Source organism: Pedobacter cryoconitis (assembly GCF_014200605.1).
GTDB lineage: Bacteria > Bacteroidota > Bacteroidia > Sphingobacteriales > Sphingobacteriaceae > Pedobacter > Pedobacter cryoconitis_B.
In genome coordinates this window covers 461,372-519,042 of the sequence record NZ_JACHCE010000001.1, presented here as the reverse complement: position 1 = coordinate 519,042, position 57,671 = coordinate 461,372, and the positions used below count along the sequence as shown (strand labels likewise).

General features: G+C 39.9%; 47 protein-coding genes and 1 riboswitch (1 of these 48 cut by a window edge). Of the genes, 18 read left to right on the top strand and 29 right to left on the bottom strand.

Annotated features, from left to right (window positions below):
- From HDE68_RS02420 to HDE68_RS02405, 4 genes are all read right to left on the bottom strand, one after another.
- Positions 1 to 1,400, bottom strand: the 5' portion of a protein-coding gene (locus tag HDE68_RS02420) for a RagB/SusD family nutrient uptake outer membrane protein (protein WP_183878551.1). The gene continues 409 nt to the left of window position 1, outside the view; the window shows 1,400 of its 1,809 coding nt (coding positions 1-1,400); its start codon is at positions 1,398 to 1,400; the stop codon falls past the left edge of the window.
- Between the two features lie 12 nt (positions 1,401 to 1,412).
- Positions 1,413 to 4,727: a SusC/RagA family TonB-linked outer membrane protein gene (locus HDE68_RS02415; RefSeq protein WP_221300650.1), complete on the bottom strand. Its 3,315-nt coding sequence runs from the start codon at positions 4,725 to 4,727 to the stop codon at positions 1,413 to 1,415.
- Positions 4,728 to 5,041: 314 nt separating this feature from the next.
- Positions 5,042 to 6,298, bottom strand: a complete 1,257-nt coding sequence (locus HDE68_RS02410; protein WP_183878546.1) for a FecR family protein — start codon at positions 6,296 to 6,298, stop codon at positions 5,042 to 5,044.
- A 70-nt stretch (positions 6,299 to 6,368) separates the two neighbouring features.
- Positions 6,369 to 6,965 (bottom strand): RNA polymerase sigma factor, encoded by a 597-nt coding sequence (locus HDE68_RS02405; RefSeq protein WP_183878544.1) that lies wholly within the window; start codon positions 6,963 to 6,965, stop codon positions 6,369 to 6,371.
- Between the two features lie 144 nt (positions 6,966 to 7,109).
- Between HDE68_RS02405 and HDE68_RS02400 the strand changes: the two genes are divergently transcribed.
- Positions 7,110 to 8,321 (top strand): PAS domain S-box protein, encoded by a 1,212-nt coding sequence (locus HDE68_RS02400; RefSeq protein ID WP_183878542.1) that lies wholly within the window; start codon positions 7,110 to 7,112, stop codon positions 8,319 to 8,321.
- Here HDE68_RS02400 and HDE68_RS02395 read toward each other — a convergent pair.
- Genes HDE68_RS02395 through HDE68_RS02385 form a run of 3 tightly spaced genes read right to left on the bottom strand, consistent with a single transcriptional unit; the run spans position 8,318 to position 10,594 of the window.
- Complete coding sequence (locus tag HDE68_RS02395; RefSeq protein WP_183878540.1) at positions 8,318 to 9,106, bottom strand: molybdopterin-dependent oxidoreductase; 789 nt, start codon at positions 9,104 to 9,106, stop codon at positions 8,318 to 8,320. The two genes, HDE68_RS02400 and HDE68_RS02395, sit on opposite strands and share 4 nt — an antisense overlap.
- The gene (locus HDE68_RS02390) at positions 9,087 to 9,812 is read right to left on the bottom strand and encodes a cytochrome b/b6 domain-containing protein (RefSeq protein WP_183878538.1); all 726 of its coding nucleotides are present in this window, start codon (positions 9,810 to 9,812) and stop codon (positions 9,087 to 9,089) included. The genes HDE68_RS02395 and HDE68_RS02390 overlap by 20 nt, the downstream gene beginning before the upstream one ends.
- Complete coding sequence (locus HDE68_RS02385; protein ID WP_183878536.1) at positions 9,809 to 10,594, bottom strand: DUF1223 domain-containing protein; 786 nt, start codon at positions 10,592 to 10,594, stop codon at positions 9,809 to 9,811. Before HDE68_RS02385 ends, HDE68_RS02390 begins: the two co-directional genes overlap by 4 nt.
- Before the next feature lie 120 nt (positions 10,595 to 10,714).
- Between HDE68_RS02385 and HDE68_RS02380 the strand changes: the two genes are divergently transcribed.
- The 4 genes from HDE68_RS02380 to HDE68_RS02365 all read left to right on the top strand — a co-directional run bounded on the left by HDE68_RS02380 (position 10,715) and on the right by HDE68_RS02365 (position 12,698).
- Complete coding sequence (locus HDE68_RS02380) at positions 10,715 to 11,317, top strand: sigma-70 family RNA polymerase sigma factor (protein ID WP_183878534.1); 603 nt, start codon at positions 10,715 to 10,717, stop codon at positions 11,315 to 11,317.
- Positions 11,318 to 11,321: 4 nt separating this feature from the next.
- Positions 11,322 to 11,597 carry a hypothetical protein gene (locus tag HDE68_RS02375; protein ID WP_183878532.1) on the top strand — a complete coding sequence of 92 codons (276 nt, stop codon included), beginning with the start codon at positions 11,322 to 11,324 and terminating at the stop codon, positions 11,595 to 11,597.
- 64 nt (positions 11,598 to 11,661) lie between these two features.
- Complete coding sequence (locus HDE68_RS02370; RefSeq protein ID WP_183878529.1) at positions 11,662 to 12,039, top strand: hypothetical protein; 378 nt, start codon at positions 11,662 to 11,664, stop codon at positions 12,037 to 12,039.
- An 80-nt stretch (positions 12,040 to 12,119) separates the two neighbouring features.
- Positions 12,120 to 12,698, top strand: a complete 579-nt coding sequence (locus HDE68_RS02365) for a peroxiredoxin-like family protein (RefSeq protein WP_183878528.1) — start codon at positions 12,120 to 12,122, stop codon at positions 12,696 to 12,698.
- A 75-nt stretch (positions 12,699 to 12,773) separates the two neighbouring features.
- On the opposite strand, the gene HDE68_RS02360 is transcribed toward HDE68_RS02365, so the two are convergent.
- From HDE68_RS02360 to HDE68_RS02335, 6 genes are all read right to left on the bottom strand, one after another.
- Entirely contained in the window at positions 12,774 to 13,694 is a 921-nt protein-coding gene (locus HDE68_RS02360; protein ID WP_183878526.1) for a molybdate ABC transporter substrate-binding protein, read from the bottom strand.
- A 12-nt stretch (positions 13,695 to 13,706) separates the two neighbouring features.
- A complete protein-coding gene (locus HDE68_RS02355; RefSeq protein WP_183878524.1) occupies positions 13,707 to 14,165 on the bottom strand; it encodes a DsrE family protein in 459 nt (152 codons plus the stop codon).
- A gap of 3 nt (positions 14,166 to 14,168) precedes the next feature.
- A complete protein-coding gene (locus HDE68_RS02350; protein ID WP_183878522.1) occupies positions 14,169 to 15,245 on the bottom strand; it encodes a c-type cytochrome in 1,077 nt (358 codons plus the stop codon).
- Between the two features lie 158 nt (positions 15,246 to 15,403).
- Positions 15,404 to 16,732 (bottom strand): voltage-gated chloride channel family protein, encoded by a 1,329-nt coding sequence (locus HDE68_RS02345; RefSeq protein ID WP_183878520.1) that lies wholly within the window; start codon positions 16,730 to 16,732, stop codon positions 15,404 to 15,406.
- Between the two features lie 49 nt (positions 16,733 to 16,781).
- A riboswitch (Fluoride riboswitch) is annotated at positions 16,782 to 16,846 on the bottom strand.
- A 115-nt stretch (positions 16,847 to 16,961) separates the two neighbouring features.
- On the bottom strand, positions 16,962 to 18,314 hold the full coding sequence (locus tag HDE68_RS02340) for a Gfo/Idh/MocA family protein (RefSeq protein WP_183878517.1): 1,353 nt from the start codon (positions 18,312 to 18,314) through the stop codon (positions 16,962 to 16,964).
- Between the two features lie 29 nt (positions 18,315 to 18,343).
- A complete protein-coding gene (locus HDE68_RS02335) occupies positions 18,344 to 18,988 on the bottom strand; it encodes a hypothetical protein (RefSeq protein ID WP_183878515.1) in 645 nt (214 codons plus the stop codon).
- A 492-nt stretch (positions 18,989 to 19,480) separates the two neighbouring features.
- Here HDE68_RS02335 and HDE68_RS02330 point away from each other — a divergent pair, with 492 nt between their 5' ends.
- From HDE68_RS02330 to HDE68_RS02300, 7 genes are all read left to right on the top strand, one after another.
- Positions 19,481 to 22,612, top strand: a complete 3,132-nt coding sequence (locus HDE68_RS02330) for a SusC/RagA family TonB-linked outer membrane protein (RefSeq protein WP_183878513.1) — start codon at positions 19,481 to 19,483, stop codon at positions 22,610 to 22,612.
- A 28-nt stretch (positions 22,613 to 22,640) separates the two neighbouring features.
- Positions 22,641 to 24,128: a RagB/SusD family nutrient uptake outer membrane protein gene (locus tag HDE68_RS02325; RefSeq protein WP_183878511.1), complete on the top strand. Its 1,488-nt coding sequence runs from the start codon at positions 22,641 to 22,643 to the stop codon at positions 24,126 to 24,128.
- A 108-nt stretch (positions 24,129 to 24,236) separates the two neighbouring features.
- Positions 24,237 to 25,586 (top strand): DUF3472 domain-containing protein, encoded by a 1,350-nt coding sequence (locus HDE68_RS02320; protein WP_183878509.1) that lies wholly within the window; start codon positions 24,237 to 24,239, stop codon positions 25,584 to 25,586.
- A 140-nt stretch (positions 25,587 to 25,726) separates the two neighbouring features.
- Entirely contained in the window at positions 25,727 to 26,755 is a 1,029-nt protein-coding gene (locus tag HDE68_RS02315; RefSeq protein ID WP_183878507.1) for a LacI family DNA-binding transcriptional regulator, read from the top strand.
- A gap of 83 nt (positions 26,756 to 26,838) precedes the next feature.
- Complete coding sequence (locus HDE68_RS02310; RefSeq protein ID WP_183878505.1) at positions 26,839 to 27,897, top strand: phosphotransferase enzyme family protein; 1,059 nt, start codon at positions 26,839 to 26,841, stop codon at positions 27,895 to 27,897.
- A gap of 128 nt (positions 27,898 to 28,025) precedes the next feature.
- Entirely contained in the window at positions 28,026 to 28,688 is a 663-nt protein-coding gene (locus tag HDE68_RS02305; protein WP_183878503.1) for a hypothetical protein, read from the top strand.
- A gap of 123 nt (positions 28,689 to 28,811) precedes the next feature.
- A complete protein-coding gene (locus HDE68_RS02300) occupies positions 28,812 to 30,374 on the top strand; it encodes a GMC oxidoreductase (protein ID WP_183878501.1) in 1,563 nt (520 codons plus the stop codon).
- A 41-nt stretch (positions 30,375 to 30,415) separates the two neighbouring features.
- Here HDE68_RS02300 and HDE68_RS02295 read toward each other — a convergent pair whose 3' ends face one another.
- The 10 genes from HDE68_RS02295 to HDE68_RS02250 all read right to left on the bottom strand — a co-directional run bounded on the left by HDE68_RS02295 (position 30,416) and on the right by HDE68_RS02250 (position 45,714).
- Entirely contained in the window at positions 30,416 to 31,003 is a 588-nt protein-coding gene (locus HDE68_RS02295) for a cysteine hydrolase family protein (protein ID WP_183878500.1), read from the bottom strand.
- An 85-nt stretch (positions 31,004 to 31,088) separates the two neighbouring features.
- Positions 31,089 to 32,315: an MFS transporter gene (locus tag HDE68_RS02290; protein ID WP_183878498.1), complete on the bottom strand. Its 1,227-nt coding sequence runs from the start codon at positions 32,313 to 32,315 to the stop codon at positions 31,089 to 31,091.
- 94 nt (positions 32,316 to 32,409) lie between these two features.
- Positions 32,410 to 33,027, bottom strand: a complete 618-nt coding sequence (locus HDE68_RS02285; protein WP_183878496.1) for a TetR/AcrR family transcriptional regulator — start codon at positions 33,025 to 33,027, stop codon at positions 32,410 to 32,412.
- 142 nt (positions 33,028 to 33,169) lie between these two features.
- Complete coding sequence (locus HDE68_RS02280; protein ID WP_221300649.1) at positions 33,170 to 36,343, bottom strand: glycoside hydrolase family 2 TIM barrel-domain containing protein; 3,174 nt, start codon at positions 36,341 to 36,343, stop codon at positions 33,170 to 33,172.
- A gap of 16 nt (positions 36,344 to 36,359) precedes the next feature.
- Positions 36,360 to 37,766 carry an arylsulfatase gene (locus HDE68_RS02275; protein WP_183878494.1) on the bottom strand — a complete coding sequence of 469 codons (1,407 nt, stop codon included), beginning with the start codon at positions 37,764 to 37,766 and terminating at the stop codon, positions 36,360 to 36,362.
- Positions 37,767 to 37,830: 64 nt separating this feature from the next.
- Complete coding sequence (locus tag HDE68_RS02270; RefSeq protein ID WP_183878492.1) at positions 37,831 to 39,489, bottom strand: RagB/SusD family nutrient uptake outer membrane protein; 1,659 nt, start codon at positions 39,487 to 39,489, stop codon at positions 37,831 to 37,833.
- Positions 39,490 to 39,507: 18 nt separating this feature from the next.
- Entirely contained in the window at positions 39,508 to 42,888 is a 3,381-nt protein-coding gene (locus HDE68_RS02265) for a TonB-dependent receptor (protein ID WP_183878490.1), read from the bottom strand.
- A gap of 169 nt (positions 42,889 to 43,057) precedes the next feature.
- Positions 43,058 to 44,230, bottom strand: a complete 1,173-nt coding sequence (locus HDE68_RS02260) for a FecR family protein (RefSeq protein ID WP_183878488.1) — start codon at positions 44,228 to 44,230, stop codon at positions 43,058 to 43,060.
- Between the two features lie 72 nt (positions 44,231 to 44,302).
- A complete protein-coding gene (locus HDE68_RS02255) occupies positions 44,303 to 44,917 on the bottom strand; it encodes an RNA polymerase sigma factor (RefSeq protein ID WP_183878486.1) in 615 nt (204 codons plus the stop codon).
- A gap of 407 nt (positions 44,918 to 45,324) precedes the next feature.
- Positions 45,325 to 45,714 carry a group III truncated hemoglobin gene (locus tag HDE68_RS02250; RefSeq protein WP_260171584.1) on the bottom strand — a complete coding sequence of 130 codons (390 nt, stop codon included), beginning with the start codon at positions 45,712 to 45,714 and terminating at the stop codon, positions 45,325 to 45,327.
- Between the two features lie 416 nt (positions 45,715 to 46,130).
- On the opposite strand from HDE68_RS02250, the gene HDE68_RS02245 reads away from it, so the two are divergent.
- The 3 genes from HDE68_RS02245 (at position 46,131) to HDE68_RS02235 (ending at position 47,038) form a co-directional block, all read left to right on the top strand.
- Entirely contained in the window at positions 46,131 to 46,289 is a 159-nt protein-coding gene (locus HDE68_RS02245; RefSeq protein WP_183878484.1) for a hypothetical protein, read from the top strand.
- A 100-nt stretch (positions 46,290 to 46,389) separates the two neighbouring features.
- Positions 46,390 to 46,626, top strand: coding sequence for a hypothetical protein (locus HDE68_RS02240; RefSeq protein ID WP_183878481.1), 237 nt, complete (start codon positions 46,390 to 46,392; stop codon positions 46,624 to 46,626).
- Between the two features lie 28 nt (positions 46,627 to 46,654).
- The gene (locus HDE68_RS02235) at positions 46,655 to 47,038 is read left to right on the top strand and encodes a GreA/GreB family elongation factor (RefSeq protein WP_183878479.1); all 384 of its coding nucleotides are present in this window, start codon (positions 46,655 to 46,657) and stop codon (positions 47,036 to 47,038) included.
- A gap of 54 nt (positions 47,039 to 47,092) precedes the next feature.
- Here the strand turns inward: HDE68_RS02235 and HDE68_RS02230 are convergent, their stop codons facing one another.
- The gene (locus HDE68_RS02230; RefSeq protein ID WP_183878477.1) at positions 47,093 to 47,335 is read right to left on the bottom strand and encodes a helix-turn-helix domain-containing protein; all 243 of its coding nucleotides are present in this window, start codon (positions 47,333 to 47,335) and stop codon (positions 47,093 to 47,095) included.
- A gap of 99 nt (positions 47,336 to 47,434) precedes the next feature.
- On the opposite strand from HDE68_RS02230, the gene HDE68_RS02225 reads away from it, so the two are divergent.
- Positions 47,435 to 47,746 carry a hypothetical protein gene (locus tag HDE68_RS02225; RefSeq protein WP_183878475.1) on the top strand — a complete coding sequence of 104 codons (312 nt, stop codon included), beginning with the start codon at positions 47,435 to 47,437 and terminating at the stop codon, positions 47,744 to 47,746.
- A gap of 483 nt (positions 47,747 to 48,229) precedes the next feature.
- Here HDE68_RS02225 and HDE68_RS02220 read toward each other — a convergent pair whose 3' ends face one another.
- Entirely contained in the window at positions 48,230 to 48,790 is a 561-nt protein-coding gene (locus HDE68_RS02220) for a hypothetical protein (RefSeq protein ID WP_183878473.1), read from the bottom strand.
- A 167-nt stretch (positions 48,791 to 48,957) separates the two neighbouring features.
- On the opposite strand from HDE68_RS02220, the gene HDE68_RS02215 reads away from it, so the two are divergent.
- The gene (locus tag HDE68_RS02215) at positions 48,958 to 49,521 is read left to right on the top strand and encodes a Crp/Fnr family transcriptional regulator (RefSeq protein WP_183878471.1); all 564 of its coding nucleotides are present in this window, start codon (positions 48,958 to 48,960) and stop codon (positions 49,519 to 49,521) included.
- Positions 49,522 to 49,618: 97 nt separating this feature from the next.
- Positions 49,619 to 50,896: an adenylosuccinate synthase gene (locus tag HDE68_RS02210; protein WP_183878468.1), complete on the top strand. Its 1,278-nt coding sequence runs from the start codon at positions 49,619 to 49,621 to the stop codon at positions 50,894 to 50,896.
- 49 nt (positions 50,897 to 50,945) lie between these two features.
- On the opposite strand, the gene HDE68_RS02205 is transcribed toward HDE68_RS02210, so the two are convergent.
- The 4 genes from HDE68_RS02205 to HDE68_RS02190 all read right to left on the bottom strand — a co-directional run bounded on the left by HDE68_RS02205 (position 50,946) and on the right by HDE68_RS02190 (position 57,558).
- Complete coding sequence (locus tag HDE68_RS02205) at positions 50,946 to 51,404, bottom strand: serine hydrolase (RefSeq protein WP_183878466.1); 459 nt, start codon at positions 51,402 to 51,404, stop codon at positions 50,946 to 50,948.
- A gap of 108 nt (positions 51,405 to 51,512) precedes the next feature.
- On the bottom strand, positions 51,513 to 53,024 hold the full coding sequence (locus HDE68_RS02200; protein ID WP_183878464.1) for a RagB/SusD family nutrient uptake outer membrane protein: 1,512 nt from the start codon (positions 53,022 to 53,024) through the stop codon (positions 51,513 to 51,515).
- An 11-nt stretch (positions 53,025 to 53,035) separates the two neighbouring features.
- On the bottom strand, positions 53,036 to 56,104 hold the full coding sequence (locus tag HDE68_RS02195) for a SusC/RagA family TonB-linked outer membrane protein (RefSeq protein WP_183878462.1): 3,069 nt from the start codon (positions 56,102 to 56,104) through the stop codon (positions 53,036 to 53,038).
- Positions 56,105 to 56,262: 158 nt separating this feature from the next.
- A complete protein-coding gene (locus HDE68_RS02190) occupies positions 56,263 to 57,558 on the bottom strand; it encodes a hypothetical protein (protein WP_183878460.1) in 1,296 nt (431 codons plus the stop codon).
- Between the last annotated feature and the right edge of the window lie 113 nt (positions 57,559 to 57,671).

The window sequence follows — 57,671 nt, the reverse complement described above, 5'->3', positions numbered from 1 at the left end:
GCCAAACGATATAAGATAACCGGTCTTCTGTCTATATTCCATTTACCCAGGCCCATGGCTTTTCTGACAACATAACCCGTATTACTGTAATCATTACCACCTGTTTCTTTACCCGAATTACCATTATTATATAATTCTGTAGTAATAATACCATCATTTGTATTTAGCCAGGTACTGCCGTTATAAGTAATATTTACATAAAAACGGGGTTCACGGTTTACCCATGGATTATAGATCCCTGCCGTGGTATATTTTGTAGCCACGGTTGAAAAACCAGTACTTACATAACCTGAACCCGCGTCATTTATACTTTTACCATTCTGCATAAAAAATGCGTCTACCTGGTTCTGAGTAGCTCCCAGTGCCCCGCCACCTCTGGAATCAGAATTTGCGCCCCGGTGATAGGGTGTCATTTCATATTGTCTGGCAGACAAAGAGGATTCTGGCCTGGCTAAAATCACTTCTTTATTCCAATCGGTCAGATACACATCCCGGCACGATAAATAAGGATCAAAATTGCCGCTGGCATCACTCTTTTTAAACAGATCGTAAGTACCGGGAACAAATTGGGTGATAAAAGATTTATAGGCATCGGCAGCTGCCCTCCATTTACTGGCATCAAAACTCTGGCTCACCAGTTGTTTTCCATCTTTATTCTTCAGCACGGCTAAGTCTATGTTTCCATTGTACAAAGGGCTTGCCGCCAGAAACAAGGTCTGTGCTTTAAAAGCCAGTGCAATTCCCCGGGTTATCCGGCCATAACTATCATCATTAGAAGGCGTAACAGGCAAATCTTTAGCCGCAGCATCCAGTTCGGCAGTAATATAAGCCACACATTCATCCATTGAACTTCTCGCTAACTGAACTTCTGAACTTGGTACATCTGGCGCAACTACCTTATCCCCTAAAAGAATAACAGGACCATATAAACGTAACAGGTAGAAATAATACATGGCTCTTAATGCCCTTGCTTCTGCCCGGTACTGAATAATCAGCTGTGCAGGCAGATCATTTTTAACTTTCTCAATATTTGCCATGAAAAAGGTGGCAGACCGTATCCCGCGGTAATAATTATTCCAGTAGGCATAAACAAAACCAGAGTTAGCATCCCAGTTTCCGATATTTACGGCATTACTCGCCACACCTCCCCAGGTAAATTCTGCTTCGTCCGACCCGCCTGTCCATAAACCAGCATTTGAACTCCCCGGATTTCGCTGGCCGAATTCATCCGGTACATTACTGTAAATATTATTCAGAAATTTCTCTGCAGTCTGTCTGTTCGCAAACGTTTCTTCTAAGGTTAAACGGTCATTTGGCACCTGGTCTAAAAATCCTTTTTTACAGGATGAAACCAAAGTAAACAGGGTTGCAAGACTTATAATACATATATATTTTCTCATGATAGCAGGCTTTTAAAATTTAATATTCAATCCTAATGACAAATTCGCTGTCAGCGGGTACTTCGTCCCATTTCCGGTAAGCAGCTCCGGGTCCCAGAGCCTGAACTTGCTGAAGGTTAAAAGATTGGTTCCGATTAAGTAAACTGACATGTTTTTAAGATGGAATCTGGAAGCTACTTTTTCAGGGAGGTTATAACTTAGCTGGGCGCTTTTTAAGCGGACAAAACTATTGTCTTTAACCCACCATGAACTAGGCTGTGTATTGTTAAAATTCTGATCTTCTCCGTAAGCTAAACGCGGATAAAAGACATTCTGACTTGGATTTTCAGGTGTCCAGCGATCTGTAATATTGCTAAAAGCATTACTCAGCCCTCCGCCACCGTTGAATGGGTTAATAGCCGATCCGCCCAGCATGACATCAGAATTCTGTAATGCCTGAAAGAGCGTACTCAGCGCAAAACCTTTATAAGAAACACTAAAGCCAAATCCAATCACCAGATTAGGTACATCCCCTCTGCCGATCCTGGTTTTATCATAATCATTAATCAATCCATCACCATTCAGATCTTTATATTTAATATCACCAGGCTTCAGTAATTTCTTTGATCCCGGAGCAGCACTTGCATCAATTTCTGCCTGGCTGTCAAATAGTTTCTCGGCTATATAACCATACCTGGACAGGATATTATTCCCTGTATGGTTCATCCATGGATATTTTTGATTTGGACGGTCATCATTGAGCAGCACATCTTTGTTATAAGTCAGATTACCTCTTAACCCTATCTCTACCTGTCCTGCCTTTGTGTTAAATTCTAAAGTGGCATCAATACCTTTATTATCCACCACCCCAAGATTTCCATAAGGTGAATTCACTAAACCAATAAATCCGGGTACAGACTGTCTTTGCAAAAAGATGCCCGTACGTTTCTCCCTGAACAAGTCTATCATTAAACTCAGTTTGTCATTCAGGGTTCTTATTTCCATCCCTAAATCCTGTTTACGGGATTCGGCCCACCTGATATCAACTCCATAATCGGTTACATTGATACCACCTGTATTGTTGAAATTCTTACCTAACTGATAACCGCTTGCGCCATCAGTGACAAGTGTTAAATAAGCAAAACGACGTCCTACCAGGTTTTCATTAGAGATTTTACCAATTCCGGTTGTGCCGACAGAGTATCTGAATTTCAGAAAAGAAATTGCTTTTTTTAAAGGCTCAAAGAATTTCTCATTCGAAGGTATCCAGCCAAAACCGACCGCCGGGAAAGAGCCGTACCTGTTTGCAGGAGCAAATAATTCTGAACCGTTATATCCATAATTAAATTCCCCAAAATAGCGGTCATCATAAGAATAAGTGGTACGGGCTGCAATACCGACAAAACGCTCTGGAATAGAAGAAGTAAAATCACCGGCAAAAGGATTGCTATAATCCTGGGTATAACCCAATATCAGTCCACCTACCCGGTGTTTTCCAAATGCCCTGTCATAGTTTAAGGCAGCTTCATTATATAATTTCCTGTTTCCGCCTCTGTTAGGCTCATAACTCAGATAATTACCTGAACTATTGAAAGTTTTAATCAGGTTCAGCGTTCCGTCTTCATTATAGGGCTTGCCTGAATCCGGGAAATAGGTACTTTCCCTTTTTGACCGCTTTGTACTGTTTGTATTTTTAGTATCAAAAGAAACCATTACAGTAGCGGTTAATCCCGCTGTAAAAGCCTTTAAGTCTTGTGTTAACCGCAAATTTGAGTACAGCTGGTTTTCGAATTCAGTACGGTATCCGCGTCTGGTTAAATCTGCATATGGATTTCTAAACCCACCATTGGAGGCTTTACCGGGAATAAAGTTCCCCGGATACATAACCGGGTACTCCACAGGAGAAATATCCATAGCTGATCCAAAGATATTCTCTGTACTTTCTCCCGGATAATTACCCGTAGATACATAACCTTGCAGACCGAGATCCATTTTGGTCGTACCGGTTAATTTCAGGTTCAGGTTAGAAGTAAAATTATACCGCTTAAAATCCAGTGAGGAATTATACTGGGAGAGGTCATCTGTTTTTAAAAACCCTGTTTCATTATAATAAGCAAGGGAAACATAGTATTGCGCATTGTCCACCCCGCCGCTCGCATTCAGGTTTGCCCTGCGGTTACGGCTGTATTTATTAAATATTTCCTTCATCCAGTTCACATTGGGATAAAGAAGCGGATCAACCCCCGAAGCTGTCTTATTGATATAGTCCTGGCTGTATTTCTCCCCCAATCCCCTACCCACACTTGCTTCATTGGCCATGTTCATAAAAGTAAGCCCATCGGCCATTTCAGGTCTTCTGGTAAAAGTGCTGACCCCTTCATTGTAATCTAAAAAGATAGAGGTCTTACCCACCTTACCGGTTTTTGTTTTCACCAGGATCACACCATTAGCACCTCTTACACCATATACTGCCGTTCCTGAGGCGTCCTTCAGTACTGTAAAAGATTCTATATCTTCTGCATCCAGATTATCGATAGAGCGTTCTACCCCATCTACCAGTACGAGTGGGGCACTGGAATTACCGCCAAAAGTAGAAATACCCCTGATCCAGATATCAGCAGTACTTCTGCCTGGTTCACCACTCCGCTGTACGCCAACTACACCTGCAATCCGGCCGGAAAGTGATTGTGTAATACTATTAACGGGCTGTTTCAGTTCTTTAGAACTGATCGTAGACTGTGCACCAATTAATGAAACTTTTCGCTGTACACCGAAACCGACAACAGCGACTTCCTCCAGGGCATTATCGCCTGGTAAAAGACTTATTTTTAGGTTTTTCTGATTTTTAACCGTAACTTCCTGAGGCTGGTAACCTACATAGCTAATAATCAGTACGGCTTCTGCAGAGGGCACGGTAATACTAAAACTACCATTCACATCGGTAGAGGTAGAAGCCAGACTTCCTTTAACTTTGACTCCGGCTCCGGGGATACCCAATCCCTTTTCATCCGTGACAATTCCACGGATCACAATAGGTTCAGCTTTCTCAGAAAAAACATCCTTTTTAGACAATAAAATCGTTTTATCAACTATGTTATAAAAAATAGGAAGCTTGTTGAAACAAGATTTTAAAGCCTCCTCAATCGTTGCATTATGCAGGTTAACGGTTACCGTTTCTTTGGCAGGATCAAAATTATTACTCAGGAATACATAACCGGTTTGTGCTTTAATAGCTTTTAATACAGTTGAAAGTGGTTGATTTTTTTGAGAGAGGTTGATTTTCTGCGCCACAACAGCGGCGCTGGCCTGTACAAGGGCTATCATGAGGATGAAAGTGGTTAATTTCATTTTCAATAGCAGTTTAGGGCATATCCTACAAAAGGACATACCAAGTTTAAAAGCATTTAAATTCATACTTTTGATTGGGTTTGAGTGATACAGAAATTGGTTCAGATTAATTTTTCCGAATAAAATCGGATGGGTAAGCTCAAATCTTCTGCCGGGCAATGGGTCCAATCATTGTCCGGCTTCATTATTTACAGCTCCCCTGCTTAGCCGCAGCTAATTAAGGTAGGTGTTTCATCATGCTCATAGTTTAAATTTGGTTAGCTTATATATTTGTTTATTTTTTTCTGGCGTTTCAGGCCAGAAAACGGTTCAGTCTAATTAGGGGTTATTACTATCTTTTTTCTTATATTTTCGTGATCAGCAGCTTCTATTCTGAAATTGATTTTTGCATAGCTTAAAATCTTCAATGCTTTGGAAGCATCCATATTCCTGTAAACTTCTCCTGTAAATTTGTTATTGGGTATTTTACCTTCATAAACTACATCCACATTGTACCAGCGTGAAAACTGTTTCATAATTGTATGGATGTCTGCGTTTTCAAACTTAAAAAGACCATTTTTCCAGGCTACAGCAGTACTGGGATCTACATGGATCACTTGCAGGTCCTGCCCTGCCAGAGCCTGTTCTCCCGGAGCTATAACCCGTTCAAATACCGCTGGGCGGCTTACTCTGATGCTCCCTTCCAATAAAGTTGTTGCAGCAACCTTTTCATCTTCATAACTATTGATATTGAAATGAGTTCCCAGCACTTCTACCTCCTGCTTTCTGCTGGCCACGATAAATGGAATGTGAACAGCCCCGGCATTGAGCTTAGCGACTTCGAAATAGGCTTCCCCTTTCAATTCTACCCTGCGTTCTTTTAAGGCAGCAAAAGAAGATGGGTACCTTAAGGAAGAAGCAGCATTCAGCCAGACATGTGTTCTGTCTGGTAAAATCAGCTGATACTGCCCTCCTGCAGGAGTTGAAATAGTATTATAAAGTATTGGGGATTTATCTTGCTGCACCAAAGAGCTGACTTCTTTAAGTTCGTATAAGAGCTGTCCATCTGCAGTTTTCCTGATACTGACCCCCGCCTGTTCCGCTAATTTGCCATTTGTGGCATCAGTTAAGGAGACCTTTGTCCCATCAGCAAGTGTTAGTGTGGCTTTATTACCTCCGGGAATCAGTTCACCATGATACTGACTGTAAAGCACCGGGCTATGCTGATTTTTAATGAAATAAGTTCCAGCTGCCAGCATCAAAAGAACCAGGGCAGCGGCCAGCAGTCTGGTCCAGCTTAAGGCTTTATCTTTTGGCAGGGAATTCTCTGCCCCGGATACCGGTATAAATTGAGCTGTTCGGGAGACGACCGGAGCCTGAAAGATATTCTTCAGGATATTCCTTTTCTGATCTTCTTCCAATCCTTCTGAAAAGGTACTGCCTTCCAGATAATTATCCATTAAAGTAAGTAATGCGCTCTTATGGTCATCAATATTGACCAGTAATAGAAATTCTCCGGCTTCATCTTTCGAAGCTGAGCCATCCATATACTGATTGAATAAATAGGTTAATCTAGCTTCCGCACCCGTCATAAATTGAGCTGTCTTTTGCTATACTGACTTACTGAAATATAAACCGGGGTAAGGCATATGAAAATAAAATTTATCTTTTCATCAGCATAATCACAAGCAACATGGCATCCATATGCTTAAAATGTGCCCTGATAGTTTTAAGTGCAAGTTTCATATGGGTATGAACTGTTCCCGAAGAGATATTTAGTTTTGCAGCAACCTCTTCATATTTCAATCCCTGTTCATGACATAATTCATAAACCAGTTTCCGCTGCGGAGGCAGCGTATCTACTACGGTCTTTAGTATTTTTGCTGAATCATTATATAAAACCAGGTGTTCTGCATTAGCACCGCCACTAACCACCTGTTCTGTAAGTTCGACTTCTCTATTGCTCTGTGCGGCTAATTTCTTTAAAACTGTATAACTATGATTTCTTGTTGCCCGGTTAAGGTAAGCCCCAAAATTTTCAATATTGACTATGGTGGCCCTGTTTAGCCAGATCCTTATAAATACATTCTGCACAATCTCTTCCGCCTGAATTTTTGAGCGTGTCAGTTTGATCGAAAAATCATAAACCAAAGTTTGATGACGCTCAAACAATTCTGTGAAAGCTTTTTGATCTCCGGTGGAAACCTTAATCAGCAGTTCACTTTCCAATACATTTTTGTATGGTCTTTCTGCGTACATCCAATTTTATCAGGGGGGCAATTTTTATCAATAGCAAATCAATATTATGTATAATTTTTTTATAATTCTTTAAAGATTAAATATTCATTAAAAATTACCCTTTAAAGAAATCCGGGAGATAATGTACCTTAATTTTTATCCGGAATGACTTATCTTTGCCTGATCATGCGTAAACGTACGGCTCTTATTATCTTAATCTATCTTGTACTTGGTGCAATCTGGTTAGTGATGGGTGCTAAATGGATTGAAAGAATAGACAAACTTATACCAGAAAAGGATCTGAGCTGGTTATATGCCTATAAAAATATTTTTTTCCTGTTTATTTCAGCTATCCTCCTGTTCCTGCTCATTGAGATGTATAAAACCAGTATATCTAAAGTGGAAAAAAACTATCAGCAGCTTTTTGAGGGTACACCCGCAACAATTTATGTTTTTGACAAAATCACTTATCAATTTTTGAAAGTAAATAAAATCATGACTCAAAAATATGGTTATAGTGAAAAAGAATTGTTAGAGATGACCATTACAGACATCAGATCAGATCAGGAAGCTTCTAAACTAAACGATTATTTGCGCAGTGACCATCTTGAAGGCAATGAAACCGGAGTATGGCTTCACCGAAAGAAAAACGGAGAGTTCTTTCATCAGTTAATTTCTCATCACAGTACAGTTTACAAAGGTAAAACAGCTTATATGGTGATTGCTATTGATGTAGAGAATCATGTGAAAGCTGAAGAAAAAATCAAAGAACTATTAAATACCTACGAAACGGTAACCAGCGTAACCAATGATGTGATCTGGGAGTATAACCCCTATAATGATACGATTAAATGGATGAATGGTTTCTCAGAAGTCTTTGGTTATACAGAAGATCTCCGTATAAATTCGGGGGAATGGGTATTAAATAAGATCCATCCGGAAGATAAAAACAAAGTGGTTAGCACGGTTCAGCAGGCCTTTAAAGAGCTCAGCAGCTCCTGGCGCTGTGAATACAGGTTTCAATGTGCCGACGGAACCTATAAAGAAGTATCCAACCAGGCATTTATCCTGGTAGACCATCTGGGGAAAACTGAAAAAATGGTAGGTGCATTAAGAGATATTACGATCAGAAAAGATTACGAGATGCGCTTGCTGCATAGAAATAAGATGTTAAGGGAGATTGCCTGGAATAACTCCCATGAAATCCGCCGGCCGCTTAGTAATATACTAGGGCTGACAGATTTACTGAATGTTGATCCTGAGACTTCCTCTGCGCATGCTGAACTGCTCAGGATGCTTGGACAATCGGCCATAGAACTGGATGAAATTGTCATTAAAATCAATGATTCGCTTAAGGATGCCAATCTTGAGGATTAAAGACCAGAATAATAATCATAACCTTGTTCTGCCCAGTAATCGCGTGGCCGCTGATTACTGAAATTTATAGTCCCGATTCTTTTTAGGTTTTTAATCCCATACTTTACCGGAATAATAAGCCGAAGGGGTGCGCCATGTACTTCTGCAATGGGCTGATCATTCATTTCATAAGCCAGCAAGGTTTGCGGGTGTAAAGCACTCTCCATATCCAGACCTACATAATATGCTCCATCAGGTGTTTCCATTCCTACATATTCCATTTCCGCCTGTTCCTGCAATCCGTAATGCGCCATAAAATCAACAAACCTCAAACCTGCCCAATGCTGTATCTGATCCCAGCCTTCCACACATTTAAAGTCGTATACAATTTCTGTTTTAGGCAACGCTCTAATTTCTTCAATCCCGATTTTCAATACATGACCGTTCTTTTTAACCACCGATAACTGCCAGTTGGCTGCATTGAAATTGTCTGTACTCATGCCAATATCACTGTTCACCCGCACTACTTTTGCGGCCCTCTCTTTAGGATAAGTTTTCACAACATGGTCATTGCTAAAAATTCTCCTGAAAAACAATTCTGTCTTATTGAGCGCTCTTCTTAACGGCTGACGTGTTCCTGCTGTAATACCAGCTGTTTCCTGGGGTGAGTTGTAAAGCCACTTCCAGCCACCAAAAGCAGCACCTGCCCCAATAAAAAAAGCAGAAAAGGAGATGAAATTACGTCTTTTGATTTTCTTTTCAATAGCCAGCTCCTGGAGCTGTGCACTACTTAGTTTTTTTGCCATTTGCTTTTTTTTGTTTGACAACGACCGGAGTTCTGATTTCAATAACCGCAGCTGGTTCTTCTTTAACTTCAAAGCCAGATACAACAGCTCTGAAATTATTCCATCCTGCCAGTATGACCTGTACAATGTGAATAATAAAGAACAGGACATAACCAATAGTGAGTGCAAAATGAAAGATCCTTGCTAAATGATAACCTCCGCATAACCAGGTCAGCCAGTAAAACTGAACAGGTTTATAAATTGCAAGTCCTGTAATCACTGACCCAAAACCCATCACAATAATAGCTGTGTAGGCAATTCGCTGTGCTGCATTATACTTTTTTTGCGGGGGAACCATTTTCCTGATATGAAGATCATGTAAAAGTACTTGCCAGGCTTCTTTAAAAGAATGCCGGTTAGGCAGTAAAAGCCTCCATTCTCCGGAAATCAGCGTATAAAGCACATAGAAAATCCCATTCAGGGTAAAAAACCACATAAACAAGAAATGAAATGCCATTCCTTCGGCTAAACGCTGCGGTATATGAAGCCACTGATAAAACCAATCCGGGAAGAAGTGTACAAAAGTATAACCAAAGATTGTGATGGAATAGATATCGTTTGCCCAATAGATCAGCAGACCGCTCCAGATCATAATCATCAGTATAGGAAAATTAACCCAGTGTGTCCAGCGTATTGCTAAAGGATGTTTTTCTTGGATGACTTTCATTTGTATTGAGTTGCTGCAATAATTTTACCGTCAGTATCATTTTGTAAAAAAGCAACCAGCTCCACTTTTCCGGGATCTGGATCTTTTGGCAGTTCAATACTGGCTGTACCAGCATTTTCATCTTTTAGGGAAATCCGTTTTAACTGACGTACCAATTGAATATGTGATAAGGTATGGCCACCATTTTCGCCCCTTTTAACTTTAGTTTGTGCGTTAAGCTGCACAATTGCCAAAAATAAAGAGGTATGCTGATCAGCTCCTTCCGTTTTATAATGCAGATTAATCTGCCCTTTATCTGTTTTTACTTCGTTAAGTTCCAGTTTTGCTGTGACTGGCTTCTGTAAACTATACTTAATCGCATTGCGAAGTGTATTTTCTTCTGAACCTACAAACTCCTTTTGACCATTAACAACAATCTGAGGGGTATAAACCGAGCTTAGATTTAACCAGCCAGCATATTGCTGCTGTCTTTTTGTATACGTTGCATCACTATATACGTCTTTCCAGCCCAAACGGTTCCAGTAATCGACATGAAATGCCAAAATATAAACGGGCAGCCCCTCACTTTCCTTATTTATCCTGACAATAAGCTCATCGGCAGGCGGACAGCTTGAACATCCTTCTGAAGTAAACAGTTCGATAAAGGCAAACCCTTTAACAGGATCAGGTACTAATTTCTTCCTGCTGAGCTGATCCCGATCAATAGCTGCATAGCCCTGTTTAAGTATTGCTGTTCCCAAGGTAAGGCAACCTAAAAGAAAAAATATTTTAATTGCTTTCATTTTAATATTTTTAGGTAAGTTTTCCTTGTTTGTCGGTTAGAACTGGCAATCCTTACAATAAATTTAAATAATTTGTAAGGATTATCCGGGAGACACGACTACTTTATTTTAACCTATCGGATGTCAAATTATAAAAGCGAAGAAATACCGGTCACAGAGCCTCCGGTAATTGATCCTACCCGTTGGGTTGAAAATCATGCAGATTATCTGTTCAGTTATGCAATTACCCGGATCAATGATGAAGAACAGGCAAGGGACCTTGTTCAGGAAACCTTTCTGGCTGCACTGGAACGTATAGATAAATTTGAGGGAAGAAGTTCTGAACGGACCTGGCTAACTTCTATATTAAAGAATAAGGTGATAGATGTTTACCGTAAAAAGTCATCAGGACTGAACAAAATAACAACCAGTTTAGACGCAGAACCACAGGACCAGGATTTTTTTGATGCAACTGACGGACACTGGAATAAAACACACCGGCCCCAGGCATTCGGTATTGAAGAACATGATCCATTAATGAGTAAAGAGCTTAATTCTATTTTACAAAAATGTATGCAAAAGCTCCCGGCATTGTGGTTATCTGTTTTTACGATGAAACATATGGATGATGAGACTACAGATCTTATCTGTGCTGAGTTAAAGGTCAGCCCATCAAATTTCTGGGTGATTATTCACCGGGCTAAACTTAACCTGAGAGCTTGTCTCCAAAAAAACTGGACTTAAAGATATGAATGAGCTAAAGAATATAATATACAATTGCAGAAAGGCTACTTTTCTTATTGAGAAGAAACAATTAACGGCTTTAACTGTAAGAGAGAAAATAGAATTACGCATTCACCTGACAGGGTGCTCTTTTTGCAGATTATTTCAAAAACAAAGTATTGGCATTAACCGAATGGTACATGAGCTTTTTCATTCGGCACAACCCAGAGAGATCAGGCTGGACGATGACTATAAAAAGAAGCTTCAGGAACGTATTGAAGAAGAATTAGATAAAAATTAAAATATTTTGTAAGGTTTGTTTTTGTTTAGCGACTAAGAGGGAAACAATAACAAATCTTAAAAATATGAAAACTCAGAATTTCAAATCAAACCTATCTAAAAGTATCCTGGCAGCTGTAATCGTATTCGGTTTCGCAATTAATACTCCGGCTAAAGCAGCAGAGTCCCCATTACAAAATGACACCTCAAAAATGGCAGGTCATAAAATGAGTAAAATGGCGCCTTCTAAAATGTCAGGTAGTAAAATGGGTACGAAGAAAATGGACAAGATGGCCCCATCTAAAATGTCAGGCAGCAAAATGGGCACAAAGAAAATGGATAAGATGGCTCCTGCAGGCAAAATGGATAAAATGGAGCCTGCGGGCAAAATGGCTCCTTCCAAAATGTCAGACAGCAAAATGGGTACTTCTAAAATGTCAAAAGACGCAAACAGTAAAATGTAATTCACAATTTAAAGCGCGGGTTATTTTCTGAAAACCAGGAAATAACCCGCGCTTCATTATCATTTAAATCATTTAAACTGATGAAAAAACTAGTACTTATAGGCATTGGATTGCTCTTTACATTAACGGTAGCTGCACAAAGCGGACTTAAAACCGGGATGAAAGCACCTGAGTTTACTGCAAAAGATAATACTGGAAAATCCATCAATCTCACCCGAATTTTGAAATCTCACCAGGCAGTTGTGCTATTTTTTTACCGCGGTCAATGGTGTCCTTATTGTAATTTACATATCAAACAACTACAGGATTCCCTTCAGCAATTAACAGCGAAAGGAGCTTATGTAATTGGTGTGACTCCAGAAACCGGTGATAATATTAACAAGACCATAGAAAAAACCCACGCTTCTTTCTCTATTATACAGGACAAAGGTTACAAAATTATGGATGCCTACGATGTAAAATTCGTCATGGACGAAGGTCAGGTAGAAAAATATAAAGGATATGGGGTAGACCTGAATAAAAATAATGGAAATTCAGATCATGTACTTCCGGTTCCTGCAACTTATATCATTGACCGTACAGGTAAGATTACTTATGTACATTTTGATAAAGATTTTAAGAAAAGAGCTTCTGTTACTGCTTTACTAAAAGCTTTGTAATTATTTAACGCTGCTTTTCAAAAAGCAGCGTTAAAATGTAAGTCCGGCAATTTCTATCCGGATATTAAAACCGGATTAGGGCAGGTCAAATCCAAACTTCTTATAAATGGCATTTGCCTGCGGGCTAACCAGAAAGTCCATAAAATCTTTAGCTGCCTGCGGATGGGGTGCATTCTTTAACTGTCCTGCAATATACTGGGCATGGATATTTTCCTTTTCAGGGATTTCAATCATTGCTACCGGATGGCCAATCATTTGCTGATAATGTGCCTCACTATACCAAACAGGGGCAGCGTCACTCTGATCATACAAAATGCGCATTGGAGACTGGCGGTGATGAATCTGTGTCAGGAATGTAGTCTTATCTTTTAACTTGGTTTCCATCACTGCTGTTTTCAGCTGTTCACCTCCTGCTTTAACATAGGCTTCTTCTATCCTTTTACCAATCCCTTCAAAATCAGGGTTAGGCATACTTATTCTTAGCGTTTTATTCCCTAAATCTTTAAGCCCATTAACCTTTTTAGGGTTCCCTTTCTGCACCAGAATCGCCAGTTTATTTCTGGCATATAAAGACGTTTTACTGAACCATTCCGGAGTCTGGTCGATCCTGCTTTTACCTGCCGTATAAACATCAGGTTTTAGCGTAATCCGCAAATTTCCAATTACAATACTTCCTGTAGCAATCTGTTTGGCCAGAATTCCAGGGGGAAGCGTTTCCGCAAATACCCGCTGATATTGCGGATGTTCTTTTTTGAATGCAGCAATAAGTTCATCAATCACCATAAACTGATTCCCTGCAAAAAACACAACAAGCTGAGGATCATTAATATCACCAAATAAATCAGGTACATTATCTACCCCGGGAACAGTAAACTGAACTTCACTTTCGGGAGGTGTATTCCAGGGGGGATCAAAACGATACTCCTGAGCAGTAACCGCGTTTGAAAACAAAACCAAAGCGGCTACAGCTAAAAATACAGTATTAAGTTTTTTCATGCTACAGATAGATTAAGGGTGCACAACTGCCCAGCCCTGATATTCACGGATAATAATTTCTCCATTACCGCTTGGCACATAACTGATAAAATCAAACAAAGAGCTTTTCTCAATATGTCTCTCTTTAATCGTGTTTTCACATTGGGCTAATAAAACACCCCTGGCCTGCAGGTCTTTTAAAGTCTTCTCAAATGTTCCATTTTTATCATATACAGCTACCCCATCTCCAAAAACAATCAGCTCTAAATCCAGTTTTCCTTTCAGACGGGGATCTTCCAAAGCATTTTTCATGTTTCTGAGTGTACCGGTTATTTTCTTTTCATCTCCGCTATTTAAAATATAAAGTGCTTTATAATTTTTCAAAGTAGCTTTTGCACCAGTAAATTCCTGTGGTTTTGTCTGCGCAAAACCTGTTGTTGCTGCGCCAGCTATCATCAAAAAGAGGCTGCAGATAAGGATTGTTTTTTTCATCTTTTATTTTTTATAGGATTTATAATAATCAGCTATAGGCTGATACGGACCGTATTTATGTTGAGTCTTTGTGAATTGATCACCATAAGGTCCAAATGGTGCATCTATTGGTTTTTTAGTTAAGTCCGGATAATCTTTATGCTGATCTTTATGTTTTCTGGGCTGGGAATTTACAAAAGCGGCCAGATCCCACGATTCTTCATCAGTCAGCTGTGGATCTTTATAAGTAGCTCCAAAAGGCATATTGTTCTTAACAAAACCTGCAAAATTACTCAGCCTGTACATGCCTGCTGCATCATTATAACTATGCTCTCCCCATAATGGCGGATAAGTATAATTTGCCTGGTCAGCTGTGCGTACCCCCTCACCATGTTCTCCATGACAAGAAACGCATTTTGAAGCATATATCATTTTTCCACGTTGCGGATCAGCTGGTCTGTCCATATATTTCAACCTCTGAAAACCAGTCCCAAAAACCTCATCTCCTTTTTTCACTCCCGAACCTACCCATTTTAAATAAACCAGCATAGCTTGTACTTCTTTGCCGGATGCATCCGGGAATTTCCCGGCAAGGCTGCGTTCAAAACATTCTGCAATCCGGTTTGAAGCCGGAACAACCTGACCAGATCTGTTACTCTTTTTAGGATAACTGGTAAAAAAGACAGCATAGTTGTTACCGAAAATTTTTGTACCTCCCTGCAAATGGCAATTCTGACAATTCATTCCATTGCTGATTGCTGCAACAGAGCCGTTGGGACCAAAATATTTGGCTGTATTGGCGATCAGGTCTTTTCCATATCTGATCATTTCTCCGGCTTTCCCGGCTGGAATTGTATTTTCATCAGGAGCTTTCCAGTCCTGATCAGCAGAACTGACCGGAACAGTTTTTTTACGTGGCGAAGCTATCTGATCAGTTAATATCTGCGGGGTATCCGTCAAATTCTTCTTTTCCTCCCCATTCCATAGAAAAACGCTGATCAGAATTGCGCTGCAAATCATAAAAAGCGCAGTGATCAGCAGGATCGAGCGGGCAGTATGCACTAATATCTGGTCAGTTTCGTCTAATTTATTCTTTGACATTACATTAAATTCTTTCTTCTGCCATCAAAGGTGAGGTTAACAAATCAAGGTTCATAAACACAAAAAGTAATCACCGATAACCTGAAGTAATATCCGCATAATACCTTGCTAAACCGAACAAAGAAATATTTATAATGATTTTGTTACTCAGGTCTGAATCAGCCTTTATATCTTGATAACAATCGCTTCATAAAACCCTGTTTTTGAACATCTTCAATCAGACCCAAACGCTCATCAAAGATCTTCGGCACAGCGGTCCTCTGTGCACTGTAAATACCCGAACGACCACTAAAAAAATAGGATGTAAAACAAGCAACAGCAAAGAATAAAGTATACTCACCGCCAAACAATTCAATCCCCATCATGGTGCAGGCTAAAGGTGTATTGGTTGCCCCTGCAAAAACTGCAATAAACCCTAAAGCTGCAAATAAACTTACCGGTGCATTCAGCAATGCGGAAAGCGTATTTCCCAAAGTTGCACCGATGTAAAACAAAGGAGTAACTTCTCCTCCTTTAAACCCTGTTCCCAAAGTTAAAGTCGTATAAATTGTTTTCCAAAGCCAGCTCCAGGTATCAGCCCCTCCCTGTATAAATGCAGAAGGAATAGTAACTGCCCCCGGATATTCTGCGTCCACACCCAAACTTAAATAATCTGGTTTACCAATCAGATAAGTCAACCCGATCAGGATCAAACCACCAGCCAAAGGGATCATCCAGCTCACTTTAAACAGTTTTGCAAAAACTTTCTTTACCTGATGGACTGTTATAGAAAACAGGTAACTGGCCAGTCCGAATACGACTGATGCGGCAATCACTTTGCTCAACAGCAAAAGATCTATTGGCAGATAATCTGATAAAAAGTAGGGTGTTTGCGGTAAAACAGCGATATGATAAGCCGTATGGTGAATTTGCCAGGCAGAAACCGTTAAATCACCGATTATACTGGCAACCAGAACTGGAAACAAAGCATCGTATTTAATCCTGCCGAGCGTCAGTACCTCCATCGCAAAAATAGCCCCTGTTACAGGTGTACCAAAAACAGCCCCGAATCCCGCAGCAATACCTGCTGTCAATACCATTTTAGTATCCTGTTCATTCAGGTTAAACCATTTCCCAAACATAGCGGCAATGCTTCCCCCAATTTGGACTGCTGTACCTTCTCTGCCGGCCGAACCTCCAAAAAGATGCGTAATAATTGTAGTCACCAAAATTACCGGGGCCATACGCCAGGGTACCCCGCCGCCACTTTCATGAATTTCGTCCATAATCAGGTTGTTCCCCTTTTCAGAAGACTTTCCTACAGACTGATAAATCAAATGAATCAGTACCCCTGCAAAAGGCAATAAAAAGAGCAGCCATTTATACTGAAAACGTAAATGTATTGCGGCAGTCAGCAACCAAAGAAAAAAGGCAACTACAGTTCCTATAGTAATAGCGATAGGGAGGATTAAAAGTGTCCAGCGGATCAGATGGTTAAAAGTTTTCATATATACCTACAAATAATTTATTCCAACGAACTGAATTGCTCATCAGATTAATTTTGCAGGCGCCATCAGCTTTTTAGGGCGGTTAAGTCGGAAGACACCATTTCCGTGTACACAAATATAAACATGTAGTCTGCAATTACAAATTAATTATTGCCAGGGCTGTTTATATAAGCCCAAAGCCGGTCAATGAATTGACCGGCTTATTTGTTAATTAAGGTTTATGCAGGGCTTAATAATCGTCGTTTAAAGCGAAAACAGGTTTTCTGGTCATCCAGTGTCCGCTGGTAAAATCAGGGAAATCAATAGTTTCATTGCCCAGTTCTATTGACTGCTCACTTAAAGGGGTAATTGCACTCCATGCTGCTGCATCATAAACATCTAATGGTGTAGGTGTACCGCGTTTTACAGATTCAATAAAAGCGTGCAGTACAAAGAAATCCATTCCACCATGACCTGCACCTTCTGCATCACTGCTATATTTTTTCCATAGCGGGTGATCGTATTTCTCCAACCATTCTTTCGCACTGTCCCATCGGTGTGGTTTGCTCACGCCTTCTACATATACACTATCATTAATATCCATCCATAACCCATTCGTTCCCTGTACACGGAAACCCAGAGAATAAGGTCTTGGAGAGTTCGTATCATGCTGAAGGATAATTGTTTCTCCATTGGCACAATCAATAGTCGTAGTTACGATATCACCTAGTCTGAAATTAACTTTTGCATTCGGATGGCTCTCCCCTCCTTTGTCTACCACATATTTATGCAGGCCTCTGGATTTTGTAGCGAATGAATTTAATTTAAGGAACTTGTTTCCCCTGTTAATATTGATACACTGAGCCACCGGCCCGATACCATGTGTCGGATATAACTCACCATTACGATGTACCGAGTGATTTGTTCTCCATCTGGCTTCTGAGAATCCTTTTTCATTAAATTCTACGCCACCACCATAAGGTTTTATACCGTCATTAAACTTAACCTCTCTCAAATCGTGCTGATAACCGCCCTGTAAGTGCAGAATCTCTCCGAAAATACCCTGTCTTACCATATTTAAAACAGCAAGTACATCTCTTCTATAGCAAACATTTTCGAGCATCATCACGTGTGCATCATGTTTTTCCGCAGCATGAACTACATCCCAGTGGTCCTGAAGGGTAATACCCAGCACTACTTCTGTAGCGACATACTTTATACCTGCTTCAATAGAACCGATAATCATTGCTTTATGCCATTCCCATGGGGTAGCAATCAAAACAGATTTCAGATCTTTTAACTGAAGCATTTTTTTCCAGGCATTGTTATCACCTGTAAAGATCTTAGGCATAGGTTTTCCGCTTTTAGTGATCAGGGCCTTAGCCATATCAAGCATTCTTGAATCTACATCACAGATAGCAACTAATTCAACATCATCTCTTTTTAGAAGTAAAGCAAGGTGATTTTGCCCGCGCAGACCAACGCCCATCATTGCAATTTTAACTTTCTCTCCAGCATAATTGGCAAAAAGTGATTTTTCTGGCAGGATAGTCAATGCTGCTGCAGTGAGCGTAGTTGATGTTACAAATTCTCGTCTGTTCATAATTTTTTTTAGTTCAGATAATTGGTTAGCTATATTATTATTTCAATTGTGTCTTGTCTTTTGTATGGATACTGCGGATAGGAAGTATCCGTATGATGAACTGCCTTCAGGCCTTCAATCCGCAGGAAATTAAAATCCGGATCTGTGATCTTTATATCCCCGGCCCAGTCGGTAGTTGCATACTGCATGGACTTCAAAGTAGAAAGTGTCAGGCCTGCCCTGTCCATGATTTTCAATTTAGCGAAGCTCATCCCCGTACCTAGTGGATTAACAGCCAGAACAAGCTGAATTCCCGTAAGCAGTTTATCTTTTTCAATGGCTCTCAAATCAACCACCTTATCTATAAAAAGATATCCCTGTTCATTTATACCTGCCTGTATGGAATGTCCATTTTTAATTCCCAGCATAAACTGTTTGCAGACTATAGCATTTTCCTGGTTAGGTGCTTTTGCAGGATAATTCAGGTCCAGCATAATCGTGAAAGCATATTCCACAGAAAATTCAGGACTGAAATTATCTTCTGCCGGCAGCGCTGTCCATTCTTTAAAGAATGGAATAGCCTGGTCAGTTCTTAAATATGCAGGAGTTTCTAAAACCGGATCTGGTTCTGGAACAATTGGCACATTGACCATACTTCCATTAAAAAGAATATTAAAGATTTCTCTTCTGTCCATTTATTTCTTTATTAAGATGCTGTTCAAATATTTTTTAAGCAGACACCGGAGGTTCAGTGGTTAATTAAACCTCCCGTTGGTGATTACAAGGTATAAATTTTCCTTCCAAGCCATGAAATGACAGACTTCAATTATCACGCAAACGTTTGCTTATGCCGAAATAAGAGGTTTGTGTAAGCCTGATCGTGCTTATAAAACACGGTTTTCCCGAAAAACAAAGCTAAAAATCAGACGATTTTGTAAAAACGATGATTTTTTCTGTGAATTACAACTTATTCGAATATATCATTCGAAAATACCCTGCATTTACCTGTTTTTTTTCTTTTTAGCGATCAGACGCATTCATAAAACATATCAAACGTTTGCGTGGATTTAGCGCTGTTTAAATACTTTATACACGCCTGTTGCTTTATACCTTCAATTATTCCTTAAGAGAAGCTATCGGAAATTCCTTCTCCCGGGATGACTAACCAAATCTTAACATTTTTCTGCATGACAAAACTCTACACACCGATTAATCCGGTACTGAACCGGGTTTTCCCACCGTCAGGCGAGCGCAAAAAGCTTTCCTTCTATCAACTAACCAAAGCAATAATCATCTTACTGCTTACATTCTGCTCCGGTATCACCTTCGCTCAAACCTTTGTTACAGGAAAAGTGACAGACGAACAGGGCCTTGCTATGCCAGGGGTATCCGTAAAAGTCAGGAAAACGACAAATGGTACCATTACTGATGTCAGCGGTAAATTTGTACTAAAAACGACTACCGATGTAATTTTAGAATTCAGCTATATCGGATACATGCAGCAGGATATTGCCCTGTCAGGTAAAAACACAATTAATATAAGCCTTAAACCCGATTCCAAACAAATGGATGAGGTTGTTGTAGTTGGTTATACCTCAAAAAGCAAGTCACAGATTGTCAGTTCTGTTTCTACAGTATCTGCTAAACAGCTTTTAGATGTAACCAGCAATGATGCGGCTAACCTTTTACAAGGAAAAGCGGCCGGGGTAGCAGTTTCCTCTTCTTCAGGGCAACCAGGAACACCGGCTACCATCAGAATAAGGGGTACAGGTACTTTTAGTGCAAATATGGAGCCTCTTACTGTTGTAGACGGGGTAATTGGCGGTACTGCCAACCCAAGGGATATTGAATCCATTACCGTATTAAAAGATGCAGGTGCAACCGGACTTTATGGTTCAAGAGCTGCAAATGGGGTAATCGTTATCACGACCAAACAAGGTAAAAGCGGTAAAACAAGCATCAATTACAGTGGCTCTTACGGAATTAACAACGCTTCTCAGGGCAACTTCCAATTGATGAATGGTCAGCAATTACTGGATTACAGCACCTATTTGTATACCAATGATTACAATACAAAAAGGGCCAGTTATATCAAACAGCTTCAGGCTACCACCCCAAATCCTACACAACAGCAGATAGATGCTTATCTGACCCAAAAGGCACTTCCATTAACCAGCGCTGCTTATTTATCAGGATTTTTACCTTCCAATCCTGGAAATACAGACTGGAGAAAAGAAGCTTTCAGACAGGCCTATACCAATAGCCAGAACATTAATATTTCGGGCGGTGATGAAAAAACACATTTTTATGTAGGTGCCGATTACTATGATGAAAAAGGTACACTGGTTAATACAGGCTACAACAATATCAATTTCAGGGTCAACCTGGATCATAAAGTAAATGACCGTTTTAAAATTACCACCAGGATCAATGCAGGCTTTAGCAAAAGAACTGATGACCGCACCGGGGCGCTTTACCAGGCCTATACCAATGTACCCTGGGATAATCCCTACAATAGCGATGGTACGCCAAGATATATTGATCAGGAAAGCCAGTGGTACGGACGCGATAAAAGCAATTTCGTCTATCTGAATGATTATAATGTAGACAATGAAAGAGGCCAGACCTTAGCTGGTGACTTAAAACTGGAATATAAGCTGACTGACTGGTTAAATTTTGCAAGTTCAAACCGCTATACAACCAGCAATACCAGAAGAGAAATTCTGAATGATGCCCGTACCCCAACCGGGAAAGGTAATCTGGGAGAATTGAGGAACTTATATAACTATGCAAATAGTGTGCTTACCTCCAATTTATTCAATGCATCCCATAGTTTTGGAAAACACAATTTATCTGGAATTGCAGGTTTTGAATATCAGCAAAACTATGTGGACAATATTGACGGAACAGGTTATGGTATCCAACCTGGTCTGGAAACATTGAATTCAACGGCTACCCCCTACCTGTTAAGAGGCGGTAAATCAAAAAGCCGTTTTATTTCTGAGCTTTTCATGGCAGATTATAATTATGATAACCGCTATTTTGGAACAGTTTCTTTGCGTAATGACGGATCATCCAAATTCGGTGCAAACCATAAATTTGGCTTATTCTATTCTCTTGCCGGCGGATGGTTAATTTCCAATGAGAAATTTTTCAAATCCAGTGTCATTACGAATCTGAAATTACGTGGTAGTTATGGAGTTACCGGTAATACGCCTAACGGAGATTACAGTTCATTACCGTTATATAATTTCGATGCTCAATATGCAAACATCCCGGGAGGTTACCCTTCTGCTATCGCTAATTATGATTTAACCTGGGAAACCCCTACTACCGTCAATGCCGGATTTAATATTGGTTTCTGGAACAGAATTGAATTAAGTGTCGATGTTTACCAGCGTACCAATAAAGATCTGATTATCAATGTACCGCTTTCGGCTGCCACTGGTTTTTACAGTTACCTGCAAAATATCGGGTCTGTTAAAAATCAGGGAATTGATATTGAGTTAAGTACTAAAAATTTCACAGGTGACTTTAAATGGAATACAAGTTTCAATATCGGTTTTAACAAAAACAGGGTAACCAAACTCTATCTGGATCAGCCTATAGCCAGGTTTGCCAACCAGAATATTGCTGTAGGCCATGATATGAATTCATGGTATACCAGAGAATGGGCAGGTGTAGATCCGGCCAATGGTGATCCGCTATGGTATATGACCAAAGCAGATGGTACAACAACTACGACAAACAACTATAACGCTGCCGAGAGAAGATATGTGGGTACTTCATCACCAAAATTCACCGGTGGTATGGGCAACGAGTTCACTTATAAGAATTTCAGCTTAAATGCATTTTTCAATTTTGTATATGGCAGCAAGATCTATAATGGAAACCGTGAAGTATTTGATGCCGATGGAGCTTATCCGCAATACAACAGCATGGTCTTAAAAGACGGCTGGAACAGATGGGAAAATCCCGGAGACATTGCGACACATCCAAAAGCTGTAGTGAATGGGAATAAATTATCAAACAAACCGTCTTCAAGGTATCTGGAAGATGGCTCTTACCTGAGATTACGTAATATCACACTCGGTTATAATTTTACAGATGCAATTACCAAAAGACTTAAAGTTTCAAGTCTGAGAGTTTATGTAAGTGCAGATAACCTGGTTACTTTAACCAAATTCTCAGGTATGGACCCTGAAGTTTCCGACCTGGACCCTGCTACAATTTTCTCTACTCCAAATACAAGCGGAAGCAGCGGTACTAAATACCCGATCAGCAAAAAGATATTATTTGGTGTTAACATAGGATTTTAAGTATAACCCTGATTTAAAGATGACAAAAATGATTAACAGCTATAAAACAATCGTAGCGATGGCACTTATGGTGTCTGTTACAGCCTGCAAAAAAGACCTGATCCTGCCTCCTTATAATGGGATCATTAATGAAAATGTAGTCAATACACTCGAAGGGCTTCAATCTGCCACTATTGGGACCTATAATTATATTAAAGACCCTTATTATGTACGTAACTACCATATTTTCTCTGAATATGCCAGTGATAATGTTTCACTGAGCGGAACCACTACAGATCCCTTATTCTATGCCTATAACTATCAGCATCAGAAAAATCAGGGGAATGTAGAAAACTTCTGGCGTAAAGCATACCAGGCTATTTATGGCACTAACGTAGTGATAGAAAAAGTAGTGGAAAGTGATGATCCCGTGAGAAATCAATTGCTTGGAGAAAACTACTTTTTAAGAGCAATGGTCCACTTTGACCTGGTCAAGTTTTTTGGCCGTCCTTATACAGATGATAACGGCGAATCTTTGGGGGTAATGCTTAAAACCAATACCGATGTCAAAGAATTACCTGCCAGATCAAAAGTAAAAGACATTTATACTTTAGTAATCAGCGATTTATTAAAATCGATTAAACTGATGAACAGTTCAAAGAACAATAACTTTGCTTCAAAAGAAGTTGCCATGGCTTTATTGAGCAGAGTCTATCTGTACATGGGGGATTATAAAAATGCTTTTGATTATGCAGACCGGATTATTAAAAGCGGCAGGTATTCTCTGTTCGCTTCGTCCGGATATCCAAAATATTTCACCAGTGTTCCCGAAGGAAACTCAGAAACTATTTTTGCCATCAGACATGTACTTAAAGATGACCGTCTGGATGATGCAATAGGTTCGATGTACTGGGGCGGGGCAATTGGTTATGGTGAAATGTACGCTTCTCAATCTTACAGGGCCTTAGTTAATAAATTCCCTGAAGATTTACGCAATTCATTTGTTGTTCCGCAATATGAAAAAAACCCGGATGGTACCGTTAAAACTGATGCACAGGGTAATCCTGTATTGCAGAAAAGAAATGGTTACCCTAAATATTTCATCAATAAATATTCATTTCAGGAAGGTTACGAAACTTTAAGTTCCCCTGTAGTATTAAGGTTAGCAGAAATGTATCTGACAAGGGCAGAATGTGCTTACCAGCTGGGCAGACCGGATGATGCACTTGCAGATGTCAATATTATCAGAAGTCGCGCCGGATTAAGTGGAAATGCACTATTTTCTTCGGGTAATATGATGGGTTATACCAATGTACTGGATGTGGTCCTGGATGAGCGCAGACTGGAATTCGCTTTCGAATCACAGCGTAAGTTTGATGTTTTCAGAAATAAAAGGACGCTGAACAGAGATTATCCGGGTACACATCTGGCTTCGGGGCAAACTACACAGCAGATCCCTTATACTGATCCCCGTGTTATTTTCTTCATCCCTGAAAATGATATTGCATTGAATGGTAACCTGGTCCAGAATCCTTAAAATCAGACCGTTTTTAAACCCTGGTTAAACATTTTAGATTTGAACCCTGATGAATCAGCAGGGTTCAGATCTATCAATTATTACAATCGGCATTAAAACCAAAATCCTATGAAAACAATAATCTTATCCTTATCACTACTCTCGCTGGTGATTGCAACCTCCTGTAAAAAGAGTAGCCCCAATGAAGGTGACCAAACCAAAACACCTCAGGAAATTAACGACTTTGTGGCCACCGGGCCAAAAATTGCTATTGCCTTAGGTGGAAATGCCTGGGTAAAAACAACTTCAGGCGAAGTGATCAATAACAACGGGCTGGCAAACTGGACCAATTCCGCTGCAGTAACCAGTGTTTACTTCAGAACTGAAACACCGGGGATTATCACAGTTAAGCTTAGAATGAAGGTCCCTTCAGGAAACAGCAGTTTTAAAGTATCAACAGGTACACAATCTATCACCGCAACCGCCTCAAATACATCTTTTGATACCGTAGCAGTTGGAAATTTCAATATCACCACAAAAGGTTATACCCGCTTTGATATACAGGGTATCAGCAAAACCGGTAATTATTTTGGTGATGTTTCTGATCTGATCATCAGTGGAAAACCGGTAACCGATTCTGTATCCTATGTCAAAGATAATATTGACTCCCGTTTCTACTGGGGGCGCAGAGGGCCTTCTGTCCATGTCAACTATGTAATCCCTGATGCCATTAAAAATAATGTAGAATGGTTTTACAACGAGATCAATGTCCCGGTTGGTTCAGATCCGATAGGTTCTTATTTTATGTCTAACGGTTTTGGTGAAGGTTATTTCGGCATCCAGGTCAATTCAGCTACCGAGCGCCGGGTGTTATTCTCGCTTTGGAGCCCTTTCCCTACAGATGATCCTGCTACGATACCTGATGACAAAAAGATCAGACTGATTAAAAAAGGTACAGCTGTACAGAGTGGCGAATTTGGTAACGAAGGTTCTGGCGGACAAAGTTATCTGGTCTATCCATGGGTTGCAGGTAAAACCTATGCCTTTCTAACCAGGGCACAGCCCGATGCAGCAACAAATAAAACCATATATACCTCTTATTTCAAACCCGCCGATGGGAACTGGACTTTAATTGCAAGTTTTGAACGTCCTGCCACCAATACCCGGTTAAAAGGAATGTACTCCTTCCTGGAGAATTTCAATGCTGAAATGGGTAATATAGAGCGAAAAGCCAATTATGCAAACCAGTGGGCTATAGATACACAAGGGAACTGGACAGAAATTACAGGCATGAAATTTACTGGTGATGATATCGCAAACAGAGGTTACAGAAAAGATGTTGGCGGTGGCGTGAACGGCAATCAGTTCTTTTTAAGAAATGGTGGTTTCTTTAGTGATGCTGTAGCTTTGAAGCAAAACTTCAACAGACCTGCAAGCGGAGCTGCACATCCGGTTATTGATTTTACCCAATTACCCTGATCCGGTCTGATGATTCATTAATGATTATTAACGTTTTATCATTTGATATCTAACAATTAGCCCTGGCATTAATTGCCGGGGCTTTTTATTTAATCATTTTTATTACTTATATTAAAAGATAATTGCAACATTTGGAACAAATGTCAGATAAACCAACCACTATAAAAGAAATAGCCAAACTTCTCGACATCTCAGTTTCTACTGTTTCGAGGGCACTGAATGACCATTCCAGCATAGGTTTAATCACCAAGATGCGGGTAAAAAAAATGGCTAAAGAACTCAACTATGAACCTAATCAGAGAGCTATTCAATTTTTACAGGGTAAATCACATACTATAGGCGTTATTTTGCCAGAACTTGCTGAATCCTTTTTCTCAGCAGCGATCAGTGGGATTGAAGATATCGCTTATAAAAGAAACTATACCGTACTGCTTGCCCAGTCACATGATGATGCCGACAGGGAGAAATTACTGATCGAAAAGATGAAAATGCAGCGTGTGGATGGTCTGTTGATCTCTGTATCAAAAACCACTAATACCTATGAGCATCTCGAAGCTTTTAAAAAATCCAATATTCCCATTGTATTTTTTGATCGTATCCCTCCGGTTAAAAACATCCATTTTGTAGCATCTAACCTGGAATCAGGCACTTATGAAGCCGTTAATTTCTTATTAAAGAAAGGTCACCGCACCATCGGGATGATTAACGGCCCAACCAATTTAGTAGCCAGTACAGAAAGAAAAAATGGTTATATCAAAGCCATGACTTCCCACAGGTTAAAATTTGATCCTTCTTTAATGCTAAACTGTGACCTGACAGAAGCAGGTACCATTGAGGCTATGGATACCTTCCTTAACCATAAACGCAAGCCTACGGCAATTGTAACTTTTAATGATTATGTAGCTTTATTTGCCATCCGTTATGCACGCTCTTTAAACATACAGATCAATAAGGATATTGACTTTGTCAGTTATGCCAACCTGCCGCTGATCAACTATATGGACTTCACCCCTATTGCTTCTGTTGAGCAGTTCCCCTATAAGCAGGGAAAGAAGGCAGCAGATATTTTACTGGACCTGATTAATAAGCCAAAAGGAGATACTGACTCGGAAACTGCTTATTATAACGTAGTTGTAGAATCTGAGCTCATCATTGGTAAGGAGAAATAAATTTACACAAACGTTTGCACAACAATCTGATAGCGAAATTGATTAAGTTTGAGTTTACGATAAAAAATAAACCCGCTTAATATATGTTTGATCAAATTTTACCATTGTACGGAATTCAACCTGTTGAAAGTGATGTACAATTATTTGGAGATGGTCTGATCAATCGTACCTGGAAAGTAACCCATCAAGGTAAGGGATATATTTTACAACAGGTCAACCAGTCTGTTTTTAAAAAGCCGCATGATATAGATCAGAATATATCCGCACTAAAATCTTATCTGAGTAAAACCCATCCTGAATATCTTTTCGTTTCTCCGTTGCAGGGATTATCCGGTCAGTCACTCATAGAAACCCCGGAAGGATATTTCAGGTTATTTCCATTTGTAGAAAATTCACATTCGCTGAATGTATTAAACAAAAAAGAAGAAGCATATGAAGGTGCCAGGCAATTTGGAAGGTTTTCTAAACTGCTGAATGACTTTGATGTTAAACAACTGCATATTACCCTGCCCGACTTCCATAACCTGACCTTAAGGTTTGAACAGTTTGCAAATGCTGTAACCCATGCATCTGGACAGCGGAAAGAGAAGGCCAAAGACCTGATCGCTTTTATTATGGCGCATATGGACATTGTGACTACTTATAAAAACATAGTAGAACGCAATGAGATCCCGCTAAGGGTCATCCACCATGATACCAAGATTAATAACGTTCTTTTTGACCAGCAAAACAAAGGGATCTGTGTGATCGATCTGGATACGGTCATGCCTGGATATTTTATCAGTGATGCAGGTGATATGATGAGAACTTATTTATCCTCTGCAAATGAAGAAGAAACAGACCTGAAAAAAGTCAATGTCAGGAAAGATTTCTTTAAGGCGATATACGATGGGTACATGGAAGAAATGGGTGACGTGTTAACCCCAGCTGAGAAAAACTATTTTATCTATGCCGGTAAGTTCCTGATTTACATGCAGGCCATTCGCTTTTTGGCAGACTATCTTCAGAATGATATTTATTACGGTGAAAAATATGAAGGCCATAATTTAAACAGGACAAAAAATCAGGTCACTTTATTGGAAAAATATCTGGAACTGGAACCTGAGCTGGAAGAAGTCATTGGAAAAATAGCTATTCAATAGCTTAAAGCCTAATACCTGTCTTTGTACGTATTTTTTAATTATTTGTTAATTAAAGCTACCAACATCTAATTAATCTATTGATTTTATGGAAAATTCAATTTATATTGTACCCGGATATATTCGCTCTCATGATCATATTTGGTACCGGCTTCTATGGAAAAATAGAAGATTATAAAAACCACAGGATAGAAACTAAGTTCTTCCATGTTTTCTTCGTTCCTCTTTTTCCGACATCATCAATGTATGTAACTTCTTCGTCCTTCAGAACAAGATCAGGATTAGAACTGGCACTGCATGTTAAAAGTATTAAAGCTGCTTATGGTCGCTTTTTCACCTTTCTGCTTGCTGCCTTTTTCCTTTACTGGACCTTTGAGAATGGAATCAGACATTTTCTTTTGGGAAGCATTTTTGGCTTTGCCATGACTGGTTTATGGATATATCTGTATTTTTTCTACGGTAAGTCTACCGATGAAGAAATAGGTACCCGCGACAAAGTGGCCAGCTGTACTGGCATGTATGCATTACCACACTGGTTTAATTTTGATCAGGCGGAGAGACGGTTGATTTTTTTCACAGCTCTTTATCAGGAAAAATATCCTGACAACGACTGGAAAGCCGATATAAGAAAGGGCAGTAAGGATCACGAAAAACAAAGAATATTATACGGTATTGCCTTATTCAATTGCATGGTTTATGATCTTCCTGAAAATGAGGAGCTTTACTATAAAGCTGATCACGACTATCAGGTATCAGGCAATAAAGCCCAGGCAATTGAACAAGCTTTATTTTAAAATAAGCCTGCCGGATATCCCGATGCATTTAAAATAAGGACTGCTTAAAGATCCATGTCAATTACCCGATTTAAGGGCATCAATTTTGTTTAATAGTTTTTGTCAAACAATTTAACAGAACAGATGGACCGTAAACAGTTTATAAAGAGCAATATCGTATTAGGTATAGGACTGACCGCCTCAAAAATAGGATCAGCTTTTCCTATGCCTTCAAAAAAAGAAACTGAATCCCATCGGGTAATTGTGATCGGCACTGGTTATGGTGCTGCGGTTGCTGCTTTAAGAATGGCCGAAAAAGGCATTAAGGTACTCATGCTGGAAATGGGCATGGACTGGCCGGCCAGTAAAGACCATAATACATTCTCTAAGCTCATTTTTCCGGATAAACGTTCTACCTGGTTAAAGTCACACAGCATCCTCCCCTTTGCCAATGTCTTTACGTTCAAAAAATATACAGGCGTACTGGACAGAATGGATTTTGATAACCTGAAAGTTTATGTCGGCAGAGGGGTTGGCGGCGGCTCACTGGTTAACGGAGGAATGGCTGTTGTACCTAAAAGAGCCTATTTTGAAAGTATCCTTCCAGAAATCAATGCAGCAGAAATGTATGATAAATATTTCCCGCTGGCCAATAAAATGCTGAAAGTTAATTCCATTTCACCAAAATTCTTTGAGTCTACCCCCTATTATAAATTTGCACGTACCGCAAGAGATCAGGCCCATAAATCCGGTTATAAAACCGTTTTCGTACCTAATGTCTATGATTTCGGCTATATGGAAAAAGAAAGCAGAAAAGAGGTTTACCAGTCTGCTTTAAATGGCGAAGTAGTTTATGGAAATAATGCAGGAAAACAGAGCCTGGACAAAACTTACCTTGCTGAGGCATTAAAAACGAATAACGTTGAAATCAGGCCGATGCATAGCGTAAAAGCAATCCATCAAACTGATAAAGGCTACAGACTGGAAGCAGATCACCTGAATACGGAAGGCCATACAGAGTTTACCCAGGATTTTATTTGTGACTATCTCTTTGTCTGTGCAGGCAGTATGGGCACTTCCGGACTGATGGTTAAAGCAAAAGCTACGGGAACTTTACCCCTTCTGCATCAGACCATAGGTGAAGGCTGGGGAAATAACGGGAATGTAATGGCAGGCCGGAATTTCATTAAACAAGGTACAGGCAGCAAACAATCCTGCATCCCAACCATGGCAATTGATGACTGGGATAATAAAGAACATCCGGTTTTTGCCGAGATTTCACCTATGCCCATGAAAATGGAAACCTGGACTTCTTTATACCTGGCCATTACTAAAAACCCAAACCGCGGCCAGTTCAGTTACAACAGCCTCACCAATAAAGTGCTCTTGAAAATACCTGAAGATTTCAGCACAGCTGCTATAGCGACTGTCAAACATTTGATGGATAAATTAAATCAGGATAATGGAGGTACTTATGCCCGTTTGTTATTTAAGAATGGTATTAACGGCGAAATATGTTATCATCCTTTAGGAGGCTGCGTGATAGGCAGGGCGACAGATTTATATGGCCGGTTTAAAGGTTATCATAAACTATATACCTGCGATGGTTCCTTATTGCCCGGCAGTACCGGGGTAAACCCTTTTGTAACCATTACTGCTATTGCAGAAAGAAATATAGAAAAGATCATAGCAGAGGATTTCAGTTAAAGAAATCCTCTGCTTAAAAAGCGAGTCCTGAAACCACTGATTTAAGAAGCGGATGGCTGTATTCCGGCAGCCCATTCTCCAGCCTTTAATACATCGGCCTGACGCGGAAAAACTTTATCTAATAATACACGGTGCACTTCTTCGTCACCATCAGCGCAGCAGTCAGCTAATACAGTGATCTGATAATCTTTATCTGCTGCTTCACGCAAAGTGGAAAGCATGACACCGCTGGTAGAAACACCTGTAAGTACAATATGCTGAATACCTGCTGCTCTTAAAACCACCTCAAGATCACTTCCGGTAAAGGCACTGTAACGGCGTTTACGCACTTCGACATCACCTTGCTGCGGTGCAAGTGCCGGCATGATTTTAGTAAATTCTTCCATATCCAGTTGACTGAACCGGTCTTTGCCTGCAGCAAAGCTTTTATTGTTATCGCTTATTTCTGGTAATCCGGGTCTGAAACCTACAGTGACATAAATAACAGGCATATTTTTGCTGCGTGCATAAGTGATAGCTCCAGAAATATGCTGAGTGAGTGCTGTGATGACAGGCCCAGGTAACATACCAGAGATTCCGTTTTGCATATCCATCACCAGGAGTGCGGTATTTTGATTTTTTTGTTCCATTTTTTTTATTGATTAACAGGTCTTAAATTTTCATCTTATCTACAAATCTTTTAGAAAGGAATAAACTCATACAGCCTATCCCTGATTAATTTTTCTGACGGTCGCTGCTCAGATATTTATAAAATATTGCAGCAATAACCAGCGAGGTTATCCCCTGACAAAATATAGCACCAGGTGAACCTATTTTTTGAGATACAGCACCAATTATCAGACTGCCCAGCGGGAGCATTCCAAAGTAAGCCATAGCCACATAACTCATTACCCTGCCCCTCATTTTAGGGTCTGAATCAACCTGTATAATCGTCAGACAGATTGTGGTCTGGGACATCATTCCAAATCCGGACAAAGCAGCAAATATCATCGCTAAAGGAAAATAACTGAAATGTGAGAACAGCATCAGACTAATCCCAAGAATTATCGTGTTGATCAGTAAAATAACTTTAAGATCGGCTTTAGGTTTCACAGCTGCAAGATATACAGAGCTCAACACTGCCCCTACCCCAATAAAACTATTGATATAGCCAAAAGTAGCCGCATCTCCTTTAAAGATCACCTTGGCAAATACAGGCAGGAGCGTATTATAAGGCAGTACTAAAAGGCTGGTCAGACCCAGCATCAGCATCATCATACGGATCGAAGAAGTCTCTTTCAGATAAGAGAAACCCTCTGTAAGCTCAGACCTGATCTTCTTTTTTACCGGTGCAGAAATATAGACAGGCAGCTTCATTAAAAGCAGTGACACGATCACCGCAATAAAACTTATAGCATTTAAAAGGAAACAGGTCCCAGCACCAAATTTGACCAGGATAATCCCGGACAAAGCCGGCCCAACTAACCTGGCCAGGTTCACCATAGAAGAATTCAGCGCAAGTGCATTAGGCAGATCTGCTTTATCAGTTACCATTTCGTGGATCAGGGGTTGTCTTGCCGGAACATCAAAAGCATTAATTACCCCAAGTATACCACTCAGAATAAGTATTTCCCAGGCGGTATAATGATTTGTAAAAACCAATACGGCCAGTAATACAGCCTGTATCATGGAGGCGATCTGTGTAATCAGCAATACTTTGTAACGGTTATACCGGTCTGATGCAATCCCACCTAATAAAGAAAATAAAAAGGAAGGGAACTGAGAGACAAAAACAGTAAGCCCAAGCATAAAAGCAGAGTGCGTCATCGTATAAACGACCCAGCTTACACCAGTGCGCTGCATCCAGGTACCAATCTGAGAGACAGACTGACCAGTAAAGAACAAGCGGTAATTTCGGTTACCAAAAGCGCGGAATGTACTTGTTAAACGCTCAGTTTTCATCGGATAATCTCTTTTTCATCAATCAATAATTCATTTTACCAATTAAGCGTTTCGACATTATTTGTTTATTTGTCGAAACTACTGCAAATTTTTTTTACTGTTTTAGCCCATGAATAGTCAAACGGGATAATACGTTTACTGCAGTTTCTACCCTGCTGAAGTCATTATCAAGTACCATTTCTCTTTTCAAACCATGTAAGCTGCTCAATAATACAAAAATCAGATCGTCCAGATCCTTTGGTGCTATTTTACGCAATTCGCCTGTTTTCATCCCATTGGTCAGAATCTGATTCAGCAATGCACTTTCTTTTTCTACCACACGCTTATGAATTGCATGTTTAGCCTTATTAAAGTTGGACATTTCATTCGCATCCATACCAACATCCAGCGCACTGTAAAGCGCTCTTCTCTTTTCCAAAAGTGCCAGTCTGGTTAAATAAAATGCATTTAATTTTTGTTCTGCAGAAGATGCACGATCAATGGCAAGGGCAACTGCATTCAGATTTTCTCTGATTTCATCGTCCATTACTGCATCCAGGATTTCATCCTTGCTTTTATAATAGTAATAAAGGGAACTCCTTCCTTTGCCAATAGCCTTAGCAACATCATCCATGGTTACTTTTTGAAGCCCATGTGCCTGGAATAACTGCTTGGCAGCCTGCAATATTTGCTTCTGAATGGCATCATCTTTTATAGGTTCACTGGCAGACATAGAATAAAGAATTACAGCACAAATATAAAACAATTTGACATTTAAACAAAAAATGTCGAAAAATCCAAAAACCTATAAAAAGGGGGAGGTTTTAGCCATATGGCCAAAATCTCCCCCTCTTTAACAAACACCTCTAAAAACCTTAACGGATCGGTTTAATCCAATAACTGTAGTGCTGATTTTCGAAAGGTACACGATACTGTTTTAACGGACTGGAGCCCCAGCTATCAATCCCCTGTACACCAGATTGCTGTGCATCCATATGTACATAAATGTTATTTCTTTCAGTCAGTTCTCCAGAATGATACTGTTTTTTATCCTGTTCGGGATCAAGATCATCCAGGCTATAAGGCAAAGCAGAAAAACTTAACAGGTTATTTTCATAGACAAACTGTAATCCCTTTCCTTTCTGGTTCGTGAAATTTACCCAGCGCACATCAGTCTTATTTCCACTCTCCTGCGGACGGGCATAAGCGAAATACTGATCCTTTGTTTTCTGCTTGTACAAACCCACTAAAGAAGCTGTTTTTCTGTCCCAGTAGTTCTCCCATGGCCCTCTGCCATAAAACTCAATATTCCCATATTCTTTTTTCAGCTCCAGATCAGTACCTAACCTTAACAACAGCGGATACTTGCCTTTTAAAGCATTCAACCTGTTTTCTACTTTTAGAGTACCATCAGCAAAAACAGTGATATCCGACTCTTGGGTAGCCTCTCCATCCAGCAACTCCTTTTTAAAGTTCATTGTATAACTGCCATCAGCATTCTGCTTCAGAGCTGATGAAACTAATTTTGCCGCCTGGTAAGCATTGCGCCATTTACGCAGGTTTTTATTAAAACCAGCACCAATATCATTATCGGTCGGTGCTCTCCAATAAGCTGGCACAGGCCCATTTTGCAGCAATTGCTCATTATGCTGAGAATAACTCTTCAAAATACCTGCTTTCAAATCGAACTCCACTTTAAAATCTTTGCCCAAAACAGTATAGATATCCGCTGTTTTATTGATTTGTAATGCTCCTTTAGCTACTGCTAACTGAGCCACTGGTTCAAATTTGTTCAATGCAAATTGCTCATAAGCCACTTCATATCCCTTTTCTAAAAACGGTTCCGCCTCCTTAAGCACATAATGTACATTCAAAAAATACTCTTTACCAGCCTGCTGTTTAAACTTAACTGGTAAAGCCACTGTAATTTCTGAACGCGGCCCGACAGCAAGATTGGCAATAGTACCTTTATCAATGATCTTCCCATTTTCTATGATCTCCCAGTTTAACTGCGTATGCTCAATATTCCTGAAAAAATAACTGTTATTAATCTTAACCTGGTTATTGCCTGAATAAGTCGTTTTAATAAACTGATGCGTTTTTTTAACCTGCACAGCCATTGGCGTTAACCCTCTGTAAGCAGTAACCACTCCTTTCACACAGAAGTTATTGTCACTAAAATTTTCATTGACAGGTCCTGTTAAAGGAAAATCACCACCATAAGCTAAAATACGTTTACCATTTTTAACGGTATCCAGTCCCTGATCAATCCATTCCCAGATAAAACCACCCTGCAACTTCGGATTGTGCTCAATAGCGTTCCAGTATTCATCATAATTTCCCAGGCTATTTCCCATAATATGAGCAAATTCACTCATAATCAAAGGACGTGTTTCGTTACTTTTTGAGTATTCCACCAGCCAGTTTGGATCCGGGTACTGAGGCACAATCATATCTGTATTGAAATCTTCTTCTGCACGTTCATATTGTACCGGACGGGTAGGATCTGTATTTTTAAGCCATTGATAACCTTCGTACATATTGGTTCCGTTCCCCGCTTCATTACCCAATGACCAGGTCACTACCGAAGGATAATTTTTATCCCTTTCATACATTCTGCGGATACGCTCAAAATGCGCATTACGCCAGGTTTTATCATTGGCAAAAGTAACGGCAAGATCATAACCACGGCCATGAGATTCAATATTTGCCTCATCCACCACATATAAACCATATTCATCACAAAGCTCCATCCAGTAAGGGTCTGGCGGATAATGAGAATGACGTACAGCATTGATATTGAGTTTTTTCATCATTTCCATATCCTTACGCATATCTGCATGCGTTAAAGTATGCCCCTGTTTAGCATTATGCTCATGCCTGTTTACCCCTTTGATAAAAACACGTTTGCCATTAACCAGAAAATCACTTCCTTTAATTTCCACGCTGCGAAAACCCACCCTTTGCGGAATCACTTCCATAACTTTTCCTTTGTTATCTTTAAGAATGATATTCAGGGTATACAAATAAGGAATTTCGGCAGACCATTGTTTCACCGAAGGAATTTCTCTTTTGAAAACCAGCTGTTTATGGTAATTGCCCAATACTGTTTGTACAGCAGAAGTCTCTTTCCAGATTGATTTTCCAGCGGCATCATTTAATTCCAGCGCGACAGAAAAAGTATCAGGTCTGCTGTGATTAGTCCTCTGGTCGATCCGGTAATTGTTTACATTCACCTGTACATCCAGTATACCGTCCTTATAATCTTTAGACAGATTACCATTGACTTTGAAATCACGGATATCCAGTTTAGGCGTCGAATAGAGATATACATCCCTTTCTATGCCCGAAATACGCCACATATCCTGACATTCCAGGTAACTGCCGTCACTCCAGCGGTATACTTCTAAAGCAATCAGGTTTTTCCCTGGTTTCACATATTTGGTCAGGTCAAATTCGGCAGCCAGTTTACTGTCTTCACTATAACCTGCCTTTTTTCCATTCACCCAGATATAAAAAGCCGATTTAACTGCTCCTAAATGAATGAAAATCTGGCGGCCGTCCCAGTTTGCCGGTACCTCGACTGTTTTGCGGTAAGAACCTACAGGATTATTATCAACCGGAATATCAAAAGGGGGATTTAAACGTGCGCCCCTTTTAGTCTGTCCGGCAAATTCATAAGGCTGATTCACATAGACAGGCAAACCATACCCATTGGTTTCCCAGTTAGCCGGCACTTTAAAATCTTTCCACCCGGTATCATTATAATCTGTTTTATAAAAATCCAGCGGCCTTTTTGCAGGGTCCTGCACCCAGTTAAATTTCCATGTACCATTTAAAGACATGAAATAGGCAGAATTTTCTTTTTGTCGTTTCCAGGCCAGTGCAGTATTTTCATAAGCATAGGCTTCTGCCCGCATTGGCATCCGGTTAACGGATACAATATCGGGGGTTTGGAGTTCAGTTGGAATCAGTTGCGCATTTACAGTTATAGTACCTGAAAGCAAGACAATCATTCCTAAAAGCTTTGATTGGAGTGAAGATTTCATTTTGTGTTTTATAGCATTAATTTCTTTTAAAGTTCCATTCAGGAACATCTGACGGACGATGTGACTGATGGGCAATTTCTTCCAGCTGTCTGATCAGTATGGGCTTCTGAGCGGCAAGGTCATGACTTTCTTGCGGGTCGGTTTCCAGATTATATAATTCCCATTTTGAGGCTTCAGTATCGGCCTTGTTTTTCACAGCCTTCCATTTTCCTTTTCTGATAGCCTGCCGGCCACCGTCTTCATGAAATTCCCAGTATAAAAATTCATGCTGCTGCTGTTTACCTTTAGAAAGCAGCGTTGGCAAAATAGAAATGCCGTCTGTGTAAACCGGTACGGGCTGTTGGACCAGCTCAGCGAAAGTAGGCAGGAAGTCCCAGAAAGCCCCGGTTTGCTGTGTGCGTTTGCCCTTCCCGATTTTTCCCGGCCAGTAAACAATCATAGGTTCACGGATACCACCTTCATAAAGCGATCTCTTGATCCCTTTGAAACCACCGCTGCTATTAAAGAATCCGGGGTCGTTCCCACCTTCACGATGCGGCCCGTTATCACTGGTAAAAACGATGAGCGTATTTTTGTCTAAGCCAAGAGCCTTTAATTTCGCAACCACCTGTCCTACATAAGTATCCAGTGTAGTCACCATAGCTGCATAAGCTGCATGAGGATAGGCCTGCGGCTGATAACCATTGCCGTCCCATTCTTTTTTTATCGGCTTTGGCTGTTCATTAAAGGTCTTTTTATACTGTTCAAAATCTTCATTTCCTACAGGCAACTGCAAGCCGGCATGCGGCAGCGTATAAGACAAATACAGAAAAAATGGTTTAGCTTTATTCACTTCTATAAAGTTTAAAGCCTGTTTTTGAATAAGATCAGGCGCATATTCTTTCAGTTTGACCAGATCGTTGGCAAGGATAACTTTTTGAGTATTATCCCATAAATGTTCCGGAAAATAATTATGTGACTGACGCTGACAATTATAACCATAAAACCGATCAAAGCCCTGGTTTAACGGATCGCCAAATGAACCTGCAAAGCCTAAGCCCCATTTGCCGAAATCACCTGTGGTATAACCTGCTTTTTTGAATATTTTAGCGATAGTGATTGTGGAATCGGGCAATGGACGCTGACCTTCTGGATTAATCTCATAATTACCACGAATCGGCGTATGCCCGGTATGCTGCCCGGTCATTAAGGAAGACCTGGAAGGCGCACAGACCGAAGTACCAGCATAAAACTGCGTAAACAGCATTCCATTTTCCGCCAGCTGATCAATATTGGGCGTCCGGATCAGCTTTTGCCCGTAAGCTCCAGCATCACCATAACCCAGATCATCGGCCAGGATAAAAACGACATTAGGTTTCCCCTGTGCTTTCAGGGGATGGAAAGCAGTTAGCATCAAAAATATAAGTGCAGCGAGTTTCTTCATATTTAAATCCATTTTTCACAGACAAATCCCACCGGTATCAGGCAGGATTTGTCAAACCAGGTGCTTAGTACCCGGTGTTTTGTTTCAAGACTCCTTTTGACAGATCAATCTGTGTCTGAGGAACCGGCATCAGGTATAATTTATCTGTCCAGATACGTTGCTGTGCCTGGCTGTTTTTAATATTATTGATAGTCTTCATTACCTGAGGGGCAATTTTCCAGCGGCGGATATCCATATAACGCTGACCTTCCAGTGCTAATTCGACCCTGCGCTCATTCCGGATAAACGCCCTTAATGAACTCTGATCTGCATATTTAGCACGGTCTGTGACTGGCATCCCGGCACGTGTGCGAATCGCATCCAATGCCTCATAAACCGTCCCATCAGGTCCGCTAAGTTCATTTCTGGCTTCAGCATAAGTTAATAAAACTTCTGCATAACGGATTAAAATTACATTGGCATAATTATCCACCTGCTCACGGAAAATTACAGGATCAACCATTTTACGGAAATTATAACCTGTCTGGGACATATTCGAAGCACCTTCTACCCAGTTGAATTTATAATTATCTTCCATAGCTGTCCAGGGTGCATTTTCAAATAAAACCGTTGCATATAAACGTGGATCACGATTTTTGTATTCATTGGCAAAAGCAGGATCTTTAGCCAGGTATAAAGCTGCACGCTGTGCAGGATCAACCGGGGTCACAGCATCACCAGTTTTATAACTGCCATAACTATCAACCAGAGCCTGCGTAGGTGTTACCGAACTCCATCCGCCAATTGTACCCGGAGGCAAATAAGTATTAATTGAATTGGGATCTATTTGCTTAATATACTGACGGTCAAGGATAACTTCTGAATTACCGTTATTTTTCTGATAAAAAATGGACTCATAACTGCTCAGCCCCAAACGGAATTTATTCTCATCCGCTGCATCTGCAAAGTTTACCCATTTGCTATAGTCATCTGTGTTTCCCGAAGTAGTTACTTTAAATAGACTGTAACCTAAACCCATTACCTGACTGGCTGCATCAGCGGCCTGCTGCCACTGACCATCATATAGATAAGCTCTTGCTTTTAAGGCTAAAGCTGCCCCTTTGGTAATCCGGCCTTTTTCATTTGGTTTACCGCCTGCATAAGCCTGTGGTAAGATTTTAGCCACTGCATCCAGCTCATCTAAAACGAATTTCAGCACATCTGCCCTGGGCGTTTGCGGGATGTTCTCCTCACCGATAGCAACCACATGTGTGAGTAAAGGGACCGCCCCAAAGCGGCTCGACAGGTTGAAGTAATTGAAGGCCCTTAAAAAGCGTACTTCTGCCTTATAGCGCTCTAATAGGGTTTTGTCAATAACCGTTACCTTGTCTGCATTGTCAAGGAAATAATTGGCACGGCGAATCCCGATATAATCCCATCCATAACTTGTATTTGCCGAGGTAATTGCTCCCGAAGAAGCATCAGTTGCAAAGCTCTCCCAGGGATACTGCGCATGTGCATTGTCCGATGCCCCATCACAGTAAAATATGCCATAAGGCCCATCCACACCGGGAAGCTGATTATAAACCCCCATAACCGTTTTATAAACATCTGCCTCACTTTTCCAGAAAGTAGTTTCCGACAACTGGTCTAATGGTGGTCTTTCTAAAAAATCCTTTTTACAGGAAGTAATCGAGCTAATGGCTAATAATCCTGTAAGTATATATATTGATGATCTTCTCATTATCTTATTTTTTGATGATTAAAAACTTGCATTTAAACCCAGCGAATAGGTTTTAATCCCCGGATATCCGCCCCTGCCCGAACCAGATTCCGGATCATAATCAGCAAGACGTTTATCAGCCATAATCGTAAATGGATTATTGGTTGTACCATAAATTCTCAATCTGGACATGCCAAACTTCTTAGTCACCTGTTTTGGAAGGGTATATCCCAGGGTAATCCCTCTTACCCTGAAATATGCACCGCTAAACAACCAGAAAGATGAAGTCTGTGTATAATTCTGTCCACCAGCCGCTGAGGTTAAAATGCGTGGAAAGTCTGCATTAGGATTAGGGTTATCGACTGTCCATCGGTTTAACCACTGCTCTTTGACATTAGCCCCATTAAAAAACGGGAAAGCCGCTTCTTGTGACAAATAGGTTTTAACATTCGCTACCCCATAAGTAAGTACACTGAAATCAAAACCTTTATAACTGGCACTGATATTAAATCCGTAATTGAACCAGGGCACATCGTTACCCAGTACTTTACGGTCCAGTGCATCAATCTTACCGTCACCATTCAGGTCTTTATATTTAATATCACCAGGGCCTGTAGCAGCCGACTGAAAAGCATGATTTTTCACATCGGCAGCATCTGCAAAAAGACCATCGGCCTCCAGTCCATAATAGGAGCCTATCGACTCCCCTATGCGCTGAATATAGGGATCAGAAAGATTATCTCTGCCGTCGCCTAATTTGGTAATCTTATTCTTGATGATCGAGAAGTTACCATTAATGCTATAACTGAAATCGTTACCAATTTTATTGTTATGGGTAAAGCCAAATTCAAATCCTCTGTTTTGTGTGGATGCTGCATTGATTAAAGGCAAACCTGTATTTCTCGCATCTGTTGTACTGGTATTTACACCAATAGTTTCGAGTGTGGACACCCTGAGCAGCAGATCTTTTGTGTTTTTCACATAATAGTCGGCAGTAATATCCAGCTTTCCATGAAATAAACTCATATCCACACCAAAATCAGTCATGTAAACCTTTTCCCAGGTTGCTAAAGGATTAGGGATCTTTCCCTGCCAGGTACCGTCCTGCGCGCTGCCTTCAAAACTATATTGATAACCTGTGTTGATGAGTCCGAAATAGTTTCCTACAGGTACAACATCCTGGTTTCCCAGTGAGCCATAAGAACCACGTAGTTTCAGATTGCTGATCCAGCTGATATCTTTCATAAAATCCTCTTTTGACATATTCCATCCAGCAGAGAAAGATGGGAATACCGCTCTGCGGATATCACTGCGAAAACGGGAAGAATAATCGATACGGGTATTGACTTCAAATAAGTACTTGTCGTTAAAAGTATAGTTGAAACGCCCAAATACAGAACGCATGGCCCATTCTGTCTGGCCGCTTCTGTTGGCTTGTCCGTCATCGTCCGAATTGATATCCTCTGCATTGGAAGAACCGCTCCCTACAGTGGTCATATCATTGTTAGGGAAGTTTTTCCGGCCTACAAAAGCAGTTCTGTAAACATTGCTTTCCTGGCTTCCGCCTATAGTGATCTTTCCATAATGTTTACCAAAAGTGCGTTCATAATTTGCTGTTCCCTGCACCAGAAATTCCCTTCTTTTCCGGTAATATTCTTTCATATCATTGACCGTATTTGCAGTACTGATAATCGGTGCACCAGTTAAAAAGTTGTTGATCGGAGCGGTTGTACTTTTGAAAGTATTGGAGTTTCCATCTGTGAATTTGAAAGAGGTTAACCCTGTAACAGACAATCCTTTTAAAGGGGTTAAAACAATATTTGCCGCCGTTTGAAGATAATTATCCCGGTCCCAGCTCCAGCCGCCTTCCTGAATAGAACGGGCCTGATTACGGCCTGCAGTCTGAGAATTGACTACGCCATTGTCCATACTTCCCCATTCTCCGTTACTCTGGCGAAATACCGAGGTCGGTAAAGAACGGTTTAATTCTACCCAGCTCATATCGCCCTGACGATCAAAGTTCTGGCTGGTAAAAGAAAGATTAGTCCCAAATTTCAGGATATCCGGCACGATAACGCTTTCTGTATTTAATTTACCGCCTACCCTGCTTTGTTTTTTATCCGGGATTAAGGATTCCTGTGTCAGGTAATTCAAGCCCAAATAACTGCTTGTCGTTTTACCCGGCGAGTTTACATTTAAACTGATATTACTTTGCGGGGCAGTTTTGCGTAAAACCTGGTCATACCAGTTGGTATTGGGATATAAATCGGGCTGAGAGCCATCCTGATAAGCCTGAATTTGTGCTGGTGTGAAAAGTGGTTTACCACCCGCATTTGTTCTGGCCTCATTGTATAAATTGGCGTAATCTACCGATCCTACGTATTTTGGAAGAAAAGTGGCTTTCTGAAAACCATAATCGGCATTCAATTCTACCACTGTCTTATCCCCGCCACCACGTTTAGTAGTTACCATAATCACTCCGTTTGCAGCTCTTGATCCATATAATGCAGCTGAAGAAGCATCTTTTAAAATGGAAACACTTGCAATATCATTCGGATTCAGGGCCGAAAACTCTACTGAGGTTGAGGGAATTCCATCCACAATATACATCGGGGTCCCGTTACCCTGCAAACTGCTTCTGCCCCGGATTGAGACCCCGCCAGATCCGCTTGAAGTACCGTCAGATGTACGGCTTACATCTCCAGGCCTTTGTAAAACAGTTAAACCCGGAGAAATTCCCTGCAATGCATTTTGCATAGAAGTAACCGGTCTGTCTTTTAATTCTTTAGGGCTTATCGTTGCAATTGCACCTGTTAAACTGCTTTTCTTTTGAGTACCATAAGCAACAACCACTACTTCAGACAGGTTACTTGCCTGTACAGCAAGCTTAATCATTAGCGGATTACCCGAACCTGCGCTGACCTCCTGGGTGATATATCCTAAATAAGAGATAACCAGGATTGCCTTTTCATCAACATTAGCAATTTTAAATTGCCCGTTAACATCTGTAATACCTCCCAAAGCAGTTCCTTTGACTTTAACGGTCGCACCTGGAATAGCCAGTCCTGCTTCATCAACTACTTTACCCGTAACATTGATATTTGCTTTGGTGGCCCAAGGTGTGTGGATTACTGCCCTTTTTTCCTGTACAACTATTGTTTTTGCAGTAATTGTATATTCAAGTAACTGGTTAGCAAATATTTGCTGGAGCGCATCTTCAAGACTCGCCTCTTTAACCTCTATGTTTACCGGTTTGGCAAGCTTCAGATCTTTTCGGATGAAGAACACATCATATCCGCTTTGCGTTTTTATTTCATTCAGAATTTTTTCAAGCGGGGCATTTTTACGCGATAAAGTAATGCGGTTTTGAGCAAAAGCCAGCGCATTAAGCTGTAAGACAGCCGTTAAAACTATGATCATAGTAACCTTCGCAGCCCGAAGAATTTTTTGATTCCTACAGGGCTTCCTGTAAGAATTAAAAGCTAGAATCTCATACATTGTTTTGGTTGGTTTGACGATTACCTTATTGAGGTTCAGTAACCGGGTTTAGTTGATAATTTTGTTTTTTTGTCTTGTTTTTTAGTAGAGGTTATGACATCACTATAATCCTCCTTCCTTCGACCTTAAATTTCATTTTCCGGGTGATTTCCAGAATCTTAATGACTTCTGCCAGGCTTTTCGATCTGGAGATTGTGCCGCCAAAAGAGATATTATCGAACTTTCCCTGATAGCTGATCGAGACATTGTACCATCTGCCCAGTTTGCGCATAGATACTTCCAGGTCTTCATCTTCAAAAGTGAAATAACCATTTTTCCACGCCACAACATGATTGACATCGACCTGATCAACATGAAAAGAAGCTTGTTTTAAAGTAGCCTGCTCTCCGGGTTTTAAGCATTTTGACATGCTTTCATTTTGCTGACTGCCTGTTTTGGATACGCGGACAATACCTTCTAAAAGCGTGGTTTTTATAGCATTTTCTTCTTTATAGGCATTGACATTAAAATGGGTACCTAAAACCTGTACCTGCTGCTGATCGGTAACAACTATAAATGGTCTTTTTTTATCTTTTGAGACTTCAAAATATCCTTCGCCAGTGAGTTGGACTCTCCGCTCATTACCCGCAAACTGTGTGGGATATTTAAGAGAAGAAGCTGCATTGAGCCAGACTTTTGTTCCATCCGGCAGATTAACCTGATATTGTCCGCCCATTGGGGTTTCAATGGTATTAAACTGTAAAGCCTGATCAGCGGAATTGGCAACAGCCGATTTTTTTACCGTATAAATCAACTGCCCCTTTGCCGTCTTGGTCACAACAATGCCTGATTGTTCAGCAATTTCACCGGTAGCCGTATCTGTTAAACTGATCTTCTGACCATTGGCCAGGGTTAATATTGCTTTATCACCTCCTGGTTTAATCGCCGATATGGCCAGGCTGTTCTTTTTTGACTGATCAGCTGGTGATTTGAGCATCGTACCATACAATACAAGACCGGATACCAGCAATACTATAGCTGCTGCTAAAAAAGAATATTTCAGTTTAGTAATTTTTCGCTTGGGGTGCCGGATATCCAACCGGTCACTGATTGCTTTATTCAGGTATGCTCCAGGATTGCCCGATGTCCCCGCTATAGTAAGTTCAGTATCGTCAAAAGAGTTATACCATGTATCAAACGCAATTTTCTCTTCTGCTGTAATTGTCCCCCTACGCCACTTTTCAGCTAGTTCTGATATTTTTTCCTTGTCCTGATTGGAACTCATTTTAATGGCTGTTTAATAGATAGCCAATTCAAATCAGTAAATCCCTTAGTCCATGATGATCTTTTTTGTTTTTTAAAAGAAAAGCACAGATTTAGCTATTTCTGCTAAGTAGCCGAACCTGATACGGATAGTTTTTCTGGCTTTGGAAAGATGGGCCTCCACTGTTTTCTCTGCTATATTCAGTTCTTCTGCAATCTGTTTTTGAGAATATCCTTCTTCATGTTTAAGTTTAAAAACAAGCAGGCATTTTTCGGGCAATACTTTTATAGTTAAAGCTAACTGGCTCTGCAGCTCGTTGAAATCCAGCTGATCTGAAGTAGATTCATCAGCTAACGGACTGAGCAAGGAGACTTCTTTTTTCAATCTGTTCTCCCTGTTTTTTCTGGCCATCCGGTTGATGACTTCAAATTTAACTGCTACAGCAAAGTAATTCTGAAATCCTTTGGTCAGTTCAAAACTGTGACGCTTTCTCCAGAGATTACAAAAGATGTCCTGTACAATCTCTTCTGTTTCATAAGTATCACCAGTTCTATGTTTTGCAACAACATAAAGTCTTTCCCAATATCTTTTATAGATTTCATTAAAGGCAGCTTCATCACCAGCCTTCATCATTACAGCAAGCTCTTGATCCGCAAGGATAGTATAAGATTGACGTAAAGGCCACAGATAAAAAGCTTTTTTATTCATTTGCATATCTCATCTGCCAAAGAGGTTCACTGATCATTGACCCGAAAAAGGTCTAGAAATAGAGTACCTGGTCAGGACTGTTTTTTAGGCTGATCTTTGATCCGTATCAGATAATCCGTATCAGGTGCCGAACTAATATACCGGCAAGCAGATCGACTAAAAAGCTTTAGAACTACGCAAACGCTTGCATAAAGGGCATTAATGCAGAGAATTTAAGGGTTGTTTTTGCCCCAAGAGATACAAAATCAAGGTAAAATCAAGTTAATTAAGGTGTCTTTAACGATTTGAAGACAAGAGAGAGATTTGGCTGTTAAATTTCAGCACAAACGTTTGTTTTGAGCTGATAAGGCAATTTTTAACGCATAAAGCTATTTCAAGGTTATGCTAAAAACACAGGCTGTCCGGAATTATACAACTACCCGGGATGAACCACCATTTATGCCACTTAAACGCTGCAGAAACATTTTGGCCATTAGCTGAGCCCTGTTTTTAGCGTCTGATGCCATTTCCCCTTCAAAATCTCCATCGATTGTTTCATTGAAAAGTGTTAACCACCTTTCGAAATGTCTGGCATCAATAGCTAAAGGAGCATGTTTGGCAAATGGATTACCGCGAAAACCGGGAACACCAAATAATGCAGCATTCCAAAATCTGTACATCTGTTGGAGATGAGGTGCCCAATCCTGAATGGCACCCGCGAAAACAGGACCTACCAAATCATCCTGTTGTATTTTTCCGTAAAATTTATCCACGAATAAAACGATGTCTTCCAGATTTTTGATGTCAGCCTTCATCATGCAAATTTACAGAAGAAGAAGGAATGAACGGCTGATTACCTTAAATATAACCCTTTGATGAGATTTCAGAAAGAGGCAATTATATTCTAATGACAAAATCAATGCAAAAAACATAGTTATGTAACAAAGTCAGGAGAAATAAATATTAGCTAAAGAAATATTTGTTTTTGTGATTTAAAAGCAGAGATTTGTTCCAATGGGTTTATTAAGGCAAATATTTCACAGCATAAAATGGCTGGCAGCATTAAAGATGCAGCCTGTCCGTGTTGTACAACGCCGTCCCGTTTCTTACAATTCAAATTCAGGGTACTTCTTCCTAAAAAATAGCAAAGACTTTATTCAGTAAGTCCCGGCCCCCGCTCAGGTTTGGGGCCAATGATCAGGCTTTATTTTTTATATCTTAATTTATTTTGTTAATGAAAACAATCCATACACACAGCTCTATTTATGCAATGCTCGAAATCTCTTTTACAACAGAGATGCGCGCTGCATTTGCTATGTATTGCCAAATGGTTTCTATTCATTGTCATTTCGGATTCTTCTCCCAAACTACCAGTAAGGACTTTATTAAATAAGCCCCGACCATATTCTGGTTTGGGGCCTTCAGGAAAATCACGAAGCTTTTGAATTCTCTCTGACAGCTTCAATCTCTTTTTTACTGAATTAATGTTTCTTATGATCAATAAATTTAAATCCATATCGTGGGTCGGCTTAGGCTTGATATGTGTTTTTGGCTTAAATGTTACACTTATACTTGCTGCATTACTACTGGATTACCTGTTGCTGGATATTCTGGCGTTCCTGGTCTCTGTATTCCAGTTATTCCTGTATCAGAAATTGAATCCTGAGAAGTGGAAATTCAAAATCCACAGCAAAATACTCAATCTCAAAAAATCGCATTCTGCGAACTAATAAATAATACAAACAATAAACAACTGATATGAAAACGGAACAATTAATGATCGTTAAAAAAGAACTGGATCTGTTAAAGAAACATCTTAAGGATTCTAATCTTTCTGAATACAATAAAAATCAATTACTTGCGGAACTGGGTTCAGCAAAAATCGTTAAGGAAGATGAATTACCGGAAGACGCCGTATGTATCGGATCTGAGGTTGAAATTCAGGAGGTAGTCAGCGAAAGAAAATATACTTTCCAAATTGTATTACCAGCAGAAGCTAATATGAAAGAGAATAAAATGTCTGTTTTTGCGCCCATTGGAACAGCATTACTCGGTTATCGTGTAGGCGCACAGGTGCAATGGGAAATGCCAAATGGGATGAAAACATTTGATATTTTAAAAGTAAGCCATAAAAGGATATAACCTGAAAATAAGTTCTGAAAAGCTCAAATACTCTTCATGGATGTTTGGGCTTTTTTATTCTCCCTCAAATAAGGCCGCTACAGTTTTGTCAAGATGTTTAGCCAAAATACTGAGCATGGTAATATTAGTATCTACTTTTCCGTTTTCATAATCGCCTATTTGCTTTTCTGAAATTTGTGTAAAAAAGGACAATTCAGCAATAGTTAACCCTTTCAATTTTCGATAGCGTCGTATATTATTGCCAACGATTTTTATCAGCTCGTCATTTCTTCTAAATCTGTTAATCGTTTGACCCATGGAGGGTACTAAAGAATGGATATTTTGTTCAAATAAAAACTACTCTAGAGTTATTTTTTGATATTAATTTTATATTTTTAGTCAACCAAATTTTTGATTATGGAAATAGTCCCTGATCCAGCCTGTCTACCAGACGATAAGCAACATATACAGTTCCAGATTATAATTGAAGAATTATATGGGAAATGGAGAACCGGATACTATAATTCGATTGAGCAAGCAGTTTACGAACATGTTACTGATGATAATGGGAAAGAAAAAGTTATCATTCACGATATCGTAGCAGATGTTGTCCGCTGGTTACCCATCAACGAACAACGTCCCGCTCATTGGCGGAATATTATCGCACGGGAGCAAAAAGTTATTTCTATCTGGTCAGCATTGCACAATAAAAAAAATATAAATAGTTAATAAAAATGACCAATTATAATTAGGGCTCCGGTTCTAGCAGACCGGGGCTTTTTCTGTTTCCTGATTAAACTAAAGATAAGTCTTTGGATATTATTTCTTCTTAATATCCTTCGGATTGTTTTCTAATCTTCTTCTATCAAACTGGCTATCTATCACTTAATTCAAAACATTAATTAATATCCTTGTGAATCCTGCTGATATTATCCCGGTTTCTGCTGTAAAAAAGAGCCATCTTTTATGTTAAAAAGCGTTCAAACAAGCCAATCACAAAGCACTGACAATCAATGTAGTAAGCGTACCTTGTCCAGACATCGTTCGAAGCTCATTCAGGATTGCTTCAGACCCCGTCCGATTTTTATCGGATAAACACTGAATTTAAAGTGAATTACTTTTTAAATAAAAATTAAATAGTCAAGTTTGACCACCTTATTTGACTAGCTTATCCTATTGATCAGACAGCTTATGAAGAGCCAAATATTCCAATTAGCTATGCTGCCAGCACCTGCCTCCACCAGAAACGACACGTTTACAATATCCTCCGGCTTTAGTTCTTGCCCCGCATATCGATGAACTTGGTTTTGTACTGCCACCATTTGAGCCTGAGCCACCAGATCCAGCATTATAATTGCCATAGGTCATTGATTTTTGCTCTGATTTAATATTATATAATAAATTAAAACTGTTATAACCTAAATCACCATAGATTACTTCATTATTCTTTAAGATATAGGCACTAATATCCTGATAAATGCCATTGGTTGTTTTGATACTGAGCTTCAGTTCTGCATCACTAATTTTTTCTAAAGGGTAACTCCATTTCCCATTAGGATTAATTACCGTCTTAATGCTTTTATTTTTATCCAGGAATTGAATTTCACAAGCAGTACAAGTTACCTCATAAGCGTAAACATCCGTTTCTGTTTTAACTATCGGCTCTGGCTCTTGACTTTCTTTGCTACATGAAGAACAAAATATGGCTAACAGGAAAAGGAATAGAGGTAAAAGCTGGTTTATTCTTTTTTTTCTTTCGTAGAATTCGCGCATAAATCTTATTATTAAATTATCTGATGGTTTAAAAATCAAAAATATACACAGTTATAATTCTTTCTTTACGGAAACCCATAAACCTTGAAATCATATAAAAATCTACGTATTTCTTATTTTTTGCCAAATGGCAATTTTTGTTTAGCCCAGACTGATTAACTTTGGGTATGGAAGAATTAATTAGTTACCTCCTTCAGTTTGGAAATCTCAATCAGGAGCAGATCGCAATGATTCAGTCCAAAGCAAAACTAAAAACCATACCTAAAGGGGCATACTTTTCACAGGCAGGTAAGATAGCTGATAAAATAGGATACATCACAGAAGGCGTATTCAGGGTCTGTTATTATGATAAAGCCGGTGAAGGATATACCCGTTACTTTGTTTATGAAAATCGTTTTGTAGCCGATATCAACAGTTTCCGTGACGAAGTTCCATCTGCAGAATATATTGAGGCTGTTACAGACTGTAAGCTGCTGGTATTTTCCAAAGAAGGATTTGAAGACCTTTCCAATACCATTACTGGCTGGAGTGATATCTTTTTAAAGATCACCTCGTATGTGATGGAAAACAAAATGAAAGCCAGCAGTAATATGCTGGTTCAGGATGCACATACCCGCTACCTCCATTTTCTGGAGCACTATCCAGGTCTGGCTAACCGTGTCCCGCTTTCCATGCTGGCTTCCTATCTTGGAATTACTGCATCCTCACTGAGCCGCATCAGAAAAAAATAACTTATTTGCTTTTTTGTCATTTGGCAATTGATAGCGCTCAGGTTATACCCAACTTTGCTTTCGTAAAAAGATGCATATCAATTAAATAAATTAGACAATGGCTGTTGATGTTTTATTAGGCCTCCAGTGGGGCGATGAAGGTAAAGGGAAAATTGTGGATGTTTTAAGTCCTGATTATGATTTAATTGCCCGTTTTCAGGGTGGCCCGAATGCTGGTCATACCTTAGAATTTGAAGGTAAAAAATTCGTTTTGAATACCATTCCTTCGGGCATATTCTTTGAAAACACCATGAACCTGATTGGAAATGGTGTGGTTATAGATCCGGTTGCACTGAAAAAGGAGCTGGAGAGTTTAAAAGGCGCAGGACATGATCTGCTGGCTAAAAAGAACCTGATGATTGCAAAAAAAGCACATCTGATCTTACCTACGCACAGGCTGTTGGATGCAGCCTCAGAAAAAAGAATGGGCGATAGCAAAATTGGCTCTACACTTAAGGGTATTGGCCCTGCATATATGGATAAAACCGGTCGCAACGGTCTGCGTCTGGGAGATTTCACTTTACCGGACTTTAAAGAACGATACCATAAACTGGTTAACAAACACAAGTATATACTCCAGTTATTGTACAGTGAAATCATTGATTTCAGGGAGCAGGAAAAAGAATTTTTCCAGGCGCTTGATTTGATCAGCCAGTTTCCATTAGTTGATTCAGAGCATGTAGTCAATGACTATCTAAAAAAAGGTAAAAAGATATTGGCTGAGGGCGCGCAGGGTACACTATTAGATATTGACTTTGGCTCCTACCCATTTGTAACCTCTTCAAATACTACCACAGCAGGTGCCTGTACCGGATTGGGTATTGCGCCTAACCAGATTGGCGAAGTGATTGGTGTTTTTAAAGCTTACTGTACAAGGGTAGGTGGCGGTCCCTTCCCCACCGAACTAGATAACGAAACAGGAGAAGAATTACGATTTAAAGGCCATGAATTTGGCGCGATAACCGGAAGGTCAAGACGCACCGGATGGATCGATCTGCCAGCATTAAAATATGCAATTATGATTAATGGGGTTAACCAGCTAGTCATGACTAAAGCAGATGTATTGCGTGGATTTGAGCAGATCTATGCCTGCACACATTATCATTACAATGGTGAAGTAATCGACTATATGCCTTATGATATTCATGCGATTCAACCCGTACCAGTATTACAGGAAATTGATGGCTGGCAGGAAGATATAACTGGTATAACAGCAGCAGACCAGATACCTGCAAACCTGAATACTTATATAAAATTTTTAGAAAAGGAATTAGGTGTACCTGTCAAATATCTTTCTGTTGGTCCGGATAGAAAACAAACCCTGATTTTGAATTAGGGATCAATTAAGCCGGTGATTTTTTTCACCGGCTTTTGTATTTAAAAAACTATAATTTCTCGAAAATCCTTACCCCTGCGGTATCGGTTTCAACATTAGAATTGGAAAGGACGATCACCGCTGTCTTTTTATTCAAATCCATCATGATAAAACTTCTGCTTCCGCCAGTTGATCCGTTATGCCAGTAATAAGCCTCATCTGCTGATTGAATAATATGCCAGCCTAAACCAACTATAGTTCCTTTGGAGAAAGTAACCTGATGTGTAAGCTCAACTGCTTTTGATAAATCAGTATTTTTATTCTCCATATTATTTTTCGCATAAATCAGCAAATCATTCAAAGAAGAACGAAGACCTCCGGCAACAACCAGTGCATCAAGATCCCAGGCTTTAATTTCTACCCCTTCATCATTATAGACTTTAGTGAAACGCTTTGTAAATTCAGTTTTTTTTGTGCTGCTTTGTGCGCCCGTCAATAAAGGCATCAAAGTCAGCAATAGGACCAGCATCTAGCAGCCTATCAGGGTTAATGCCCTATAAAAATGCCCCCGGATAATATTTCAATCCGGGGGCATGACAGGAATTTGATTTTCTATTATAGAATAGCAAACAAACCCTTAAAATCCTGTATTATTTGGCAGCAAACTTGGATTCACATCAGTTTCCTGTTTAGGTAAGGGGAACAACAGTTGTTTTTCTGAAAATGTCGCTCCGAATACCGTTCTATGTCCTACAAAGTTGTCCCAGTTACCTGTCACATCGTTATGAACTTTTCTGGTACGGACCATATCAAACCACATCTTATTCTCAAAACACAATTCGTAATAACGCTGTGCCCATACTTCCTGCTCAAAAGCAGCTGAGGATAAAGCTCCTATTGGCGCTAAATTCGCTCTTTTTCTAATATTATTTACAAATTGAACTGCGGTACCATTCGGCCCGCCTTCTGCCTGGTTGGATGCTTCAGCGTACATTAACTGTACATCGGCCAGACGGTATAAAGTAAAGTTAAGATCTGATTTCAAAGTACTGACTACAGCTGTAGAGTCAAACCATTTATAAATGTAGGCGTTCTTAAAATTAACAATCTGACCAGATTTCAGGTTTTTGTAGCTGGTATAGAAAAATTGTTTTTCAGCAGCCCGCTTATCACCCGGTGCATAAGAACTGACAAACTGTGGCGTAGGATAAACAGAACCATACTCATCTGAATAACCAGAAATGCCCGAATAGTTTGGAATAGTTAATGCAGTTAATGGATTTGTGGATGGAACAGAAGCAGCATACTGAACCTGAAAGATAAATTCTCCATTATTTTTATTGGCTGGTTTGAGCATGTCAGTATATTCAGGGAATAAAGAATATCCACCAGTTTGTGTCACTTCAAGTGAACGTTTAGCTGATTCTGCATAGTATTGCTTTCCTCCATTAATCGCTGCACCTGCATAAGTTAAATACACATCTGCAAGGATCGATTTTACAGCACTCATGGAGACCTTTCCTGTAATATCTCTCGATGGTAAGGTAGATTTCTCTGCTGCTAATAAGTCAGGTATAATCACTGTATCATAAATGTCTTTTGCAGCAGTTCTAGGAATGGACAGGTTCAGATTTTTTGGTACCTCAGTAACTTTTGGAACAGCTCCATACATCCTTACGAGATAAAAATAATATAATGCCCGGAGCGTACGCGCTTCAGCAATCAGGTTTGTCTTTTCCGCATCGCTAAGTCCGGGAGCATTGATAGTTGGTATCTTTTCTATCGCCAGGTTACAAGCGCCAATTCCAAGGTACATTTGCTGCCACCAGGTATCAATATAAAATGAGGTGGTACTGTAAGAAAGGTTCTGAAAACTGGAAGCCCCGGTTTGCCCAAGATCGCTATTCGCTTTTCCAGTCATAAATTCCATTAAATTCCAGGTATTACCCCCATAAGAAGAAGGCTGGCCTTTAAGCATTCCCTGAAGATACTGATAACTTCCACTGGCAAAAGCCCTTGCTACTTTAGCACTTGAAAGTTGGGAGTCTGGTGTGATAAAGTCGGTTGGCTTTTCTTCCAGAAACTTTTTACATGAGGCACAGCTAAGTAAAACCAGTACCGCAAATAGTATATTTTTTGTCTTTTTCATGTGATTCGGTTTTAAAAAGTAAGTTGAACGCCTAAATTCCAGATACGAGGCCTTGGCGTAGCAAAAAAGTCTATATTTTGAGAGAATGAAGCATTTGAACCATAAGTCTGGTTGAATGTATCTACCTCAGGATCGTAACCTGTGTATTTGGTAATGATAAACAGGTTCTGAACGTTTGCATAAACTCTTAAACGTTTGATATTCAATTTCTCATTAATCGCAGGCGGGAAAGTATAACCCACAATAAAATTCTGACCACGGATAAATGAACCATCTTCTACCCACCAGCTATCAAAGTGTGAATCCTGGGCAAATTTATAGTTACGTACCTGCGAAATAGAAGTGTTCTGATTTTGTGGTGTCCAGGCATTTAAAACTGTTGCAAGACTATTCGAAATGGTTTGTCTGTCCTCCACTGAGTGTTTAAAGTTGGCAGCAGTATTTACACCCTGAACGAAACGGATATCAAATGATAGATCCCAGTTTTTATATTTAAAACTACTGCTGAATGTACCTGTCCATTTTGGATAAGCACGGCCTATAATACTATAGTTTACTGTTCCGTCCGGATTATACAGATACTTTCTGTCTCCGGGTTTCAGCCCGTGTGAAGCAGCTTCTACAGCTTCAGATTCGCCATAAGTACCCAAACGTGTCATTCCATAAAATGAACCGATCGGCTCCCCTACACGAACCACATAGTTCTGTCCAAGGAAATTCGGGCCAGGAAAAATATCAGCATTACCATCATTCAGTTTAATAACTTTGTTTTTATTGGCCGAGAACAGGAAGTTGGTAGACCAGGTAAAGTTCTCTGTTTTAACATTGACAGTATTCAGGCTGATCTCTATACCTGAGTTTCTCACAGAACCTACATTTTTGTAAACGTTTGCATTGGTAAATCCTGCTGACCACGGGATTGGTGTTTGTAATAATAAGTCTTTAGTGACCCGGTTATAATAATCAAAAGTCAGGTTGATTCTATCATTGAACATACCCAGTTCAATACCTCCATCAAGCTGAATAGATCTTTCCCATTTCAAATCCGGGTTACCAATATAACTTGGCAATAATGTGGACTGTGCTGCCCCCCCAAGAACCGTTGTACTTGGTTGAATTTGTGCCAATGAACGTGCCTGTCCAATTTCCTGGTTACCTGAAGTACCATAACTTGCACGGATTTTTAAATTAGAGATACTTTTGATTTCTTTCATGAAATCTTCCTGAGACACTTTCCATGCTGCACCTACTGATGGGAAAAACGCATATTTATTGTTTTTTCCGAATCTGGAAGAACCATCATAACGACCTGTTGCTGTAAAAAGATATTTATCGTCAATGCTGTAATTTAACCTTGCATAAAAAGAAGCTAAAGATGATTTGGTATCATAAGATTCACTTGCCGATCTGACAGATCCTGCCTGAAGGTAATGATACTGAAAGATATCATCTATGAAGTTCTGTGTCTCTGCACGTACTCTTTCATAACCGGTTTGCTGTAAGGATATCCCTAATAAAGCAGTCAGTTTCTGACGGTCATTGATTTTTTTATTCCATGTTAAATAATTCTCAGTCTGCCAGTAATAATTATCATAGGCATTGATATTAGCGACCCCTCCTTCATCCTGAGATAAATGGGGCAGGTTTTGCGAAGAAAAGTAATTATTCTTGTTCGAACTCAGGTTATAACCAAAGTCTGTTTTAAAATCAAGTTCTTTAGTGATATGGAATAATGCATAAACATTACCCAGCATCTGTAAAGTATTATTAATTGTGTACCTGTTATTTGCAATATCTATTGGATTTGGTGCACCTTCTAATCCGGCGATATCAAAATTTCCGGCATAAAGTCCATTAGGATATTTTACCGGCAAAAGTGGTACTTCTTCGGCTACTGCCCTTGCCACGTTCAAACTTCCGTTACCATCAGTAACCAGACGCTGTATACTACGGATCAGGTTTACATTACCCCCAACTTTCAACCAGCTTTTAACGTCATTATCCAGGGTCATCTTTACAGAATAACGTTTAAACCCTGATGTAGGCGCCAACCCTTTTTGATTCAGGTAACCTAATGATAAACTATAAAGTGTTTTTTCGTTCCCCCCCTGTAAGTTTAACTGGTGATTTTGTGAAAACGCAGGTTTATAAGTTTCCTTTTCCCAGTTTGTATCATATAAAGGCTTGTTATTGGTATCAAATAATAATGGATAGTTTGCATAATTCAATTCTTTTGGCGGAGACCATACCCCACCTGCCGGATCAAATTTCTGACCATTTGCAAAAGCCTGATTATATACTTTCAGGAATTCTTCTGAATTTAACGTACGTACATGTCTGTATAATTCACTGATGTTCGTATTCGCCTCATAACTAATCTGTGTTCCGTCTCTTCTGCCGCGTTTGGTGGTAATCATAATTACACCATTTGCACCACGGGAACCATAAATTGCAGTTGAAGAAGCATCTTTCAGCACTTCGAGCGAAGCCACATCATTTGGATTAATGGAGTTAGGATCAACACCAGCAACACCGTCAATTACATAAAGCGGGTCGATATTAGAGTTAATCGAGCCAATACCACGTACACGTACTTTCGCAGCTGTACCGGGTGCAGCACTGTTTAAACTTACTTCTACCCCTGCGATTTTACCCTGCAATGCCTGAGAGATGTTGGCTACAGGTTTATCCATCAGCTGTTCTCCTTTGATGGTAGCCACAGCACCGGTTAAATCTGATTTCTTTACGGTACCATAGCCAATTACAACTACTTCACTCAGATTATCAGCTTTTTCTTCTAACTGGATATTGATGATACTTCTGCCGGCTACAGTCCTTTCTGTAGAGGAAAAACCTGTAGAGGAAAACACCAGTGTACCTTTATCGTCAGGTAACTGAATCTGGTAATTCCCGGAAATATCTGTAGTTGTACCACCGGCAGCACCTTTTACTTTGATGCTGACACCGGGTATTGGCAGATTATCTTTTGCCCCGGTGACTTTCCCGGTAATTTTAGTTTGCGCGATCGCATGCAGGGAGAGCAGCGAGAGCAGGATGGAGTAGATAAATGCTCTTTTCATAAAATTTGGTTTTTAGTTTTTAGGTGTGGTAATATTTTGTATAATCAGCTTTTGGTTTTGTGACAGCGTTTACAGCGTTCTTTGTGGTTCAAAAAAACAAGGTTATCCCAATTACCCCTTCAAGCATGATTGTGTATTGACGAAACAGGTGTTAAATGTTAATTTTTAGCTGCCCACTGTCTTAAGGATTCAACTGCATCATATAAAACCCCGGCCTCTCCTCTGAAATCACCCGATCCTTTGGCTTCACCAGTTTGTACATTGTACCATTCATAAAAGCCCTTATGGTCAATTGCCCGGTTGACCATAGGCATTAACTCCGCATAAGCTTCCTGAACTAAACCATGGTTTACCAGTCCATTGATCATCCGGCCCCCAAACCAGGTCCAGTCACCTCCATTCTGATAAGTATAGGGCAGCATGTTTGGAAATTCAGTTGCCGGGTAAGGCGGATAAACAGTAAAGCCAATAGTTGCATGTCTCTCTTTTGTTGCTGCAATTACGATTTGACGGTTAATATTTTCTATCTCTTTTTTTGTATTAAATCCAGCCAGTATTGCACATACAGATCCACCGGAATACAAAATTTTGTCTTCTTCAAAGGTTTTTGAAAAAGGGCTGCCATTGAGGTATATATGAGGTCTGTATTTCTGCTCTGCTGCCATCCAAAGATGTTTCCGGACATTGACTTTTATACTGCTTGCCAATGCGGCCCAGTCTTTTTGGGTTTGATAAGCTTTGGGCTTCATTGCCAGAAAATCATTAATAGCCATAACAAACATGGCATTATCGTAAATATCTATGGCCCATCTGGTATGCGCATTGATCGCTACCCCCCAGCCTTTTTCTGGCTGTACATCACCCCAGTCGATAGTTGTGGCCCCTTTTACCAGACCATATTTCTCAGACCATCTGTCTTTCAGCAGATAAGAGAAAGAATCTTCCATTCTTTGCAAAATGGTTTTAGCATTAATCTGTTCAGAAAGGATAGATACATCTCCGGTAAGGTCAATATATTTCTTAACTGCCTGTACCAATGAGGATTCCTGATCGGTTTCCACTGTGTTCTTATGGGCTGCCCAACCTGGTAATAAAGCTGAATACCGGTATTGATATCCCCCATTTGCTTTTGCACTATCCACTACACCATCTACGATATTACCATCTTCCCCCTGAATTTTAAAAAACATCAGGAGCATGTTCCTCACTTTTTCTTTGGATTGAATTTTCAAAGATCCTTTAATGAAAGTGTTAAAGTCTCTGATCCATACTTCATCATAAGATGTGCCTGCAGAAAATCCGTTAAGTAATTTGATTGCTCTTGCCTGGATAGTATCTAAACGGCTATCCGAGCGGATTGATTTCGCCAATGCTGCCTTATCTGCTACCTGAGCGGTAGAAGTCAAGTGTAAAAAACAAAAAACAGCAGAAAAAAGAAGTAAAGGTCTTTTCATTCAGTTTTTATTTAAATAAGATAAATAAAAGGCTTCCAAACTCTGCTTTTAAGAAAAATTAGGTCGCTGTTTATATTTGGTTGGTTAATAGTTATGTACAAACATAGAAGTAT

What these genes read in the sequence shown, in the direction of transcription:
- HDE68_RS02415 (WP_221300650.1), bottom strand. Translation starts at nt 4,727, where the DNA reads ATGAAATTAACCACTTTCATCCTCATGATAGCCCTTGTACAGGCCAGC.
- HDE68_RS02410 (WP_183878546.1), bottom strand. Translation starts at nt 6,298, where the DNA reads ATGACGGGTGCGGAAGCTAGATTAACCTATTTATTCAATCAGTATATG.
- HDE68_RS02405 (WP_183878544.1), bottom strand. Translation starts at nt 6,965, where the DNA reads ATGTACGCAGAAAGACCATACAAAAATGTATTGGAAAGTGAACTGCTG.
- HDE68_RS02400 (WP_183878542.1), top strand. Translation starts at nt 7,110, where the DNA reads ATGACTTATCTTTGCCTGATCATGCGTAAACGTACGGCTCTTATTATC.
- HDE68_RS02395 (WP_183878540.1), bottom strand. Translation starts at nt 9,106, where the DNA reads ATGGCAAAAAAACTAAGTAGTGCACAGCTCCAGGAGCTGGCTATTGAA.
- HDE68_RS02390 (WP_183878538.1), bottom strand. Translation starts at nt 9,812, where the DNA reads ATGAAAGTCATCCAAGAAAAACATCCTTTAGCAATACGCTGGACACAC.
- HDE68_RS02385 (WP_183878536.1), bottom strand. Translation starts at nt 10,594, where the DNA reads ATGAAAGCAATTAAAATATTTTTTCTTTTAGGTTGCCTTACCTTGGGA.
- HDE68_RS02380 (WP_183878534.1), top strand. Translation starts at nt 10,715, where the DNA reads ATGTCAAATTATAAAAGCGAAGAAATACCGGTCACAGAGCCTCCGGTA.
- HDE68_RS02375 (WP_183878532.1), top strand. Translation starts at nt 11,322, where the DNA reads ATGAATGAGCTAAAGAATATAATATACAATTGCAGAAAGGCTACTTTT.
- HDE68_RS02370 (WP_183878529.1), top strand. Translation starts at nt 11,662, where the DNA reads ATGAAAACTCAGAATTTCAAATCAAACCTATCTAAAAGTATCCTGGCA.
- HDE68_RS02365 (WP_183878528.1), top strand. Translation starts at nt 12,120, where the DNA reads ATGAAAAAACTAGTACTTATAGGCATTGGATTGCTCTTTACATTAACG.
- HDE68_RS02360 (WP_183878526.1), bottom strand. Translation starts at nt 13,694, where the DNA reads ATGAAAAAACTTAATACTGTATTTTTAGCTGTAGCCGCTTTGGTTTTG.
- HDE68_RS02355 (WP_183878524.1), bottom strand. Translation starts at nt 14,165, where the DNA reads ATGAAAAAAACAATCCTTATCTGCAGCCTCTTTTTGATGATAGCTGGC.
- HDE68_RS02350 (WP_183878522.1), bottom strand. Translation starts at nt 15,245, where the DNA reads ATGTCAAAGAATAAATTAGACGAAACTGACCAGATATTAGTGCATACT.
- HDE68_RS02345 (WP_183878520.1), bottom strand. Translation starts at nt 16,732, where the DNA reads ATGAAAACTTTTAACCATCTGATCCGCTGGACACTTTTAATCCTCCCT.
- HDE68_RS02340 (WP_183878517.1), bottom strand. Translation starts at nt 18,314, where the DNA reads ATGAACAGACGAGAATTTGTAACATCAACTACGCTCACTGCAGCAGCA.
- HDE68_RS02335 (WP_183878515.1), bottom strand. Translation starts at nt 18,988, where the DNA reads ATGGACAGAAGAGAAATCTTTAATATTCTTTTTAATGGAAGTATGGTC.
- HDE68_RS02330 (WP_183878513.1), top strand. Translation starts at nt 19,481, where the DNA reads ATGACAAAACTCTACACACCGATTAATCCGGTACTGAACCGGGTTTTC.
- HDE68_RS02325 (WP_183878511.1), top strand. Translation starts at nt 22,641, where the DNA reads ATGATTAACAGCTATAAAACAATCGTAGCGATGGCACTTATGGTGTCT.
- HDE68_RS02320 (WP_183878509.1), top strand. Translation starts at nt 24,237, where the DNA reads ATGAAAACAATAATCTTATCCTTATCACTACTCTCGCTGGTGATTGCA.
- HDE68_RS02315 (WP_183878507.1), top strand. Translation starts at nt 25,727, where the DNA reads ATGTCAGATAAACCAACCACTATAAAAGAAATAGCCAAACTTCTCGAC.
- HDE68_RS02310 (WP_183878505.1), top strand. Translation starts at nt 26,839, where the DNA reads ATGTTTGATCAAATTTTACCATTGTACGGAATTCAACCTGTTGAAAGT.
- HDE68_RS02305 (WP_183878503.1), top strand. Translation starts at nt 28,026, where the DNA reads ATGATCATATTTGGTACCGGCTTCTATGGAAAAATAGAAGATTATAAA.
- HDE68_RS02300 (WP_183878501.1), top strand. Translation starts at nt 28,812, where the DNA reads ATGGACCGTAAACAGTTTATAAAGAGCAATATCGTATTAGGTATAGGA.
- HDE68_RS02295 (WP_183878500.1), bottom strand. Translation starts at nt 31,003, where the DNA reads ATGGAACAAAAAAATCAAAATACCGCACTCCTGGTGATGGATATGCAA.
- HDE68_RS02290 (WP_183878498.1), bottom strand. Translation starts at nt 32,315, where the DNA reads ATGAAAACTGAGCGTTTAACAAGTACATTCCGCGCTTTTGGTAACCGA.
- HDE68_RS02285 (WP_183878496.1), bottom strand. Translation starts at nt 33,027, where the DNA reads ATGTCTGCCAGTGAACCTATAAAAGATGATGCCATTCAGAAGCAAATA.
- HDE68_RS02280 (WP_221300649.1), bottom strand. Translation starts at nt 36,343, where the DNA reads ATGAAATCTTCACTCCAATCAAAGCTTTTAGGAATGATTGTCTTGCTT.
- HDE68_RS02275 (WP_183878494.1), bottom strand. Translation starts at nt 37,766, where the DNA reads ATGAAGAAACTCGCTGCACTTATATTTTTGATGCTAACTGCTTTCCAT.
- HDE68_RS02270 (WP_183878492.1), bottom strand. Translation starts at nt 39,489, where the DNA reads ATGAGAAGATCATCAATATATATACTTACAGGATTATTAGCCATTAGC.
- HDE68_RS02265 (WP_183878490.1), bottom strand. Translation starts at nt 42,888, where the DNA reads ATGATCATAGTTTTAACGGCTGTCTTACAGCTTAATGCGCTGGCTTTT.
- HDE68_RS02260 (WP_183878488.1), bottom strand. Translation starts at nt 44,230, where the DNA reads ATGAGTTCCAATCAGGACAAGGAAAAAATATCAGAACTAGCTGAAAAG.
- HDE68_RS02255 (WP_183878486.1), bottom strand. Translation starts at nt 44,917, where the DNA reads ATGAATAAAAAAGCTTTTTATCTGTGGCCTTTACGTCAATCTTATACT.
- HDE68_RS02250 (WP_260171584.1), bottom strand. Translation starts at nt 45,714, where the DNA reads ATGATGAAGGCTGACATCAAAAATCTGGAAGACATCGTTTTATTCGTG.
- HDE68_RS02245 (WP_183878484.1), top strand. Translation starts at nt 46,131, where the DNA reads ATGAAAACAATCCATACACACAGCTCTATTTATGCAATGCTCGAAATC.
- HDE68_RS02240 (WP_183878481.1), top strand. Translation starts at nt 46,390, where the DNA reads ATGATCAATAAATTTAAATCCATATCGTGGGTCGGCTTAGGCTTGATA.
- HDE68_RS02235 (WP_183878479.1), top strand. Translation starts at nt 46,655, where the DNA reads ATGAAAACGGAACAATTAATGATCGTTAAAAAAGAACTGGATCTGTTA.
- HDE68_RS02230 (WP_183878477.1), bottom strand. Translation starts at nt 47,335, where the DNA reads ATGGGTCAAACGATTAACAGATTTAGAAGAAATGACGAGCTGATAAAA.
- HDE68_RS02225 (WP_183878475.1), top strand. Translation starts at nt 47,435, where the DNA reads ATGGAAATAGTCCCTGATCCAGCCTGTCTACCAGACGATAAGCAACAT.
- HDE68_RS02220 (WP_183878473.1), bottom strand. Translation starts at nt 48,790, where the DNA reads ATGCGCGAATTCTACGAAAGAAAAAAAAGAATAAACCAGCTTTTACCT.
- HDE68_RS02215 (WP_183878471.1), top strand. Translation starts at nt 48,958, where the DNA reads ATGGAAGAATTAATTAGTTACCTCCTTCAGTTTGGAAATCTCAATCAG.
- HDE68_RS02210 (WP_183878468.1), top strand. Translation starts at nt 49,619, where the DNA reads ATGGCTGTTGATGTTTTATTAGGCCTCCAGTGGGGCGATGAAGGTAAA.
- HDE68_RS02205 (WP_183878466.1), bottom strand. Translation starts at nt 51,404, where the DNA reads ATGCTGGTCCTATTGCTGACTTTGATGCCTTTATTGACGGGCGCACAA.
- HDE68_RS02200 (WP_183878464.1), bottom strand. Translation starts at nt 53,024, where the DNA reads ATGAAAAAGACAAAAAATATACTATTTGCGGTACTGGTTTTACTTAGC.
- HDE68_RS02195 (WP_183878462.1), bottom strand. Translation starts at nt 56,104, where the DNA reads ATGAAAAGAGCATTTATCTACTCCATCCTGCTCTCGCTGCTCTCCCTG.
- HDE68_RS02190 (WP_183878460.1), bottom strand. Translation starts at nt 57,558, where the DNA reads ATGAAAAGACCTTTACTTCTTTTTTCTGCTGTTTTTTGTTTTTTACAC.